The following is a 52,614-nucleotide window of genomic DNA, read 5'->3' as shown; positions in this document are numbered from 1 at the left end:
GCGTTCACCCCGATCGTCAATGCACCGGAAGTGGCCATCCTGGGCGTGTCCAAGTCCTCGATCCAGCCGGTCTGGAACGGCAAGGAATTCGCTCCGAAGCTGATGCTGCCGTTGTCGCTGAGCTACGACCACCGCGTCATTGACGGTGCGCTGGCCGCGCGCTTCACCACGTACCTGTCGCAGGTGCTGGCCGACATGCGGCGCGTGCTGCTGTGAGGCAGCGCCTGGCGGGCGTTGCGGTGATATTGGCCGCCCTGGTCGTTGCGCCCGGCGCATCCGCCGCGTGCACGACCGATCTCGGCCGCGGCTGGCCGCCGGCGGTGGGCAACTACGGCCAGGCCGTGGAAACCCTGTTCGACGGCAAGGCACAGCCCGCGCTGGCGCTGACCATCCTGCCCAAGGGCGGGGTGGAAACCGGCGTGGCGCTGCTGCCCGGCAGCCAGGACCAGGCGTGGACCCTGCGCTACAGCCAGGCCGACAAGCGCGTGTACAACTGGAACAACAGTGCGCGCGGGGGTGGCCTGGAGCTGCGCGTGGACCAGGAACCGGACCAGTATCAGGTCGCCATCCCCGCCGCGCTGGCCCAGCGCCTGGTGCGCAGCTGGCAGGCCGCCCTTGAATCGGGCGTGCCGGCCGGGCGCAAGGCGCCGGTGACCGATGGCGAGGTGCTGTCCTTCCAGGTGGCGGGTGAGCGCTACAGCGGGCCCCGCTGGGAGTGCGGCGCCGGCAGGTTGATGATGAAACAGGTGGCGCTGCTGATCGAAGCCAGCGACACCAAGGAAAAGAAGCTCGACCGTCGCTGGCAGGATCTGGACGAGTCGCTCGACGAACTGCAGCAACTGCTCGCCGGCAACGCCGGCTGAGACCCAGGAGAACAACAATGGCCGCTATTGAAATCAAGGTTCCCGACATCGGCGATTACAGCGCGGTGCCGGTGATCGAACTGCTGGTCGCCGTGGGCGATACGGTGAAGAAGGACCAGGGCCTGGTCACGCTGGAATCGGACAAGGCCACCCTGGAAGTGCCGTCTTCGGCGGCCGGCGTGGTCAAGGAAATCAAGGTCAAGCTCGGCGACACGCTGTCCGAGGGCGACGTCGTGGTGGTGCTGGACGCCGAAGGCGCCGCTGCCGCACCGGCCGCACCTGCGGCCGAAGCGCCGAAGGCCGCCGCGCCGGCCAGCAAGCCGCCGGTGACCCCGTCGCACCGCGCCCCGGCCGAACCGGCCGCGCCGCAGCCGGCGCTGTCGTCGGGCAAGCCGGCCGACATCGAATGCCAGATGGTGGTGCTGGGGGCAGGCCCGGGCGGTTACACCGCCGCGTTCCGCTCCGCCGACCTGGGGGTGGATACGGTGCTGATCGAACGCTACGCCAGCCTGGGCGGCGTGTGCCTCAACGTGGGCTGCATTCCGTCCAAGGCGCTGCTGCATGCCGCCGCGGTGATTGATGAAGTGGCCCACGCCGGCGATTTCGGCGTGGAATTCAGCGCCCCGAAGATCACCCTGGACAAGCTGCGCGGCTACAAGGAAAAAGTGGTCACCCAGCTGACCAAGGGCCTGGCTGGCATGGCCAAGCAGCGCAAGGTACGCACGGTGCAGGGCGTGGCCACCTTCGTCTCGGCCAATGAGCTGGAGATCGTCGGCGACGACGGCAAGACCCAGCTGCTGCGCTTCCAGCAGTGCATCATCGCCGCTGGCTCGCAGGCGGTGAAGCTGCCGAACTTCCCGTGGGACGACCCGCGCGTGATGGATTCCACCGACGCGCTGGAGCTGGCCGACATTCCCGGCTCGCTGCTGGTGGTCGGTGGCGGCATCATCGGCCTGGAAATGGCCACCGTGTACGCCGCACTGGGCAGCAGGGTGACCGTGGTGGAGTTCATGGACCAGCTGATGCCCGGAGCCGACAAGGATCTGGTCAAGCCGTTGGCCGACCGCCTGAAGAAGCAGGGCGTCGAGGTCCACCTCAAGACCAAGGCGTCCGGCGTGAACGCGGACAAGAAGGGCATCACCGTGACCTTCGAAGCCGCTGCCGAAGGCGAGAAGCCGGGCCTGGAGCAGGGCAGCTTCGACCGCGTGCTGGTGGCCGTGGGCCGTTCGCCGAACGGTAAGAAGATCGGTGCCGAGAAGGCGGGCGTGGGTGTTACCGAGCGTGGCTTCATTCCGGTGGACCGCCAGATGCGCACCAATGTGCCGCACATCTTTGCCATCGGCGATATCGTCGGCAACCCGATGCTGGCCCACAAGGCCACGCACGAGGGCAAACTGGCGGCCGAAGTGGCTTCGGGCGAGAAGAAGGAATGGGTTGCGCGGGTGATTCCGTCTGTGGCCTACACCAACCCGGAAATCGCCTGGGTCGGCGTGACCGAGACCGAAGCCAAGGCGCAGGGCCTGAAGGTCGGCGTGGCCAAGTTCCCGTGGGCCGCCAGCGGCCGCGCGATCGGCATCGGTCGCACCGAAGGCTTCACCAAGCTGATCTTCGACGAGGACACCCACCGCATCATCGGCGGCGCGATCGTCGGCGTGCATGCGGGCGACCTGCTGGCCGAGATCGGCTTGGCGATCGAGATGGGCGCCGAAGCCGAAGACATCGGCCACACCATCCACGCCCACCCGACGCTGAGCGAATCGGTGGCGATGGCCGCGGAAATCTACGACAGCACGATCACCGATCTGTATATCCCGAAAAAGAAATAAAAGAAGCCCGGCGAAAGCCGGGCTTTTTTTATTCCGGTAGCTCACGACCGTTGGTCGTGAGACCGATTCCAACAAAAAACCCGGCGAAAGCCGGGTTTTCTGTGCGGTAACACACCAACCAACGGTTGGATCAGAACGAAACGCTGATGCCGGCCACGGGGCCCTTGAACTCCTGCTTCAGGCCGATGGTGCCATCGCTGCCACTCTGGTCGACGTCCAGGCGGAACCAGTCGTAGCCGGCAAACATGCCGAAATTGTCGGTGAACTTGTAATCGACGATCACGTTGGCACGGGTCAGGTCGCCGTCGTAGTCATCGAAGTTGCCCCAGTCGGTGTTCAGGTACTGGCCCTGCGCGGTGATCATCCACTTCTCGGACGGAGTGATGGTGAAGCGCGCACCCACCACCGGCGCCACACCGTCGGCCTTCTCATCCAGGAACTGGCCCTGGTACACGGTGCCCAGGTCGGCATAGGCCTTGGTGCTCACCTTGGCGTATTCCGCACCCAGCTGCAGGCCGAGGTCGAACTTTTCGGTATCCACCACCGAGTAGTCGTACACCAGGCTGGCCACCTGGTACTTGAGCTCGCCCTTGACGAAGCTGCCGGCCGGCACGGTTTCACCACCGAAGCTGATCCCGTCATTGAGGGTCTCGCGGCGATCCTTGTCGTACTTGAAGTAGTTGAAGATCAGACGCTGGCGGTCGCTGATGCGGAACAGGCCGTCAATGCGCGGTTCCCATTCCTTGCCACCCAGGCCGAAGTCCTCGGAGAAGCCCACATCCTGGCCCAGCACCGTGGTGTTGCCACGGATGGTGTTGTCCGAATCAATATTCATGGCGCCCAGGCGGAGCGCGAAGCGGTCGTCGCCCTCCGCGGCGCTGGCGGACGTGGCGTGGGTGAGGGCGGCCATGGCCAGCGGCAGGGCGAGCAGGGGAAGCAGACGCATCGTGGGTGTCCTTGCAGTGATTCGATGGAATGGAATCACTCTGCCCGAGCGTCGCGTCCACCATTCGTGAACGTATGGTGGACGGCATGTGTACCGTTCATGCGGAGGCTGGCCGGACAGTGCGCTTGATCACGTTACGGCGCCAACAATGGCGTGGCCGGAAAGAGGGCGGCCCCGGAGAGAGCTCGGGGCCGCCCGGTACCGGCCTGCATCAGGGGCGTCGACGAGGATCGAATGGCAGGCCCAACCCTATGACCGGCCCTCACGACCAAAGTTCAATATGGTGCGACGCGACATGAATTGGGGCCCCCATTGGCGGGATCGGCCCCGGCTGCGGGCCAAAATCTGTGGCGATGCAGCAACTTGCGGCGTCTGGGATGAACAGGCGCAGGTTGTCTCGCAAATTGTCCCGTTGCTATAATTTGGCGGCTCGACGGGGCATAGGCAGTTGCAGCCCCGGTCACTCCTCCCACAACCATGCAGGACATACGTGTGCTGAACTCCGTTGACGCGGGTCGGCGACTGATGCTGCGCGCAGCGGTGTACCCGCTGGCCGCAGTGGCTGTCCTGGCCCTGGCCTTTCTGCTGCTGGCAGGTCCCAAGTACGCGCTCGGCGCGCTGGCCTCGGGCGTGGCGGTATCGGCAGGCGGCTGGGTGGCGGCGCGGATGGCGCTGGGGGGCGGAGTGCAGGCGGCAGGTTCAGCGATGTCGCGGCTGATCCTGGCGGTGGTGGCAAAGTGGGCACTCGTATTCGGTGTCCTGGCGGTGGGTTTCGTGGTCTTCAAGCTGCCTGCACTGGCGCTGCTGGCCGGAATCGCCGTCGGACTGATGTTCCAGGTCCTGGCTCTGGCCAGGCGCTGATCCAATTTATTTAACTCAAGGTTCCGGACACATGGCAGGCGAGGCGCTTACACCCACCTCCTACATCCAACATCACCTGCACAACCTGACGTTCCACATGCAGGAAGGTGGTTTCTGGGCAATTCACGTCGACACCATTGTGACCTCGGTCCTGATGGGGTTGTTGATGGTGTTTGGCTTCTGGATGGCCACCCGCAAGGCCACGGCCGGAGTGCCGGGCAAGTGGCAGGCGTTCGTGGAGATCTGCCTGGAATTCGTTGACCGCCAGGCCAAGGACACCTACCACGGCACCAGCAAGCTGGTGACCCCGATCGCGATCACGATCTTCTTCTGGATCCTCCTGATGAATCTCATCAAGATGATCCCGGCCGACTTCATCGCGCTGCCGCTGGAAGCGCTGGGTATCCCTTACTGGAAGCCGGTTCCGACCGCCGACGTCAATGCCACCCTGGGCATGTCGATCAGCGTGTTCTTCCTGATGCTGTTCTTCGCGCTGCGTGCCAAGGGCCTGGGTGGTTTCACCAAGGAATTCCTGACCGCGCCGTTCGGCAAGTGGATGATGCCGTTCAACCTGATCCTCAACATCGTCGAGTGGCTGAGCAAGCCGATCTCGCTGGCGATGCGACTGTTCGGCAACATGTTCGGCGGCGAAATCGTGTTCCTGCTGATCTGGGTGCTGGGCAGTGCCGGCATCATGGGCGCCATCGCAGGCGGTGCCTTCGGCCTTGGCTGGATGCTGTTCCACCTGCTGGTGATTCCGCTGCAGGCATTCATTTTCATGATGCTGTCGATCGTGTACCTGAGCCTGTCGGAAGACGCTCACTGAGTTTCCGCTTCACCCTTCATCCGTTTCATTACCCTTAGCTACTTAAGTTTCCGGAGATAACCCATGTACTTTGCCGTCCTGACCAACCTCGCCCAAGTCCAGAGCTCCACCGTCCTCGCCGTCGGCATCATGATCGGCCTGGCCGCGCTGGGTGCCGGTCTCGGTCTGGCCATCATGGCCGGTAAGTTCCTGGAATCGGCTGCCCGCCAGCCGGAACTGATCCCGGTGCTGCAGGTCCGCATGTTCATCACCGCCGGCCTGATCGACGCCGCGTTCATCATCTCGGTCGCCGTCGGCCTGCTGCTGGCCTTCGCCAACCCGACCATCGCTGAGTTCGTTGCGCGTCTGCCGGCTGCTGGCTGATCCAGCGAAAGCGAAACGATCAGGCGCCTTGAGCGCCTGATCGCGGATGAAGGAACGGATGCGCCGCTCCTGCGGCGCATCCACCCCATCACCCCAGATTGAGCGAACCCCATGGAAATCGGTTTTACCCTCGTTGCCCAGGCACTGGCGTTCGCCGGTCTGATCTGGATCATCGCGACCAAGATCTGGCCGCCGCTGATGAACGCCATCGAAGAGCGCCAGCAGAAGATCGCTGAAGGGCTCGCTGCTGCCGATCGCAGCCAGAAGGATCTGGCGCAGGCACAGGAAAAGGTCAACGAAGCATTGAAGGATGCGCGCACCAAGGCCAACGAGATCATCGACCAGGCCCATGCCCGCGCCAACCAGATCGTTGATGCTGCCAAGAATGAAGCCATCGTCGAAGCGAACCGCCAGAAAGAACTGGCCCACGCCGAGATCGAACTGGCCGCCAACCGTGCCCGCGAAGATCTGCGCAAGCAGGTGTCCGTGCTGGCCGTGACCGGTGCCGAAAAGCTGCTCAAGCGCGAAATCGACGCCAACGCCCACAAGGCGCTGCTCGACGAGCTGGCCTCGGAGATCTGATCGATGAGCCAGGCCCTCACGCTTGCACGCCCGTATGCCCGCGCCGCGTTCGCGACCGCGCGCGACGAAGGCACGTTCGCGCCGTGGTCGGACGCGCTTGCGTTTTCCGCCCACGTAGCCGCCGATCCGCGCGTGTCGGCCCTGCTGTCGAACCCGGAGCTGGGCCGTGACGATGCCGTCGCGTTGCTGGCGCCGGAAAAGGCAGGCGAGTCGTTCGGTCGCTTCCTGGCCATCCTGGCCGAAGCGCACCGGCTTCCCTTGCTGCCGGAAATCGCAGGTATGTACGACCAGCTCCGTGCTGAAGCCGAACACGTGGTGAAAGCCACGGTGACCTCGGCCGCCGAGCTGTCCACCGCTGAGCTGGACGCCATCAAGGCCGCGCTGCGCAAGCGCTTCGGCCAAGAGGTCGACGTCACCACCGCCATCGATGCGTCGCTGATCGGCGGCGCGGTGATCGACGCTGGCGACGTGGTGATCGATGGCTCGCTCAAAGGCAAGCTGTCGCGCCTGCAGACCGCGCTCGCTAACTGAATTCATTTAACGTCCGGCGTGATCGCCGGCACTAGGACTTGACGATGGCAACCACGCTCAACCCCTCCGAAATCAGCGAACTGATCAAGAACCGCATCGAGAAGGTCAAGCTGGCCGCGGAATCGCGCAACGAAGGCACCGTGACCAGCGTGTCCGACGGCATCGTGCGCATCTTCGGCCTGGCCGACGTGATGCAGGGCGAAATGATCGAACTGCCGAACAACACCTTCGCCCTGGCCCTGAACCTGGAGCGCGACTCGGTCGGCGCCGTGGTCCTGGGTGGCTATGAGCACCTGCGCGAAGGCGACGTGGCCAAGACCACCGGCCGCATCCTGGAAGTGCCGGTCGGTCCGGAACTGCTGGGTCGCGTGGTCAACGCCCTCGGCGAGCCGATCGACGGCAAGGGCCCGATCGCTGCACAGGCCACCGCGCCGGTGGAGCGCGTTGCCCCGGGCGTGATCTGGCGCAAGTCCGTCGACCAGCCGGTGCAGACCGGCTACAAGTCCGTCGACTCCATGATCCCGATCGGCCGCGGCCAGCGCGAGCTGGTCATCGGTGACCGCCAGACCGGCAAGACCGCCCTGGCCATCGATGCGGTGATCAACCAGAAGGACACCGGCATCAAGTGCGTGTACGTCGCGATCGGCCAGAAGGCGTCGACCGTGGCCAACATCGTGCGCAAGCTGGAAGAAAACGGCGCCCTGGCCCACACCGTGGTCGTGGCCGCCACCGCCTCCGAATCGGCTGCCATGCAGTACATCAGCGCCTATTCGGGCTGCACCATGGGTGAGTACTTCATGGACCGCGGCCAGGACGCCCTGATCGTGTACGACGACCTGTCCAAGCAGGCCGTGGCCTACCGCCAGATCTCGCTGCTGCTGAAGCGCCCGCCGGGCCGTGAAGCCTACCCCGGTGACGTGTTCTACCTGCACTCGCGTCTGCTCGAGCGCGCAGCCCGCGTTTCGGAAGAGTACGTGGAGAAGTTCACCAACGGTGCCGTCAAGGGCCAGACCGGTTCGCTCACCGCGCTGCCGATCATCGAAACCCAGGCCGGCGACGTGTCCGCGTTCGTGCCGACCAACGTGATCTCGATCACCGACGGCCAGATCTTCCTGGAAACCGACCTGTTCAACTCGGGCATCCGCCCGGCCGTGAACGCCGGTATTTCGGTGTCGCGCGTCGGTGGTGCGGCCCAGACCAAGATCATCAAGAAGCTGTCGGGCGGCATCCGCATCTCGCTGGCCCAGTACCGCGAGCTGGCTGCGTTCGCGCAGTTCGCCTCGGACCTTGACGAAGCCACCCGCAAGCAGCTTGAGCGCGGCCAGCGCGTCACCGAGCTGATGAAGCAGAAGCAGTACGCCCCGATGTCGATCGCCAACCAGGCGCTGTCGATCTACGCCGTCAACGAGGGTTACCTCGACGACGTGCCGGTCAACAAGCTGCTGGCCTTCGAAGAAGGCCTGCATGCCCACTTCGCCAACACCCAGGGCGAACTGGTCGGCAAGGTCAACGCCACCGGCGGTTGGGACAACGACATCGAAGCGGCCTTCAAGAAGGGCATCTCCGAGTTCAAGACCACCGGCAGCTGGTAAGCCGCTTCGTGGGGTGGGGAGTGTTTCCCCGCTGCGCAAACGACAAAGCGGGGCATGGCCCCGCTCTACGGGAATAAGAGATGGCAAGCGGACGCGAAATCAAAACCAAGATCAAAAGCGTGCAGAACACCCGCAAGGTGACCCGCGCGCTTGAAATGGTCTCGGCCTCCAAAATCCGCAAGGCGCAGGAGCGGATGAAGACGTCGCGTCCGTATGCGCAGGCGATGAAGCAGGTGATCGGCCACCTGGCCCAGGCCAGCACCGATTACCAGCATCCGTTCCTGGTCCAGCGCGAGCAGGTGAAGCGCGTGGGCTACATCGTGGTCTCTTCCGACCGCGGCCTGGCCGGTGGCCTGAACAACAACCTGTTCCGCAAGATGCTCGGCGACGTGCGCGAGTGGCAGGACAAGGGCGCCGAGATCGATCTGGTGACCATCGGCCAGAAGGCCTCCACCTTCTTCCGCCGCGTCAAGGTCAACATGGTCGGCAGTGTCACCCACATGGGCGACGTGCCGCACCTGGAACAGCTGATCGGTGTCATCAAGGTCATGCTCGATGCCTTCTCCGAAGGCAAGGTCGACCGTGTGTACCTGGTCTACAACCGCTTCATCAACACGATGACGCAGAAGGCCAGCTTCGACCAGTTGCTGCCGTTGCCGGCGGCCGAGAAGCAGGTTGCACACCACGACTGGGATTACCTGTACGAACCCGACGCCGCGACCGTGCTCGAGCACGTGATGACGCGTTACGTCGAATCGCTGGTGTACCAGGCAGTGCTGGAAAACGTCGCGTCCGAGCATGCAGCCCGCATGGTCGCGATGAAGTCGGCCAGTGACAACGCCAACAAGCTGATCGGAACCCTGCAGCTGGTCTACAACAAGGCCCGCCAGGCAGCGATCACCCAGGAAATTTCGGAAATCGTCGGCGGCGCGGCAGCAGTCTGACGCGCGCAGTCAAAGCATTTAAATTAGAGGATGCAGCAATGAGTCAGGGCAAGATCGTTCAGATCATCGGCGCCGTCGTCGACGTGGAATTCCCCCGCGAGTCGGTGCCGAAGGTGTACCACGCGCTGAAGGTGGACAACACCGACATCACGCTGGAAGTGCAGCAGCAGCTCGGTGACGGCGTGGTCCGTTGCATCGCGCTGGGCTCCACCGACGGCCTGAAGCGCAACCTGGTGGCCACCAACACCGAACGCGCCATCTCGGTGCCGGTCGGTGCAGGCACCCTGGGCCGCATCATGGACGTGCTGGGCCGTCCGATCGACGAGGCCGGTCCGGTGACCGCCAGCGACAGCTGGGAAATCCACCGTGAAGCGCCGTCGTACGAAGACCAGTCCCCGGCCACCGAGCTGCTGGAAACCGGCATCAAGGTCATCGACCTGATGTGCCCGTTCGCCAAGGGCGGCAAGGTCGGCCTGTTCGGCGGCGCCGGCGTCGGCAAGACCGTCAACATGATGGAGCTGATCAACAACATCGCCAAGGCGCACAGCGGCCTGTCCGTGTTCGCCGGCGTGGGCGAGCGTACCCGTGAGGGCAACGACTTCTACCACGAGATGAAGGACTCCAACGTCCTGGACAAGGTCGCGATGGTGTACGGCCAGATGAACGAGCCGCCGGGCAACCGCCTGCGCGTCGCGCTGACCGGCCTGACCATGGCCGAGTACTTCCGCGACGAGAAGGACGAAAACGGCAAGGGCAAGGACGTGCTGCTGTTCGTCGACAACATCTACCGCTACACCCTGGCCGGTACCGAAGTGTCGGCACTGCTGGGCCGCATGCCGTCGGCCGTGGGTTACCAGCCGACCCTGGCAGAGGAAATGGGCGTCCTGCAGGAGCGCATCACCTCGACCAAGAACGGCTCGATCACCTCGATCCAGGCCGTCTACGTGCCGGCCGATGACTTGACCGACCCGTCCCCGGCGACCACCTTCGCCCACCTGGATTCGACCGTGACCCTGTCGCGTTCGATCGCCTCGCTGGGTATCTACCCGGCGGTGGATCCGCTGGATTCGACCAGCCGCCAGATGGACCCGCTGGTCATCGGCCACGAACACTACGACACCGCCCAGCGCGTCCAGCAGACCCTGCAGAAGTACAAGGAACTGAAGGACATCATCGCCATCTTGGGCATGGACGAGCTGTCCGAAGAAGACAAGCAGGCCGTGTCGCGCGCCCGTAAGATCGAGCGCTTCTTCAGCCAGCCGTTCCACGTGGCCGAAGTGTTCACCGGCTCGCCGGGCAAGTACGTCTCGCTGAAGGACACCATCCGTGGCTTCAAGGCCATCGTCGATGGCGAGTACGACCACCTGCCGGAACAGGCGTTCTACATGGTCGGCAGCATTGAAGAAGCGGTCGAGAAGGCCAAGAAGATGGCTGAGAAGGCCTGATCATGAGCACCATCCGTTGCGACATCGTCAGCGCCGAGCAGGAAATCTTCCGTGGTGAAGCGACTCTGGTCGTGGCTACGGGTGAGCTTGGCGAACTGGGCATCGCGCCCAAGCACGCCCCGCTGATCACCAAGCTCAAGCCGGGCAAGGTGGTGGTCACCCTGAGCACGGGTGAGCAGCTGGACTTCGCCATCTCCGGCGGCATCCTCGAGGTGCAGCCGCAGGTCGTGACCGTGCTGGCCGACACCGCGATCCGCGCACAGGACATCGACGAGTCCTCGGTCCGCAAGGCCAAGGAAGAAGCCGAGCGCATCCTGGCCAACCGCGGCGAAGCGATGGAAGTGGCCGAAGCCCAGCAGAAGCTGGCCGAAGCCGTGGTCCAGCTGCAGGCGCTGGAGCGCCTGCGCAAGACCCTCAAGCACTGAGTTCCAGCGCTTACCGCTGCATCGACAACGCCGGCTTCCGCCGGCGTTGTTGTTTCCGGCGCCCCGGAAAGCGGCACGTTGACGGCCGGCGTTCTAGAATCGCAGCCGTCACCTTTGATCAGCTTCCCTCACATGACCCAAGCCCTGCACGTCATCATCCTCGCCGCCGGCGCTGGCAAGCGCATGAAGTCCGACCTGCCGAAGGTCCTGCAGCCGATTGCCGGCCGCCCGATGCTGGCGCACGTGATCGATACCGCCCGCCAGCTGCGCCCCGACGCCATCCATGTGGTGTACGGCCACGGTGGTGAAGCGGTGCGCGCGGCGTTCGCCGACCAGCCTGACCTGCAGTGGGCCGAGCAGAGCCAGCAGCTGGGCACCGGCCACGCCGTGCAGCAGGCCATGCCGCAGGTGCCCGATGCTGCCACGGTGCTGGTGCTGTACGGCGACGTGCCGTTGATCCGGGTTGATACCCTGCAGCACCTGCTGTCGCAGCCGGGTCGGCTGGCGGTGCTGGTGGCCGACATGGTCAACCCGACCGGCTACGGACGGATCGTGCGCAATGCTGAAGGCAAGGTCGGCGCCATCGTAGAGCAGAAGGATGCCAGCGAAGAACAGCTGGCCATCCGCACCATCAACACCGGCATCATCACCGCCGAATCCACGGCGTTGCGTACCTGGCTGTCGCAGCTGTCCAACAGCAACGCGCAGGGCGAGTACTACCTGACCGACGTGTTCGCTTCCGCAGCGCGCGACTACACCCCGGCCGACATGGCCTTCGTCGTCGATGCCCAGGAGGCGGAAGGTGCCAACGATCCCTGGCAGCTGTCGCAGCTGGAGCGTGCCTGGCAGCTGCGCGAAGTGCGTGCGCTGTGCGGCCAGGGGGCGCGCGTGATCGATCCGGCGCGCGTGGATATCCGTGGCACGGTCACGGTGGGGCGCGACGTGCAGATCGACGTCAACGTGATCCTGGAAGGCACCGTGGTGCTGGGCGACGGGGTGAGCATCGGCCCGTTCACCCGGCTCAAGGATGTCACGCTGGCCGCCGGTACCGTGGTCAAGCCGCATTGCGACCTGGACGGTGTGGTCAGCGAGGGCGCGGCCGAGATCGGCCCGTTCGCGCGGCTGCGTCCGGGCACCGTGCTGGCCGAGGGGGCGCATGTAGGCAACTTCGTGGAGACCAAGAAAGTGCACCTCGGTGCCGGCAGCAAGGCCAACCACCTCACCTACCTGGGTGATGCGGTGATCGGCAGCAAGGTCAACATCGGCGCCGGCACCATCACCTGCAACTACGACGGCGTGAACAAGTCGCAGACCACCATCGGTGACAACGCCTTCATCGGCTCCAACAGCTCGCTGGTGGCCCCGGTGACGATCGGACAGGGCGCGACGATCGCGGCGGGTTCGGTGATCACCCGCAATGCGCCGGAAGGTGAGTTGACCGTCGCGCGCGCGCGCCAGCAGACGATTGAAGGCTGGCATCGCCCTACCAAACGTTGACGCGTGACGACCAACGGTCGTCACCTACCGCTGGCAGCTACGCCGCAACCGGCAGGTACCCACCGTTGGTGGGTAGACCGCACCGGGTAGGTGCCCACCGTTGGTGGGTACGCTTTACCCAGGCAGGAAAATCGCCACGCACAACCCGCCCTCGCGGCGGTTCTGCAGCGATATGCGGCCACCGTGGGCTTCGACGATTTCGCGGGTAAGCGCCAGGCCCAGCCCGGTGCCATTGCGCTTGGTGGAATAGAACGGCATCAGCGCGTTCTGCAGCACCGCTTCGTTCATGCCCTTGCCACGATCCAGCACTTCAAGCCGCAGCCACTGCGGCAGGCGAGTCAGGCGCAGCTCCACGTCATCGTTGGGTGGCTCGGCTTCGTTGCATGCCTCATGTGCGTTCTTGAGCAGGTTCAACAGCGCTTGGCCGAGCTGGGCGATGTCGACGCGGCCCTCCAGGTCATCAGGAATATCAGCCATGCGGAATGGAATCTGCAGCTGCAGGCCGGCCAGAAACTGTTTCCACTGCACGTTCTGCAGCTGCGGCTGCGGCAGCTTGGCAAAGCGCGCGTAGCCGCGGATGAAACCCTCCAGGTGCCGCGAACGGTCCTCGATGGTGGCGAACACCTCTTCCAGGCGGTCGATCTTGCCGCGCCGGACCAGCTCGCCGCCCGAATGCGCCAGAGACGCAATGGGGGCCAGCGAGTTGTTGAGTTCGTGGCTGATCACCCGGATCACCTTCTTCCAGGTCTGCACTTCCTGTCGCCGCAGCTCGGCGGTGAGCAGGCGGATCAGCAGCAGGTCGTGCGGGCGCCCGTTGAGATGGAAGCTGCGCCGCGACAGGTGGTAGACCTGCTCGTCATCGTCGTCGGCCTCATCATCCACGTCGCCGGCGCCGCTTACCGCGAACAGGCTGTCGCCGCCGCGCTCGATGGCGTCGCGCAGTTCCACCGGCATGGTTTCGAGCACGTTCTGCATGGCCTGGCCTTCCAGTTTCCAGCCGTTGTGCAGCAGCTTGCGTGCGGCCAGGTTGGAGAACACCACACGCTGCACGCCGTCACCACCGTTGGCCAGCAGCAGCATCGAGACCGGCGTGTTCTGCACCATGGTGTCCAGCAGCAGCTCGCGCTGCACCAGCCCCTGGCGTTGTTCGCGCAGCACATCGCCCAGCTCGCGGTGTGCCTGGACCAGGTCGCCCAGCTCATCATTGCCCGGCCAGTACACGCTGAAGTTGTATTCGCCATCGCGGTAGCTGCTGGTGGTGCCCGACAGCGCCCGCAGCAGCGAGCGTACCGGCGCGGTCGCGCGACGCAGTGTCCACCACATGAGTACCAGCAGCGCCACGCTCGACACCAGCGCGACCAGCCAGCCCCGGTCCATCCAGTAGGCCAGCAGCCACGGCCCGGCCGCAGCCAGCGCCAGCACCGGCAGCAGGCGCAGGAACAGGCGGAAGGTGAACGAGGTGCGCTTCATTCGCGCGGAATGCCGTAGCGATCCATGCGGCGGTACAGGGCCTGCCGACTCAGGCCGAGTTCGGCTGCGGCCTGGGCAATGATGCCGTGGCTGTGCGACAGCGCCGATTCAATCCGGCTGCGGTCCGGATCGGCGGTAGGGGCAGCCGCACGGGGCGCGGCAGCGCGTGGCAGGTTCAGGTCTGCCACTTCAATGCGCGGCCCCTGCGCTAGCAGGCCGGCGCGCTGGATCACGTTGCGCAGCTCGCGCACGTTGCCCGGCCACGCATGGCGCTGCAACGCGCTGGCGGCGGCATTGGACAGTGGCTTGCCATCGCCCAGGAAGCGTTCGGCCAGCGGCAGGATGTCGCCCGGGCGCTCGGCCAGCGGTGGCAATGCAAGTTCCACCGTGTTGAGGCGGTAGTACAGGTCTTCGCGGAACTGGCCGTCGCGGATCATCGCCGGCAGGTCGGCGTTGGTCGCGCTGATCACGCGTACCTTGACCTGACGCTCGCGGTTGGAGCCCAGCCGCTCGAATCGCCCGGTTTCCAGCACGCGCAGCAGTTTCATCTGGCCGCCCAGCGACAGGTTGCCGATCTCGTCGAGGAACAACGTGCCCCCATCAGCGGCCTCGAACTTGCCTTCGCGCGCTTTGTTGGCGCCGGTGTAGGCCCCGGCCTCGGTGCCAAACAGTTCGGCTTCAATCAGTTCGGAGGGAATGGCGCCGCAATTGAGCGCCACGAATGGACCCTTGGCGACCAGCGAATTGGCCTGGATGATCTCGGCGATCTTCTCCTTGCCTGCGCCGTTGGGCCCGGTGATCAGTACGGGCAGCTCCGAGCGCGCGACCTGGCAGGCCAGGCTCACCACGCGCTCGCTGGCCGGGTCGGCCACCACCGCGCCGCGCAGGTCGTAGCGCGCTTCCAATGCGCTGCGGTCACGCTGCTCGCGCGCACGGCGGCGGTCGAGTTCACGGCGGGTCTCAGACAGCTCCAGCAGGTTGTTGACCGTGGTCAGCAGCTTGCGGTCGTCCCACGGCTTGGCCAGGTAGTCGGCCGCGCCGGCCTTGACCAGGTCCACCGCACTGCTCAGGTGGGTCCAGGCGGTGAGCAGGATCACCGGCAGATCGGGGTGGCGTCCGCGGATCTGCTGGAACAGCGCCTCGCCTTCTTCACCGGAGGTGGTGTCCTCGGTGAAATTCATGTCCTGGATGACCAGGTCCACCGGTTGCTGCTCCAGCAGCGCCAGGCCTTCGTCCGGCGACAGCGCGTGCATGGCGTCGATGTCGTGGAGCGAGAACAGGACCTCCAGCGCGGTAGCCACGCTGGCGTTGTCGTCAATGATCAGGATCGAAGGCATGCGGCAACGAAAGACCGGAAAGTAGGCAGAGAGTACCCGAGCGCCGGGCCCCCCGGCAGGGTGGGGCCCGGAAACCGCTTACGGACGGTCCGGCGGCGAAGGCGGCGCCGGAGGCCGCGGTGGCGGTGGCGGCTGCACCGCGCGCCATGCCGCCGTCGGCACGCTGATCACCTGGTCGCGACCGGCGCGGCGCACCGTGACCGGCACGCTGGGTTTGTCACTGGCAGACAGCGCGTCGGTCAGCTCACCCACCTTGTGTACGGGAACCCCGTCCACGCGCAGCACCTGGTCGCCGGCCTGAACGCCGAAGCGGCCGGTCGGCGTGGCGGCGGTGATGCTGACCGTGCCCTGTGCGGAAGCGATGCCCAGCCGGGCACCATCCTGGCGCCAGTCCATGCGGGAGGATTCGGTGCGGGTGCCTTCGGCGCAGGCCGTGCTGCTGAGCAGCAGCAGGGCAGCAAGCGCGATGCGGATCGAGGAAGCTGTCATGTCATGCGCTCCGGGTGGCAACGGCTGGCGGCACGGCTGCAGCGCGGTGGGCGGGGCCGAACACCGCCACCTGGCCAAGCAGCCACAGCAATGCCGCGCCGATGGGCAGGTAGGTGATCGGCATGCGCGGCAGCTCGTAGGCGCCCATCAGCCACAGGTTGATCGAATACGCCAGCAGCATGCCCAGCACGATACCCACGGTGGCCAGCAGGAAGTTCTCGGTCTGGAAGTAGCGCAGGATCTGCCCACGGGTGGCGCCCAGCGCACGGCGGATGCCGATCTGCTTGGTCCGCTGCTGCACCCAGAAGCTGGCCAGGCCGACGATGCCCAGCGCGGTGACCACCAGCAGCGCAACGCACACGGTGATCAGCAGGCCGACCATGGCGCGGTCGTTCTGGAAGTATTTCTCGCGCTGTTCGGTGTAGGTGAGCTTGGCGCGCACCATGCGGCTGGTGTCCACCTTCTCCAGCGCGGCCACGGCGGCGGTGAGCACTTCCTGGCGGCGCGCCGCATCGGTCACCCGGATCAGGTACGTGCCCACATCGTAGTTGACCCGCACCGGCAGGATCATCGAATAGCCGGTGTCCGACTCCACCGTCACCGGGCGCGCCAGTTCCTTCACAACGCCTACGATGCGCAGCGGCATGCGCCCGCTGTAGATGGTCTTGCCGACCGCCTGCCCATCGGGGAACAGCTTGTTGGCGGCCTTGCTGCTCAGGATCACCGCAGAGCCGCGCTGCTCGATGGTGGTGTCCTTCTCGACGTCTTCCAGGTTGGCGAACTCGTCGCCTTCGAAGTCGCGGCCGGCTACCAGCTGCAGGCCCATCGTATCCAGCGTACCTTCCATCGAGAAGTACTGCGCGGCGTTGAAGTTGGGGCGTTCCTGATCGGGGATCAGCGACAGGCTGGTATTCCAGGAGTTGCGCCGGAACGGCAGCTGGTTGATCGCCACTGCGTTCTTGACCCCGGGAATGGAACGCAGCGCGGCCAGGTCCTCACGGGTACGCGCCGTGGCGTTGACCTGGGTGCCGATGCCGCCCAGGCGCACTTCAAGCAGTTCCTGCTCGGCAATGCCGCTGGGCTGGTTGATCTTCTCAAGGCGCTGGCCGATCAGGAACAGCGCGTTGCAGACGATCGCGCAGGTCAGCGCGATCTCCAGCACGATCAGTGCGGCGGCGGTCTTGTGCCGGCGCAACGTGCTCAGGATGGGTCGGATATCCATGGTGTGCTCCGGAACCTTACTGCGATTTGAGTTGGATGGCGGGCGCGACCTGCATGGCGCGCAGCGCCGGCAGGAAACCGGCCAGCAGGCTGGCGGCCAGGGTCAGGCCGAAGGTGAGCAGCAGCATCCTGCCGTCCAGCGTGGCCAGCTTGGCGTAGTCCACCGGCTGCTGGCGCACCGCGTACAGCCCCAGCAGGGCCAGGCCCAGACCCAGCACGCCACCGGCCAGGCCGACGGTGCCGGCTTCGACCAGCGACTGCAGGAAGATCTGGCCACGGCTGGCGCCCAGTGCGCGGCGCACGCCGATCTCGCCACTGCGGCGCAGGAACTTGGCCAGCAGCAGGCCTACCGTGTTGATCAGGCACACCGCCAGGAAGCCCAGGGCCAGCCACAGCTGCAGGCGAACGTCGCTGGGCACCACCTGCTTGAAGTCCAGCCACTCCATCACGTTGCGCAGGCGGACGTTGGACGGGCGCTGGAAGCGACCTGCGGCTTTCTGCTGCGCCGAGTAGTTCTCCAGATAGGCGCGGTAGTCGCCGGCATCGGCCGGCGAGGCCAGCTCCACCCAGTACTGCATCCACACGCACGGCGCGTTCAATGCGGTTTCTTCGCCGTTGGCGTTGTCCCAGCAGTTCATGTTGCCGTTGCGGCCAAAGTTCAGGTCCAGCGCGGTGAACACCGGCACGAAGATGTCTTCGCTGTCGCCGTAGCGGCCGGTTTCCAGGTCGTAGAAGTGCGGGTTGGGATTCCATTCGTCCAGCACGCCCACGATGTTGAAGGTGTGCCCATCCATGCGCAGTGGCTTGCCCACGCTGTTCTGGCCGTTGAACAGCTTCTCGTTCAGCGCCTTGGAGATCACCGCCACGCGGCCACGGCCTTCGTCCTGGTCGGCTTTCCAACCTTGGCCGTACTTGAACGGTGCATCGAACATGGTGAAGAAATCGGTGGAGGCATAGCGCGCATCGGTGGTGAACGGGCGCAGGGTGCTGCTGTCCGGTTCCACGGTGACGCCACCGCCGGTCATCAGCACCTGGTGCTTGGCCTTCTTTTCGCGCAGCAGGGTTTCGCCGTCGAAGCGGGTGACCTGTTCTTCGGGTTCCTCGCTGGGCTGGTAGCCGATCATCGGGCGCGGATCGACCTGCACGTTGAACAGGCGGTCGCTCTTCTGCGGAATCGGATCACCCGACAGCACATGGAACACGGTCAGGGTGGTCATGGAGGCGCCGATGCCCAGCGCGATGGCGATCACCATCAGCGCGGTCAGCACCTTGTTGCGCCGGAAGCTGCGCAGGGCCAGTCGGAAATAGTAGGCGAGCATGGTGGCGGGCCTCAGTCGTTGAGCGTGGCGACGGCAACGCGCGGGGTGGCCAGCACCGGTTCGCGCACCAGGTCGGTGGCCTGGCCATCGACGATGTGCACGTTGCGCTGGGCACGCGCGGCCAGTTCCGGGTCATGGGTGACCATGACGATGGTGGTGCCGGCGGCGTTGATCTCTTCCAGCAGTTCCATCACCCCACGGGCCATCTGGCTGTCCAGGTTGCCGGTCGGTTCGTCGGCCAGCAGCAGGCGAGGGCTGCCGGCCAAGGCGCGGGCGATGGCCGCGCGCTGCTGCTGGCCGCCCGACAGTTCCGAGGGGTAATGCTTCATGCGCGAGCCCAGGCCCACCTGGCCCAGCGCACGTTCGATGCGCTGCCTGCGCTCGCTGGCCGGCATGCCGCGGTAACGCAGCGGCACGTCGACGTTGTCGAACAGGTTGAGGTCGGAGATCAGGTTGAAGCCCTGGAAGATGAAACCGATCTTCTGGTTGCGCAGGCGGCTGCGGGCGTCGTCGCCCAGTTTGCTCACGTCCTGCCCATCGAGCATGTAGGTGCCGCTGGTGAAGGTTTCCAGCAGGCCGGCGATATTGAGGAAGGTGGTCTTGCCCGAACCGGACGGGCCGGTCACCGCGACGAACTCACCCTCGCGCACGTGCAGGTCCAGCGAACGCAGGGCATGGGTTTCCACCTGTTCGGTGCGGAATACTTTGGCGACCGAGCGCATCTCGAGCATGGCTGTTTCCTTGGTTGGAGAGGTGAGGGTGATCAGTTGATGGAGACGGATTCGGCATCGCCGAACAGTTCAGCGCCGGAGACAACCACGCGGTCGCCGGGTCGCAGGCCGGACAGGATTTCCACTTCGCCCAGGCTGCTGACACCCAGCTGCACCGGACGGCGGATCGCGGTATTGCCCTCCATGACGTAGGCCTGGCCGTTGCCCTGTTCCACGAACGGGCCACGTTCGACCTTGATGACGTTGCGGCGGGTATCGAGCACGATCCGCGACTGCATGCGCTGGCTCTGGCGCAGGCCCTGCGGCTGCTTGTCGGTGAAGCGGATGCGGGCGTTCACTTCGCCGGCCACCACTTCGGGCGACACCGCGCTGATCTCGCCCGGGAACGGCTGGCCGTTGCCGCTGGTGAGCTGGGCCGGAATGCCGATCGACAGGTCGCGGGCGAAGCTTTCCGGCACCTTGATCTCGATTTCGAAGCGCGACAGGTCGACCACGCCCAGGATCGGGGCGTTGGCCGCCACCTGGGTGTGCTGGGTGGCCTGCACCTGGCCTACCTGGCCATCGAACGGCGCGCGCAGGGTCAGCGCGTCCACCTGGCGCTGCACTTCCTCCACCACCGCGCGCTGGCGGTCGGCCAGCAGGCGCTTGTTGCGGGCATCCAGGTCCGCGCCCTGACCCTGCAGGCGCGCGTCGGTCCGGGCATTGGCCAGGGAAATGTCGGCCTTCTTCAGGCTGTCGTTGGCCTTGGCCAGGTCGATCTGCGGTACCGCGCCACCGTCGTAGCCGCGCTGGTAGCGCTGCAGGTCGCGTTCGGCGGCCTGGCGCTCGATGTTGGCCTGGTCGGTTTCCTTGCTGGCCTTGGCCCGCGCCAGGGTGGCATCGAGCACGGCGCGGCTGGCTTCGGCTTCCAGGCCGGCCAGGGTGGTGCGCTCCTGGGCCAGCTTGCTGCGCAGCTCGGGGCTGTCGATCACCGCCAGCTCCTGGCCTTTCTTGACCACGTCGCCGGCCACCACCTTCAGGTCCACCGTGCCGGCGGAGATCGCGTACAGGATCGGGCTGTTGGCGGCGATCACCCGGCCATCGGCGGCCAGGTCGCGGACCAGGTCGCCCTGCTTGACCTCGGCGATGCGCACCCGCGCGCTGTCGAACGAGCGGCTCGCGCCGAGCCAGGCGCGGGCGGCAAAGCCGATCGCCAGCACCACCACCAGCGCGGCGATGCCCGGCCACAGCCAGCGCTTCCACGGCGCGGCCGTGCCCGGGGTAGAGAGGGTCTGGTCCTGTGCGGAAGTGTCGCGGATCATCGGGCTCGTTCGCGGTTGGGGATGCGATATGCCAAGCACACCGCGTGCCAACATTCCGGCCTTTGAAAACAATGGGTTGCGAAGTCTGCGCGATTGTCCGGGTGTCCGCGGACAGCGCAGCGGACACTTTTGTTAAGCGGACAGCGTCCAAGCCGTACGGCCGCCCACGCTAGAATGCGTGTTCGACAGCAGGGATCTGAATCTATGTGCGGGATTGTGGGAGCGATCGCGGATCGCGATGTGGTGCCGGTACTGATCGAAGGACTGAAGCGGCTGGAATACCGGGGCTACGACTCGTCCGGCATCGCGGTGCTGGACCAGACCCGTGCCCAGGCCGACGTGCGCCGCGTGCGCCGCACCGGGCGCGTGGCCGAGATGGAAAAGGCCGCCGTTGCCGAAGGCTTCGACGCCACCCTCGGCATTGGCCATACCCGCTGGGCCACCCACGGCGGCGTGACCGAAGCCAATGCCCACCCGCACATCAGCCACGGCGTGGCGCTGGTGCACAACGGCATCATCGAGAACCACGAAGAGCAGCGTGAGCGCCTGCGTGGGCTGGGCTACGTGTTCGAGTCGCAGACCGACACCGAAGTCATTGCCCACCTGATGCACCACAACCTCAAGAACGGCGACAGCCTGCTGTCGGCGCTGCAGCGCACGGTCAAGGAACTGACCGGTGCCTACGCGCTGGCGGTGATGAGCCGTGCCGAGCCGGACCACTTCGTGTGCGCGCGCATGGGCTGCCCGCTGCTGGTCGGCCTGGGCAAAGGCGAGAACTTCGTCGCCTCCGACGTGTCGGCGGTGATCTCGGCCACCCGCAACGTGATCTTCCTGGAAGAGGGCGACACCGCCGACATCCGCCGCGATGGCGTGCAGGTGTATGACGAACACAACCAGCCGGTGGACCGGGGCGTGCACCAGTCGGACGTGTCGCTGGCCTCGCTGGAGCTGGGCCCGTACCGCCACTTCATGCAGAAGGAAATCCACGAACAGCCGCGCGCGCTGGGCGACACCATCGAAGCGGCGATCGACGCCGGTGGCTTCCCGGCCGAACTGTTCGGCAAGAATGCCGAAAGCGTGCTGGCCGGCATCGAAGGCGTGCAGATCCTCGCCTGCGGCACCAGCTACTACGCTGGCCTGACCGCACGCTACTGGATCGAATCCATCGCCGGCCTGCCGTGCAGCGTGGAGATCGCCAGCGAGTACCGCTACCGTGCCGCGTATGCCAACCCCAAGCACCTGATCGTCACCATCTCCCAGTCCGGTGAAACCCTGGACACGATGGAGGCGCTGAAGTACGCCAAATCGCTGGGCCACCTGCACACGCTGTCGATCTGCAACGTGCCGGAGAGCGCCATTCCGCGCGCCAGCGAACTGGTCTGCTACACCCGTGCGGGCGCCGAGATCGGCGTGGCCTCCACCAAGGCGTTCACCACCCAGCTGGCCGCGCTGTTCCAGCTGACCGTGGTGCTGGGCAAGCTGCACGGCCGCGTCGATGCGGCGCAGGAAGCGGAGTACCTGGAGCAGCTGCGCTTCCTGCCGGGCAGCGTGCAGCACGCGCTCAACATGGAACCGCAGATCGCCATCTGGGCCGAGCGTTTCGCGCGCAAGAGCAGCGCCCTGTTCCTCGGTCGTGGCCTGCATTACCCGATCGCGCTGGAAGGCGCGCTCAAGCTCAAGGAAATCACCTACATCCACGCCGAGGCCTACCCGGCCGGCGAGCTCAAGCACGGCCCGCTGGCGCTGGTGGATGAGGACATGCCGGTGGTGGTGATTGCGCCCAACGACAGCCTGCTGGAGAAGGTCAAATCCAACATGCAGGAAGTGCGCGCCCGCGGCGGCGAACTGTTCGTGTTCGCCGACCAGGACAGCAACTTCGTCGAATCCGAAGGCGTGCACGTCATCCGCACCCCGCGCCATGCCGGCGTGCTCAGCCCGGTGGTGCACACCATCCCGGTGCAGCTGCTGGCGTACCACACTGCATTGGCGCGCGGCACCGACGTGGACAAGCCGCGCAACCTGGCCAAGAGCGTGACGGTGGAATAGCCATCGACCAAGGTCGATGGCGGGTAGGTAACGACCGTTGGTCGTTACGCTTCTCCAAAAAGGGCGACCCTGAGGGGCCGCCCTTTTTGTTTTCCTCCGCCCGCCGGCCAGCCCGTTGTCAGCGTAAATGTAACGTTATAACATCGCGCCTCATTTGAAGGGGGATGTATGCGTCGCCACGTTCTAGCAGTTGCCGTTCTACTCACCATCCATAGCGCCTACGCAGCGGACGAGACCACGCTTCCAGAGGTCACCGTCGAAGCCGACCGCCCGTCGCGGATCGATACCGTGGTCGTCGTGGAAAACATCCAGGCCCAGAACCGCACGCTTGGCAACATGCTCGAGCATGTGTCGGGCGTGCAGAGCAGCGCCTTCGGGCCGAATGCCGGCGCGCCGGTGATCCGCAGCCTGGGCGGCAACCGCGTGCAGGTGCTGGAGGACGGTCAGTCCATCCTTGGCATGAATGCCTTGAGCGGCGACATCAACGTGCCCTTCGACCCGCTCTTCGTCAGGCGCGTGACCGTCAACAAGTCCTCCGACACGGTGCGCCATGGCGGCAACGCGCTCGGCGGCAGCGTCGACATCGATTCGGGCCTGGTTTCCCGTGAGATGGAAAGCAAAGACCAGGAAATGGAGCTGGTGCTGCGGCAGGGGTTCAACGATGTCGACGCCCAGGGCTTCCGCATGAACTTCAACAACCAGCGCAACGTGTCCACCAACGTGCAGATGTCCGTGCAGCGGATGTCGCATTACGACATCCCGGGCGACAGCAAGGCCGATGTATGCAACAGCCAGCTGTTTCCCGCCGCGGGCGGGGTCAATAGCGCGCTGGCCGATGCCTGCCAGAAGGAAGCGCGGATACAGCAGGTCTACAACAAGGCCTCGCAACCGTACATCGACCAGTTCATGACCGAAAACCCGGATTGGGCCGACGGCGAATTCTCGTACTACACCAACCGGCCCACCTCGGTGTGGATGGGCAGGACCTACGTCAATCCGGCAAACCCGCTGTACCAGGAAGGCACGCCGTCCTACGTGCAGAACCGGATCAACCGCGACGTCACCCCCAACTATCGCAGCACGCTGGGCAACAGCTATTCCCGCAACACGCACCTGGCCGTGGGCTCGACCTACTTCTTCGACCGTGGCTACCTGGCGGCCAGCATGGACTCGAAAGACAGCGAGTACGGCGTGCCCGGCTTCTCGATGGACAACCTCTCCTTCGGCACCGATCTCAGCCAGAGCCGACCGGTCGGCGTGAAACTCACGCAGGACCGCTACACGCTGGAAGGCACCCTGCGCGACCCGGTCCCTTTCCTCGAAACCGCCGAGCTCAAGCTGTCGCAGCTGAGCAACACATCGGGGGAGTACCTGGGCAGTTCGAAAGCCAATGCGTACGACTTCGAGACCTTCCAGGCAGAACTGCTGCTGGCCCACCAGCCGGTGGGCCCCCTGAGCGGTCTGTTCGGTGCCAGCCACCGCAACCGGACCATCCGCGGCAGTGGACCGCAGCGTTACCTTCCGGACGTGGACACCGAGGGCCTGGCTGCCTTCATCAAGGAAAGCCTGGACTTCAATTGGGCATCCTTTGACGCCGGCTTCCGCCACGAGCGCGTCGAGCACACGATCCAGCACAGTGCCTTCACCACCTCCAGGAACTCACCGAACGCCCCGCTGGAGGACCGCGCGTTCACGTTCAACAGCTACAACGCGGGTGGGTACGTGCAGCTGGGCCGCCTGTTTGGCGCCAAGGCCCGCTATTCCTCCTCGGCGCGCGCGCCTGACGTCAACGAGCTGTACGCCAGCAACCGGCACTATTCGGTGTTGACCCAGGAGGAGGGCGACCAGGACCTCAAGCCAGAGCGCGCCCGCAATGCCGAGTTCACCCTGTTGTTCAACAAGGGGGGCTTCGACATCACCGCCACCGCCTACCGCATGAAGATCGAGAACTTCCTGTACCAGGGCTACTCCGGCCTGCAGACTGCCAATCGCCTGCCCCTGAAGTACTGGAAGCAGACGGACACCACCGTCAAGGGCTTCGAAGTCGATGTTTCGCAGTCACTCGATCTGGGCAGCTACGGCAAGCTCGCGTTCTCGGCGTTTTCAGATCTGGTGAAGAACAAGGCCGACAACCCGGACTCCCTGCGCGCGCACAACGACGGCGAGTACCTGCCCAACATGCCGACCAACCGCTTCGGTGCCAATGTGGCCTGGGAGAGCGGTGGCTGGAAGGCGAAGGTGTCCAGTACGTACTACGACGAGCAGAAGTACCTGGGCAAGAACGTGAGCCAGGAGATACCGCTGGATGCGTTCAACCTGCTGGACGCCCAGCTCAGCTATGCCTTCGCCATGCGCAATGCAGTGGTGCAGGGCGTGGAGGTCTTCCTCAGTGGATCCAATCTGCTCGATGAGGACGCCCGGCCGCACAACTCGCCGCTGAAGTACATCGCACCGCTTCCCGGGCGTGGCTTCCAGGTGGGCGTGACCGTGAAGCTGTAACCGTCACGGTGATGGAGCTGCTCGTAATGGCCGCCACGTGTGGCGGTGTGGTGGCCTGCACGTGCCGGGGAACGGCAAGACATCAGGGAGTACGCGCCCCGGTAGCTGCCAGCCTCGGCGCGACCGCCAGATCGCCAGCCTCAAGCTGGCAGCAACGGGCACGTGCTCGACCAGGAAGTAAATGGGTAGGTACCGACCGTTGGTCGGTACACCCTCGAACAAAGGGCGGCCCACGGGGCCGCCCTTTGCCGTTTCTGGCGTCGGGAAAACTTTAGTCAAGTCCGCCCGCGACATTCAGCGTCGGTTCTAGTCGAAATGCGATTCTCGGGGTGTCAGCCGCTGGCTGCGTCAATCGGTCCCACCACGCAAGGCGTGTGGCTTCACCCAGTCTGCAACAGGAAAAAGAATGAACGTCCGCGAACTTCTGCAATCCAAGAAAGACTCCGTTGTCACCATCGACGTCGAAGACACGATCGGCGCCGCCGCCCACAAGATGAGCGCGCACAAGATCGCCGCGCTGGTGGTGATGAAGGACGATGTACCGGTCAGGATCATCTCCGAGAAAGACATCGTGCGCAGCTTGGCCGACGACGGCCCGCAGGCTGGGCGCCGGGTCATTTCCACGCTTCCCTCGGCGGGCCTGGAGGGCATCGCGCCCGAGGCGACCCTGAAGCAGGCCATGGCGCTGATGACCTATTCGCGCCATCGCCACCTGATGGTGACCGAGGGCAGCACGCTGGTGGGCATCCTGAGCCTGGGTGACATCGTCAAGAACCTGCTCAACGAGCTGGAGCTGGAGAAGGCGGTGCTGCAGGACATCTATATGGCCGCACACTGAAGAAGGCGGGGCAGTGGAGCGGACGTCCAGTCCGCTTCCACGCGGCGATGCGACGCTGGAGTGGCATCACGCACTGAGTGGTTCGCTCTACTCGGTGCGGCCGTTTCCAGCGTGGGTCGACAGCCTCTCCAGGTCACCCAGCAGCAGCTGATACGCTTCTTCCTGCGCTGCACCCACAGGCTGCCGCAACACCCAGGAAGGATGCACCGTCGCAAAGCCACGGGTGCCATCTTCCAACGCGTGCCAGCGGCCACGGTCGCGGCCCAGATTGAAGCCGGGGCCAAACACGGCGCGCGCTGCAGTGGCGCCCAGGCAGACGATCACCTTCGGGCTCACCTGTTCAATCTCCGCCAGCAGCCAGGGCCGGCACGCATTGATATGGGTGACCTGCGGCTTGGAATGGATGCGCTTCTTGCCGCGCCGCTCATAGCGGAAGTGCTTCACCGCGTTGGTCAGGTACAGCGCGCTGCGATCGATGCCCAGTGCCTGCAGCGCCCGGTTCAACAGCTGCCCGGCCGGGCCGACGAAGGGATGCCCGCTCAGGTCCTCGGAGTCCCCGGGTTGCTCGCCGACCAGCATCACCTGCGCATCGCGCGGGCCTTCGCCGAACACGGTCTGGGTGGCTGGCTCCCAGAGCGGGCAGCGCCGGCAACCGGCGGCCGCGGTGCGCAGCTCGTCGAGGGAATCGCCGTTCGCGGTTGCCGGGCCGCGCAGGGGAATGTGCTGCTCCGGTATCCGACGTTGTGGTGCCTGCGCTTCACGGTCATGCATTTCCTGCACGCGGTCACCGGCATCGCGCACCAGCGTGGGCAGCAGGCTCGCCTCCGGCAGGTGCTTCCAGTACCGGGTCGGCATTTCCTGCTGCATCATCCGGGTGTTCAGGCGGGCGGGATTGAAGATGTTGGCGTAGTAGGTGCGCCACAGTTCTTCGCGCGCATCCTCCACCGGCGCATCGGCCTGCTTGCTTCCGGGGCCGAAGGCCAGTTCCTGTCCGTCCCAGCGCACGCTGCGGGTGGGGGTGAGGATCGCCCAGCGCATGCCGGCGAAGCGGCGCGCGAAGAACGGCGCGACCCGGTCCACGATGTGGTGGTCGGGTTCGAACCACGCGATGAACGCGTTGTCCTCGCCGGGTACCTCGCGGAAGCGCACGAACGCTTTCATCTTGTGGCTGTCACGGCGTACCGCCTGGCCCAGTGCCATCGCACGCAGCACGTCCGGGTCGGCCGGGTTGGTCAGCAGGCCGCGCTCGCCGTGCACGATGCGCCAGAGCATCCGGTAGAGCAGGGCGTGCCGCTGTGGATCGCTGTGGCACAGGCAGGTGGACGCCAGTTCGACGAACGATTTCGGCACCGGGATGGTCGTGCCGTGGCTCTGCCGGGCGGGCAGACTGGCCAGCGGCGGCGCGTCCAGCAGCGACGCGTCGCCGCCCTGCAGCCAATCGAGCTGATCGGGTGCAACACCATGCTGCAGTCCCAATCGCGCCGCATCACGCCATGCCTGCACCGACCATGCCGGATCGACCCGCACACTCCAGCGGCTCATGCGGCGTCGGGAAACAGCGAGGCCTGACGCGGTGGCGGCGCCAGTCGTGCACGCAGGGCGGTGGGGTCATCCAAGGCGCGGCGCGGGTGATGGTCAGCCAGCTGCACGAACGGCAGCAGCTTGCTCATCGGCGCGCGCAGGCGGGCCACGTCGGCCACGCGCAGGCGCCCGTGCCGGCGTGCCATCAGCACGCGCTTGACGTTGCGCACGCCCAGCCCGGGCACGCGCAGCAGCATCTCCTTGGATGCCACGTTGAGGTCCACCGGGAAGCGCTCGGGGTGGCGGATTGCCCAGGCCAGCTTCGGGTCGATGTCCAGGTCGAGCATGCCGTTCTGCGTGGTGTCGGTGATTTCCTCCACGCCATAGCCGTAGAAGCGCAGCAGCCAGTCGGCCTGGTACAGCCGATGTTCGCGCGCCAGCGGCGGTGCCTGCACCGGCAGCAGCCGGCTGGCATCCGGAATCGGGCTGAACGCGGAGTAGTACACCCGGCGCATGCGGTAGTTGCCGTACAGGTTGTCGGCGGCGCCGAGGATCTGGTGGTCGCTGGCGCCGTCGGCGCCGACGATCATCTGCGTGCTCTGGCCGGCAGGGGCGAAGCGGGGTGCACGGGCGCGACCGGCGCGCTTGGTGGGGGAGGTTGGCGCCGGTGCCGCCACCGTAGTGGGCTTGGAGTCGCTGGCGGCCTTGGCCTCCTTGGCTTCTTCGATGCGCCAACGCAGTTCACCCATTGCGCCGCGAATGGAGGGCAGCGATTTTTCCGGCGCGAAGCTGCTCAGGCCTTCCTCGGTGGGCAGCTCGATGTTGATCGAGAGGCGGTCGGCATAGCGCCCCGCCGCCGCCAGCAGTTCCGGAGACGCTTCCGGAATTGTCTTGAGGTGGATGTAGCCGGAGAAACGATGCGCCTCGCGCAGCTGCCGCGCCACCTCCACCATCTGCTCCATGGTGTAGTCGGCATTGCGGATGATGCCGCTGGAGAGGAACAGACCTTCGATGTAGTTGCGCTTGTAGAAATCCATGGTCAACGCAACCACCTCGGCGACGTTGAAGCGCGCACGCGGCACATTGCTCGAAACCCGGTTCACGCAGTACGCGCAGTCGTAGATGCAGAAGTTGGTGAGCAGGATCTTCAGCAGCGATACGCAGCGCCCGTCGGGTGTGTAGCTGTGGCAGATGCCGGCGCCTTCGGTGCTGCCTATGCCGCCGGAGCTGCGCGAATCGCGGCGTCCCGCGCCACTGGAGGCGCAGGACGCGTCGTACTTGGCGGCATCGGCCAGGATCGCCAGTTTGCGTATCGTCTCCATGGGGAAACGGTAGGGGCGGCCAGTCTCATGTTGTGAGACTGGGGTCGGCGCCGGCTGAAGCGTTCAGGGGGCCGGCGTGGACGCAGCCACCCAGGGGGGGCTCTACGAAGGCGCGTCTGGGTTACGACGATACTCAGAACGTGACTTTCACCGAGTCGGCGCTGTAGCTCGCCGGGCCGTGGTACACGACCTCGATGTTGTTGCCGTCCGGATCGATCGCGAAGGCGGCGTAGTAGCCCGGGTGGTAGGGGCGTTCGCCGGGGGCGCCGTTGTCCTTGCCGCCTGCGGCCAATGCCGCCTTGTGGAAGGCATCGACGGTGGCGCGGTCGCGGGCCTGGAAGGCCAGGTGGTGGCGGCCGGTCAGTTCACCGGCGGCCGCTTCGCTGTCGGCGGTGGAAATGAACAGCTCATCGGCCCAGAAATACGTGTCGCCCTCGCCGGCGATGGGAATGCCGATGGTGTCGAACACGGCCTGGTAGAAGCGGCGGCTGGCCGGCAGGTCACGCACGATCAGTTGCAGGTGGTCGATCAGCCGGCCGCGGTGCAGTTCCATGGTTTCCATGCGGGTTCCTTCGGGTGGAAAGGAACGCAGGTATACCATCGGCGGTGCACGCCCGCCTTGGCAGGGCGTGCACATTGTTGAAGCCGGGGCAATCAGCCGATCGGGGTGTTGGAAATGATCTCCACCCAGTAGCCGTCCGGGTCCTTGATGAAGGCAAGGTGCTTCATGCGGCCGTCTTCCAGACGCTTCTGGTAAGGCACCTTGAGATCGTCAAAGCGCTTGCAGGCGGCCTGGATGTCGGGCACCGACACACAGATGTGGCCGAAGCCACGGGGGTCCTGGTTGCCGTCGTGGTAGACCGGGCCGTCCTGGGTTTCGGTGCCGTGGTTGTGGGTCAGCTCCAGCACGCCGGGAAGGCCGGCCATCCACAGCCGACGCGCATCGTCGCCTTCCGGGATCTGCGTACCCGCCGGCAGCAGGGCCAGGAAGTACAGGCTGAACTGGGCTTCGGGGAAGTCACGCTGGTCGAGCAGGCGGAAGCCGAGCACGCGGGTGTAGAAGTCCAGCGAGGCGGCGGCGTCCTTGACGCGCAGCATGGTGTGGTTGAACACGAAGCCGGTGGTTTCGGCCGGCGGCTGGGCGGCAACGCCCGGCTGGGACTGCAGGGAGGCAAGGCTCATGGGGGATCCTGTGGGAGGCCGCGCAACGCGGCTGGCCGTTCATTTTAGCGGGGCGCCGGCAAGGGGACGTAGAATGCTGCATCTTCCTGGCCCATCGTCGACATGTCGCAGCGTGAATGGGTGGCCGCCGCCATCCGCAAGATCGAAGCCGATTTCAACCGTTCGGCCGATACCCACCTCATTCCGATGGACCTGCCGGGCCACCCGGGCATCGAGCTGTACTTCAAGGATGAATCCAGCCATCCCACCGGCAGCCTGAAGCACCGCCTGGCGCGCTCGCTGTTCCTGTACGCGCTGGCCAACGGCTGGCTGCGCGAGGGACGCCCGGTGATCGAGGCGTCCAGCGGCTCCACGGCGGTGTCTGAAGCCTACTTCGCGCGCCTGCTGGGCCTGCCGTTCATTGCGGTGATGCCGGCGACCACCTCGCCGGAAAAGATTGCCGCCATCGAATTCCACGGCGGCCGCTGCCACCTGGTCGAACGCGCCTGCGACCTGAACTGTGATTCGGAAAAGCTGGCCCGCGAAACCGGCGGCCACTTCATGGACCAGTTCACCTACGCCGAACGCGCCACCGACTGGCGCGCCAACAACAACATCGCCGAATCCATCTTCAAGCAGATGGCCGAAGAGCCGCACCCCGTTCCGGAATGGATCGTGTGCAGCCCCGGCACCGGCGGCACCGCCGCTACGCTGGGCCGCTACGTGAGCTATCGCCGGCACGACACCCGCATCCTGTGTGCAGACCCGGAAGTGTCGGTGTTCTTCGACGGTTACCGCGCTGCCCTGGCCGGTGAACCGTGGCGCGAGCTCACCTGCAGCGGTGGTTCGCGGGTGGAAGGCATCGGTCGGCCCCGGGTGGAATCGAGCTTCATCCCGACCAGCGTGGATGCCATGGTCAAGGTGCCCGACGCGCTGAGCCTGGCCGCCATGCGCCATGTCAGCCGCCAGCTGGGGCGCCGCGTCGGCGGCTCCACCGGTACCAATTTCATCGGCGTGCTGCATGCCGCCGAGCGCATGCGTGCGGCCGGGCGCAGCGGCTCGATCGTGACGATCCTGTGCGACAGCGGCGAGCGCTATGCGCACAGCTACTACAACCCGGACTGGTACCCGCGTCAGGGCATCGACGTGGAGCAGGCCGATGCGGTGATCGCCGCGGCGGTGGCCGGGCAGGGCCTGCCGGAGCTGCCCAACGCCGCGCTGGAAGCGCTGTACTGAGCAACACCGACCGGTGAACGGCCACGAACCCGTGGCCGCCGGGGCTTGTGCAGCACCGGGTCCGGTGCCATATGGTGGGAAACGCCGGCGTGCCGGCCCCGCTGTCTGGAGACCCCGCTGTGACCCCTGCCAATCCCCTGCTTGATTTTTCCGGCCTGCCCCGTTTCGATGCGATCCAGCCCGAGCACATCGGCCCGGCCATCGATACCCTGTTGGCCCAGGCCGAGGCGGCGGTGAAAGCGGCCGAAACCGTGCAGCCGGTCAGCTGGGCCCGTTTCGTCGAGCCGCTGGACGATGCCACCGAACGCCTGTGGCGCGCCTGGGGCCAGGTCAGCCACCTGCAGGCAGTGGTGAACACGCCTGCGCTGCGCGAGGCCTACAACAGCAATCTGCCCAAGGTGACCCGCTTCGGCAGCGCCCTCGGCCAGAACCTGGCGCTGTTCCAGCAGTACCGCGCATTGGCGGCCACGCCGGAAGCGGCGCAGTATGACCCGGCCCGGCGCAAGGTGCTGGACAACGCACTGCGCGATTTCCGCCTGGGCGGCGCCGAACTGGACGAGGCCGGCAAGGCCCGGTACAGCGCGATCCGCGAGGAGCTCTCGGCGCTGTCGGCGACGTTCTCGCAGAACGTGCTTGATGCCACCGATGCCTGGTCGCTGCACGTGGAAGACCGCAGCGAACTGGCCGGCCTGCCCGAGGATGTGGTGGCCGCTGCCCGTGCCGCGGCGGAGAAGGATGGCCTCCCGGGCTGGAAGCTGACCCTGCAGATGCCGTGCTATCTGCCGGTGCAGACCTATGCCGAACACCGCCCGCTGCGCGAAGCGCTGTACCGCGCCAACGCGCTGCGTGCCTCCGAGTTCGGTGATGCCAAGCTGGACAACAGCGTGCACATCGACCGCATCCTGGCGCTGCGCGCCGAGCTGGCCTCGCTGCTGGGGTTTGCCAGCTACGCCGAATACTCCATCGAAACCAAGATGGCCGAAGACGCGCCGCAGGTGCTGGGCTTCCTGCGCGATCTGGCAGCACGCGCCAAGCCCTACGCGCAGCGCGACCGCGCCGAGCTGGACGCGTTCGCCCGCGACGAACTGGGCCTGCCTGCGTTGGAAGCGTGGGACCTCGCCTTTGCATCCGAGAAGCTGAAACAGGCGCGCTACAGCTATTCCGAGCAGGAAGTGAAGCAGTACTTCACCGAGCCGAAGGTGCTGGAGGGCCTGTTCAGCGTCATCCACGGCCTGTACGGCCTGCAGGTGCAGCCCGACCAGGCGCCGGTGTGGCATCCGGACGTGCGCTTCTTCCGCCTGGTCGATGCGCAGGGCGCACTGGTCGGGCAGTTCTACCTGGACCTGTACGCGCGCGAGGGCAAGCGTGGCGGCGCGTGGATGGACGACTGCCGCAACCGCCGCGACACCGCCCATGGCGTGCAGACGCCGGTGGTGTACCTGGTGTGCAACTTCGGCAAGGGCGCCGAAGGCAAGGTGTCGACCTTCAGCCACGACGAGGTGACTACGCTGTTCCATGAAATGGGCCATGGCCTGCATCAGTTGCTGACCCGCATCGGCGAGCTGGGCGTGGCCGGCATCAACGGCGTGGAGTGGGATGCGGTGGAACTGCCGAGCCAGTTCATGGAGAACTTCTGCTGGGAGTGGGACCGCGTGCAGGCGATGACCGCGCATGTGGAGACGGGCGAGCCGCTGCCGCGCGCGCTGTTCGAGCGCATGCTCGCCGCGCGCAACTTCCAGAGCGGCATGTTCACCGTGCGCCAGCTGGAGTTCGCGCTGTTCGACATGCAGCTGCACAGCAGCTTCGACCCCGTGCAGGACAGCGTGCTGCAGCTGCTTGAACGCGTGCGCGACGAAGTGGCGGTCAACCGCCCGCCGGAATGGAACCGCTTCCCGCACCAGTTCAGCCACATCTTCGCCGGGGGCTATGCGGCGGGGTACTACAGCTACAAATGGGCCGAGGTGCTCAGTGCCGATGCGTATGCGGCGTTCGAGGAAGCGCCGGATCAAGTGGCTGAAACCGGAAGGCGCTTCCGCGATGAAGTCTTGTCGCGCGGCGGCAGCCGCAGTGCGGCGGAGAACTTCGCCGCGTTCCGCGGGCGCGCACCGAACGTGGATGCGCTGTTGCGCCACAACGGCATGGCCGGTTGATCCCGTGTACCGACCAACGGTCGGTACCTACCTCAGCTGGTAGGTGCCGACCGTTGGTCGGCACGGCGCTGAATCATTCGGCGTAAATCATCGTGCGGCTCATGCCGCCATCGACCACGTGGTCCTGTCCGGTGATGAACCCGGACAGGTCCGAGAGCAGGAACACCGCCAGCGCACCGATATCCTCGGGCTGGCCGACCCGGCCGACTGCATGCTGGGCATGGTCGCGGCGCGACAGCTTCGGCGTGCGCCGCCGCGCCGGGGCCTGCCACGCATCGGTGGTGATCCAGCCGGGGCTGATGCTGTTGACCCGCACCTGTGGCCCGCTGCTGATCGCCAGCGCGTGGGTAAACGCCACCAGCCCGCCCTTTGCCGCAGCATAGGCTTCGCTGTCCGGCTCGGACTGCCACGCGCGGGTGGAGGCGATGTTGATGATTGACCCGCCGGCCTTGTCCGCCGCCTGCGTGCGCAGCGCCGGCAGTGCGTGTTTGCTGCACAGGAACGCCCCATGCAGGCTGGACAGGCGGCGCTGCCATTCGGCCAGCGTCATCTCCGCCAGTGGGGTGCCATGCGCGCTGGCGATGCCGGCGTTGTTGACCAGCCCGTCAATGCGCCCGAAGCGCTTCAGCGTGGCCTTGACCAGCGCCTGTACGCTGCGTTCGCGGGCCACATCCGCACGCTGGAAGGCGGCGCGCTCGGGCAGTGCCCATTCCTTCAGGCAGGCGCGGCCGGCGTCGGCGTCCAGGTCGGCGATCATCACGCTGCCTCCCGCCCCCAGCACCGCCTGCGCGATGCCACGGCCCACCCCCTGCGCACCACCGGTGACGATCACCACGCGGTCGCGCAAGGGCTGCGCGGGCCAGTCAGTGATGGCCGGGGTCAGTGGCATCGCGGGGTGTCCTTGCGGCCGAGCAGGCGGGTCCAGCCTTCAATGCCCAGCTTGTCGAGGGTTTCAATGTTGCGTTCGACGATCACGTCCGGATCCGGGAACGCGGCCACCGCGCGTTCCACGCTGTCTTCGCGCAGCAGGTGCAGGGTCGGGTAAGGCGAGCGGTTGGTGTAGTTGCTCACATCATCCGGCGCGACCCCGGCGAACTGGTACTGCGGGTGGAAGCTGGCCACCTGCAGGATGCCCTGCAGGTCCAGCGCCTCGATCGCGGCATCGGCGTTGTCGAGGAAGTCGTTGTAGTCCAGGAAATCGGTCAGCACGTCCGGGTGCACGATCAGCGTGGTGTCGATCTGCTCGGCCGGGGTGTCGCGCAGCAGCACCAGTTCTTCGGCGAGTTCTTCCACCAGTGCTTCGATGGTGGTCGCGTCGCTGAGCACGAAGCGCACCTGGTCCTTCACGTACACCGCCTTGGCGAACGGGCACAGGTTCAGGCCAATGACGATCTGCTCCAGCCAGCGCCGGGTTTCCGCGATGGGATCGCTGCCGTCAGGCGCGGTGTCGGCGGGCAGGGGCAGGTCATTCATGGCGGGCGATTTCGCGGGCTGGGCAGCGCATTGTACGGGGGCTGGCCAGGGCGGGCGTGATCGGGCCAGGGCCGGGCAGGGCCCGGCACCCGGCGCGCTGGATCAGTCGCGGAAATTGTCGAATTGCAGCGGGACCTCGAACTTTTCCTTTCTCAGCAGGGCCATCACGTCCTGCAGGTCGTCGCGCTTCTTGCCGGTCACGCGCAGCTTGTCGCCGTTGATCTGGCTATCGACCTTGAGCTTGGCTTCCTTGATCGCTGCGGCGATCTTCTTGGCAACCTTCTGTTCGATGCCCTGTTTAACCGTGATCTTCTGGCGGGCGCCGGCGAGATTGGTTTCGATATCGCCGAATTCCAGGCAGGCGGCGTCGATCTTCCGCGCGGTCAGGCGCTGGCGCAGGATGTCGGTCATCTGCTGCAGCTGGAAGTCGCTGGGAGCGGACTGGCTGATCACGCTGTCTTCCAGCACGAACCTGGCATCCACGCCCTTGAAGTCGAAACGGGTGGACAGCTCGCGGTTGGCCTGGTCGACCGCGTTGGTCAGTTCGTGGATGTCGACTTCGGAAACGACGTCAAATGAGGGCATGGGGATTCTCCTGCAGGTGAAGCCCCCATTCTAACCAACCGTGCATGGACGTCCCGGCAGGGGCGGCGATAATGGGCCATGAACACCCAACGCTCCCCCTCCCGTGCCGTCGCCTGGATGCTGATGGCGGTGGCCTGCTTCTCGCTGATGGATGCGGGCATGAAGCAGCTCGCCTCCAGCTACCCCACCCTTCAGGTCACCTTCCTGCGCGGCGCGGCTTCGTTGCCGTTCGTGCTGGTCTGGGTGCTGGCCACGGCCGGCCCGCGCTCGCTGATCCCCGTGCGCTGGGGCCTGCACCTGCTGCGCGGCCTGCTCGGCATGGCGATGATCGGCTGCTTCGTCTTCGCGCTGCGCAGCCTGCCGCTGTCCACCGCCTACACCATCTATTTCGTCGCACCGCTGCTGATCGCAGCGCTGTCGGTGCCGCTGCTGGGTGAGCATGTCGGGCCGCGCCGCTGGATCGCCATCGGCATCGGCCTGGTCGGAGTGGTGGTGGTGCTGCGCCCCGGGGTGGACGGCTTCATTTCGGTGCCGGGGCTGATGGTGCTGCTGGCGGCCACGGCCTACGCGGTGGCCGCCATCACTGTCAGCATGCTGACCCGCACCGATACCCCCCAGTCCATGGTGGTGTGGTTCCTGGTGATCCTGGCGCTCGGCGCGGGCCTGCTGGCCCTTCCGGACTGGCAGCCGCTGCAGCTGGGACACGCCGCGCTGATCGCTGGAATGGGCCTGGCCGGAGCCGGGGGCCAGGTAGCCCTGACCCGCGCCTTCCAGCTCGGCGAGGCCTCGTTGATCGCCCCGCTCGAATACACCGGGCTGGTCTGGGTGATTGGCTGGGACCTGGCGTTCTGGGGCGTGCTGCCGGACCGGTTCACCTGGCTGGGCGCAGCGATCATCGTGGCCTCCGGCCTGTACCTGCTGCACCGCGAGCGGGTCCGCCAGGTCCGTGCGCCGCAGCCGCTGGACCACCCCTGAGCCCCGCCAGGCGGGCGACGACGTTTCCTTATAAGCAAAGGGAATATCATTCGAATCTGCCGCGCGGGCCAGGGCCGTCCCGCGCTGGTAGGCTGCACGCCCCCTCCCGTCGATGCCCCGGTTGACCGCGAAGTGATCGAGTTCCAGCGCCTGCACAAATCCTACGTCGTCGGTGGCCGCGCGATCGCCGCGCTGCAGCCGCTGGACCTGACCATCGAGGCCGGCGAAGTGTTCGGCATCATCGGCCATTCCGGCGCGGGCAAATCGACCCTGATCCGGCTGATCAACCGCCTGGAAGAGCCGACCGGTGGCCGCCTGCTGATCAACGGCGAGGATGTCACCGCGCTGGACCGCGATGGCCTGCGCGCGCTGCGCCGCAGGATCGGCATGATCTTCCAGCACTTCAACCTGCTGTCGTCGCGCACGGTCGCGGCCAATGTGGCCTTCCCGCTGGAGCTGGCCGGCACTCCACGGGCGGACATCGACGCACGGGTAAGCGAACTGCTGCATACCGTGGGCCTGGAAGCGCACGCCAACAAGTATCCGGCACAGCTGTCCGGCGGTCAGAAGCAGCGCGTCGGCATCGCCCGCGCCCTGGCCACCCGCCCGCAGATCCTGCTGTGCGATGAAGCGACCAGCGCGCTCGACCCGCAGACCACCGCCTCGGTGCTCAAACTGCTGGGCCGGATCAATCGCGAGCTGGGCCTGACCATCGTGCTGATCACCCACGAGATGGATGTGATCCGCCGCGTCTGCGATCGCGTGGCCGTGCTCGATGCCGGCCACCTGGTGGAAACCGGGCCGGTCACCGAGGTGTTCCTGCATCCGCAGCACCCGACCACGCGCCGCTTCGTCAACGAATCCGAACAGGTCGACGAAGGCGAGCTGCACAAGGATTTCGACGCCGTGGCCGGGCGCATCGTGCGCCTGACCTTCCTCGGTACCGATACCTATGAGCCGGTGCTGGGCCGCATCGCGCGCGAGACGGGGGTGGACTACAACATCCTGTCCGGTCGCATCGACCGCATCAAAGACACCCCGTATGGCCAGCTGACGGTATCGCTGGTGGGCGGCGACGTGCAGGCCGCGCAGGCCGGCTTCGTGGCCGCCGGCGTTCACCTGGAGGAGCTGCGCCGATGATCATCGCTACTGCGGGCGGGTTCTTCCGCCATCTCGACGCGGCCAAATGGGCGGACATCGGCCAAGCGACCGTCGATACCCTGCTGATGCTGGCCGGCTCGCTGCCGCTCACCCTGGCCATCGGCCTGCCGCTGGGCGTGCTGCTGTTCCTGACCGGTTCGCCGCAGCTGCACCGCAAGCCGGTGCTGTACGGCGGGCTGGCACTGCTGGTCAACCTGCTGCGTTCGGTGCCTTTCATCATCCTGATGATCGTGCTGATCCCGATCACGCTGTGGATGATGGGCACCTCGCTCGGCGTGCGCGGTGCGATCGTGCCACTGGTGATCGGCGCAGCGCCGTTCTACGCGCGCCTGGTGGAAACCGCGCTGCGCGAAGTGGACCGCGGCGTGATCGAAGCCAGCCAGGCGATGGGCGCCACCACCTGGCAGCTGGTCAGCCGGGTACTGCTGCCCGAAGCACGGCCGGGCCTGATTGCCGGGGCCACCGTCACCGTGATCGCGCTGATCGGCTTCACCGCCATGGGGGGCGCGATCGGCTCAGGTGGCTTGGGCGACCTGGCCTTCCGCGACGGCTACCAGCGTTCGCACACCGATGTGGCCCTGGTCACCGTGGTGCTGCTGCTGGTACTGGTCCAGCTGCTGCAGATGCTGGGCGATTGGCTGGTAGGGCGGTATTCGCGCAAGTAAATTGATCTGACGTTCGGCCTGATCACCTTACGTTCGGAACCTCGTACCCCAGGCGGTCCACCTGCTCGGGGTGCTGCGGCACGCGCTTGAGCTTGTCGGTGTTGACCCCGTACTGATCGCGCAGGCGGGTGGCCAGCTCCTTGTACAGCTCCTTGTCCATGTCCGGCTTGCGCGCGAAGATCCAGGCCATCTCGCGGCCCGGGTAGCCCAGCATCGCCCAGGAATAGTCCGGCGCCACTTCCAGCACGCGGGTGTGGGTCGGTACCACCTTGTAGAACCAGGTGCGCCAGTTGTGGTTGCCACTCTCCTCATCCACCGAGGCGCGCACGGTCAGTTCCTGCTGCGGCTCGGAGAAGCCGTCGCGGAAACGATAGGTGATGGACACCTTCTGGTCGCCGCGCAGCGTGTACTGGTTGACGCTGGCCACGTGGCCGCGCTCGACCGGGTTCGGCACGCGGCCGATCACGTACCAGGTGCCCATGAACTTCTGCAGGTCGATCGGAGCGCTCGTCGCGGTACTGGCCACCGACGGCGGGGTCGGCTTGCTGTCGCCAAAGGAGCAGGCGGCCAACAGCGACAGCGACGACAGCAGCAGGGCAACGCAAAGCGGACGGTTCGATGACATGCGGCGGAAGGCTCCAGGGGCGTGCAGGGGCATGGTGGGTGGGACGACGAAGAACGTCAATGGTCGAAGCGTGGAAGGTCGCAGCCTGTGAGATGGATGCACGGCAAGGTAGCGCATCACTTTCGCACGGAGCCGTGTCATGCCCTTGTCGTCTTCGCGTCATTCCGCTTCTTCACGGTCCACCACGCGGTCGTTCGAAGCGCCGCACCCGCAGGTGCTGCGCGGGGTCCGGCAGGTCGCCCTGGCCGGCTTCGCCCTCGTCCTGGTGTGGCCGGCCGCGCGCGGCGACAGCCAGTGGCTGGGCTGGTTGCCGCTGTGGCTGGTGGGCATGCCGTGTCTGGCCTGGTGGAGCCTGTACCGGTTCCGGCTGCCGCTGGGCCTGTTGCGCCGCCAGGCCCAGCGCCGGCGCGGGCCGCAGGCCAGACGCCGCATCCGGCTGCAGCCGCGCCGGACGGCGCGCCCTGACCTTCGACAGGGGGGAGCGGGGCAGGCCGTGTGATAGCGTCCGGGGGATATGACCGTCTGGAGCCGCAATGTCACGACTCGCCTCTGCCTGCCTGATGGCAGGCCTGTTCTCCGCTGGTGCCGCTGGAAACGCTATGGCAACTGAGACCCCTGCCGATCCCTACGCCTGGTTGGAAGATGTCACCGGCGACAAGTCGCTGGACTGGGTCAAGCAGCAGAACGCCAAGTCCGAAGGCCGTCTGGCCCAGACCCCGGCCTTCAGGCAGATGGAAGCCAGCATCCGCGAGGTGCTCGATTCGGATGCCAAGATTCCCGGCGTGCAGAAGATCGGCGAGTACTACTACAACTTCTGGAAGGACAAGCAGCACGAGCGCGGCCTGTGGCGGCGCACCACGCTGGATGAGTACCGCAAGCCGGCGCCGAAGTGGGAGACCGTCCTCGACCTCGACGCGCTGAACAAGGCCGAAGGCGAGAACTGGGTGTGGCACGGCGCCGAATGCCTGCGCCCGGAGTACACCCGCTGCCTGATCGCGCTGTCGCGCGGTGGCGCCGACGCCGATGTGACCCGCGAATTCGACCTGGCCGACAAGCGCTGGATCAAGGACGGTTTCTTCCGTCCCGAATCCAAGGGCGGGTTGGGCTGGATCGACCGCGATACCGTGTTTGTCTACACCGATTTCGGCAAGGACAGCATGACCACCTCCGGCTACCCGCGGGTGGCCAAGCTGTGGAAGCGCGGCACGCCGCTGTCGGCAGCCAGCGTGGTCTACGAAGGCAAGCCCGATGACATGTACATCGCGGCGATGCATGACGATACGCCGGGGTATGAGCGCAATCTGGTCAGCCGCACGCTGGCCTTCTACAACAACGAGATCTACCTGCGTGCTGACGATGGCACACTGACCAGGATCGATGCGCCGAACTCGGCCGAGAAGGGCCTGCGGAAGCAGTGGCTGACCCTGGAGCTGCGCGATCCGTGGACGGTGGGGGGCAAGACCTATGCCGCCGGTTCGCTGCTGATTACCAGGCTGGACGACTTCATCGCCGGCAAGCGCGACTTCGAGGTACTGTTCGCCCCCACCGAAACCACCTCGCTGGCGGGCTCAAGCTGGACGAAAAACCATCTGGTGCTCAACGTGCTTGACGACGTCAAGAGCCGCCTGCAGGTACTGACCCCGTCGGCCGAGGGCTGGAAGAAGAGCGACTTCACCGGCGCGCCCTCGTTCGGTACCGTGGCGGTAGGCGCGGTGGATGCCGACGAAAGCGATGCGGTGTGGATGACCGTCACCGACTACCTGACCCCGACCACCCTGGCGCTGGCTGAAATCGGCAAGCAGCCGGAAGTGCTCAAGACCATGCCGGCGTTCTTCGATGCCGAAGGCAAGGTGATCGAGCAGCACTTCGCTACCAGCAAGGACGGCACCCGCGTGCCGTACTTCGTGGTGCATGCCAAGGACATGAAGCTGGACGGGTCCAACCCGACCCTGCTGTACGGTTACGGCGGCTTCGAGATCTCGCTGACCCCGTCGTACTCCGGCGGCATGGGCCGCGCCTGGCTGGAAAAGGGCGGCGTGTACGTGGTGGCCAACATCCGTGGCGGCGGCGAGTACGGCCCGCGCTGGCACCAGGCAGCGCTGAAGCAGAACCGCCACAAGGCTTATGAGGACATGGCCGCGGTCGCCCGTGACCTGGTGAGCCGCAAGATCACCTCGCCGAAGCACCTCGGCGTGCAGGGCGGCAGCAATGGTGGCCTGCTCACCGGCAACATGCTCACCCAGTACCCGGAGCTGTTCGGGGCCGTGGTGGTGCAGGTGCCGCTGCTGGACATGAAGCGCTACAGCCACCTGCTGGCCGGCGCCTCGTGGATGGCCGAATACGGCAACCCCGACACTGCCGACTGGGCGTACATTCAGACCTTCTCGCCGTACCACCTGTTCGACCCGAAGAAGACATATCCTCCGGTGCTGTTCACCACCTCGACCCGCGATGACCGCGTCCACCCGGGCCATGCCCGCAAGATGGCGGCGAAGATGATCGACGCGGGCAAGGATGTGACCTACTACGAGAACATCGAAGGCGGCCACGGTGGCGCAGCAAACAATGCGCAGGCGGCGCACATGTCGGCGCTGGCTTACAGCTTCCTGTGGGAACGGTTGAAATAAGAGGGTGTGCCGACCAGCGCTAGCCACCGATCGTTGGTCGGTGGGCATCTCCGGGTGGTGGGGCGTCTGGTTGGCTCCACCCCTTTTGAACGCCGCGCGTGATGCGCGGCGTTTTTTTACCGGGCGGCAGGCGCCGACTGTTGGGCGGTGCGCTTCCACGTGTCCAATCCGCGCGTGATCCTCGCCACGGCTTCCTGCAACCGCGGGACTTCCTGCGTATACGCCAATCGCACGTGCTGGTTGGCGCGGTAGTGGCCAAAATCCAGACCCGGGGTGAATGCCACATGCTCCGTTTCCAGGAAATGCGCGCAGAACGCCTGCGCGTCATCGGTGAACGCGCTTACATCGCAGTAGAGGTAGAACGCGCCCTTGGGTTCGACCTCGATGCGGAATCCGAGCGCACGCAGGGCCGGCAGCAGGTAATCGCGCCGCGCCTGGAAGGCGCGGCGGCGCCGTTCGAACATGGCGATGGTCTCCGGCTCGAAGCAGGCCAATGCGGCGTGCTGGGCAATGCTCGACGCGCTGATGTACAGGTTCTGCGCCAGCTTCTCCAGCTCGGGCACGGCCTGGGGCGGTGCCACCAGCCAGCCCAGCCGCCAGCCGGTCATGCCGAAGTACTTGGAGAAACTGTTGAGAACGAACGCCTCGTCGTCCACCTGCAGCACGCTGGACGCGTCCATGCCGTAGGTGAGGCCGTGGTAGATCTCATCCACCACCAGGTGGCCGCCGCGTGCCTTCAGTGAATCCGACAGTGCAGCCAGCTGCGCGGCCGACAGCACCGTGCCGGTCGGATTGGCCGGCGAGGCCACCAGGGCGCCGACGCTGGCGGCATTCCAATGGGTGTCCACCAATGAGGGGGTGAGCTGATAAGCGGTCTGCGGTCCTACCGGCACCAGTTGCGCTGCGCCTTCCACCAGCCGCAGGAAATGCCGGTTGCATGGGTAACCCGGGTCGGCCAGCAGCCAATGGCGGGCCGGATCGACCAGCAGGCTGCTGGCCAGCAGCAGCGCGCCGGAGCCGCCCGGGGTGACCAGGATGCGTTCCGGGTCCAGGTCCAGGTTGTAGCGGGTGCCGTAGAAGCCGGCGATGGCCGCGCGCAGGGCTGGCAATCCACGCGCGGCGGTGTAGCGGGTATGCCCGGCGGCCAGCGCGGCCTGGCCGGCCTGCACGATGGGCGCGGCCGTGGTGAAGTCCGGCTCGCCGATTTCCAGGTGGATAACATCATGACCGGCCTGTTCCAGCGCCTGCGCACGGGCCAGCAGGGACATCACGTGGAAGGGTTCGATTTCCTGGCTGCGGCGGCTGTAGCCGGCCGTGGGGATGCGAGTGCTCATACGCCCCATGATAGGCGAGGGCCTGCGCGCTTGCCGCGGGTACCGCTGCGCCGCCAGACTGGCCGCCATTGCATTCACTGGCAAGGAGCCCTATTTCGTGAAATCCCCTGTCCTCTTTCTGGTTGCCACCCTGATGACTGCTTCCGTGCATGCCGCCCCCGCGCTGACCCCACCCGACGCCGAGAAGCATCCGCACCCGGTCACCACCCCGTTCGGCGCAACCCGCAACGACGATTACTACTGGCTGCGGGACGACAAGCGCGAAGCACCCGCCATGCTGGCCTACCTGAATGCGGAAAATGCCTACACCGACCAGGTGATGGCCCCGCTCAAGCCGCTGCAGGAGACCCTGTACAAGGAAATCGTTGGCCGGATCAAGCAGGATGACGCCAGCGTGCCGGCGCGCGAGCGCGGTTACTGGTATTACAGCCGCTACGAAACCGGCAAGGACTACCCGATCCAGGCGCGCCGCAAGGGCAGCATGAAAGCGCCGGAAGAAATCCTGCTCGACCTCAACAGGATGGCCGAAGGCAAGGGCTATTTCGACGTGGGCGATGCCGACGTCAGCCAGGACAACCACCTGCTGGCCTGGGCCGAAGATGACGTGGGCCGCCGCCAGTATGTGATCCGCTTCAAGGACCTGCGCACGGGTGAGGTGCTGCCGGACCGCATCGAGAATGTCTCCGCCAACGTGGTCTGGGCCGACGACAATCGCACGCTGTTCTACGTGGAAAACGACCCGGAAACCCTGCTCACCGTGCGGGTGAAGAAGCACGTGCTGGGTACCCCGACCCACAGCGACGTGCTGGTGTACGAGGAAGCGGACGACAGCTTCTACATGGGCGTGGGCCGCACCCGTGACGACCGCTTCATCACCATCGACCTGCACAGCACGGTCAGTTCGGAAACCCGCTACGCGCCGGCCGCCAATCCGCAGCAGTTCAGCGTGCTGGCCCCACGTGCGCGCGACGTTGAATACGACGCCGACCATTTCGGCGGGCGCTGGGTGATCCGTACCAACGATGCCGGCGCGAAGAACTTCAAGATCGTCACCGCGCCTACCGATGCCACTGCACGCAGCCAGTGGACCGACTGGGTCGCGCACGATGACAACGTACTGGTGGAGGGCTTCGAACTGTTCGACGGCTTCACCGCGATCGCCGAGCGCTCCAACGCGCTGGAGCGGGTGCGCCTGCTGTTCGCCGATGGGCGCCAGGACTACGTCAAGGCCGACGAGCCGGTGTACTCCATGGGCCTGGCCGCCAATCCCGAAGCGGATACGCCGTGGCTGCGCTACGCCTACACCTCGCTCACCACGCCGACCACCACCTACGAACTCAACACCGTCACCGGCGAACGCCGCCAACTCAAGCAGCAGCCGGTGATCGGCTACGACCCGGCGCAATACACCACCGAGCGGGTCTGGGTCACCGCGCGTGACGGTGCGAAGGTGCCGGTGTCGCTGGTCTACCGCAACGGCTTCAAGAAAGACGGTACCGGCGCGTTGTACCAGTACGCCTATGGCAGCTACGGCATGTCGATGGACCCGGGCTTCAACCAGACCGTGGTCAGCCTGTTGGATCGCGGCGTGGTCTATGCGATCGCGCATATCCGCGGCGGCGAGGAAATGGGGCGTACCTGGTATGAGGACGGCAAGCTGCTGAAAAAGCAGAACACCTTCAACGACTTCGTCGATGTCACCCGCGAACTGGTCCGCCAGGGCTATGCCGCCAGGGACCGGGTGGCCGCATCCGGTGGCAGTGCCGGCGGCCTGCTGATGGGCGCGGTAGCCAACCAGGCCCCGCAGGATTACCGGGTAATGGTGGCGCAGGTGCCGTTCGTGGACGTGGTGACCACCATGCTGGATGCCAGCATCCCGCTGACCACCAACGAGTACGACGAATGGGGCAACCCGGAGAACCGCGAGTACTACGATTACATGCTGGGTTATTCCCCCTATGACAACGTGCAGCGCCAAGCCTACCCGGCGCTGTTCGTCGGCACCGGGCTGTGGGACTCGCAGGTGCAGTACTGGGAGCCGGCCAAGTGGGTGGCGCGGCTGCGCGACGACAACACCGGGACCGCGCCGATCGTGTTCCGCACCAACATGGAAGCCGGTCATGGCGGCAAGTCCGGCCGCTTCCAGCGTTACCGGGAGCTGGCCGAGTCGTATGCGTTCGTGCTCGACCAGCTGGGCGTCACTACGGCGCGGTGACGCTGCGTGCCCGCGCCGACCATCGCGGTCGGCGCGCAGCCTCGCTATCCTGACGGCATGACCCCGCCCGAACGCCCCGAGCCTCCCGATGCCCCGCCTGCGCGGCCACCGGTGCGCTTCCGCTGGGCATGGTGGTTGCTGGCGTATGTCAGCCTGGGCACCGGCATCGTCGGCATCTTCGTGCCTGGCCTGCCCACCACGGTGTTCATCCTGATTTCGGCCTGGGCCGCCTCGCGCGGCTCCGAGCGCCTGCACACCTGGCTGCTGCAGCACCCCCGGTTCGGCCCGGCCATCGGCAACTGGCAGGCGCATGGCGCGGTCAGCCGCAAGGGCAAGTGGATGGCCACCGTGACCATGGCGGTGTGCGCCGGCATCATGCTGTGGTGCGTGCCTGTCGCCTGGGTGAAGTGGCTGTCGATCGGCTGCATGACGCTGGTCGCGGCGTGGCTGTGGCGCCGGCCGCTGCCGCCCTAGCATCGCCTGGGCCGGCCAACGGCTGGCGCTGCCCGCGCCGGCCCCCACCTGGACATTCATTGAATCGGCACACCTGTCCTTTCGCTCACCGCTATACTCGGGCCATGAGCATCCCCCATCGCAATCGCATCCTGATTCCGTTGGCAGCGCTGGCGCTGCTGTTCCTTTCGGCCTGTGGCAACAAGGGCCCGCTGGTCATGCCGCAGAAGCCGGTGCCGGTGGAAGAGCAGGTGGTCGAGCCCGCCGCCGATGCCGATGCCGTCCCCGAAGACACCGATTCCACCGACGATCCGCCGGTCGTGCCTGATCCGGTCGACCCGCAGCTCGACTCCGACGACGGGAATGAGTAAGGCCGCCTCCACCGCGCTGCGCTTCAGCAAGATGCACGGCGCGGGTAACGACTTTGTCGTGCTCGATCTGCGCGACGGTACTCCCGCGCCCACTCCAGCGCTGGCGGCCCAGCTGGCCAACCGCCATACCGGCGTAGGCTGCGACCAGATCCTGACCATCGAGCCGCCGCGCGCGGAAGGCTCGGTTGCGGCCTACCGCATCTGGAATTCGGACGGTTCGCAGTCCGAGCAGTGTGGTAACGGCGCACGCTGCGTCGCCGCCTGGCTGGTGCGTGATGGGGCGGCGCAGGGCGAACGTTTCAACATCGACAGCCCGCTGGCCACCCATGGCATTGAACGTATCGGCGCCGACCAGTACGCGGTGGCCATGGGCGTGCCGCGCTTCGAACCGGACCAGGTGCCGCTGCTGGGCTTTGCGCGCGCGCGCGAGGAATACCTGCTGCCGCTGCAGGGCGATACCGTGCGCTTTGGCGCGGTCTCCATGGGCAACCCGCATGCCGTGATCGAAGTGGGCCTGGTCGATGCCGCGCCGGTCGAACGACTGGGCCCCTTGCTGCAGCAGCACGCGACCTTCCCGCAGTCGGTCAATGTCGGCTTCGTGCAGGTGATCGATCCGCAGCATGCGCGCCTGCGCGTGTTCGAACGCGGCGTCGGCGAAACGCTGGCCTGCGGCAGTGGCGCCTGCGCCGCCGCCGTGGTGATGATGCAGCGCGGCCGCCTGCAGCGCGACGCCACGGTGTCGCTGCCCGGTGGCGACCTGCGCCTGCGCTGGCCGGCCGACGACGCCCAGGTGGTGATGTCCGGCCCGGCTGCATTCGTCTTCGAAGGGGAGTGGAACGCATGAGCGACAGCATCGAGAAGATCGGCGCCCATGAAGTCGCCGCGTGGCTGCGCCGGCACCCGGCGTTCCTGAAGCAGTTCCCGGACCTGGCCTTGACCCTGGTGGTGCCGCGCGACGATGGCCCCACCGCGTCGCTGGCGAGCTACCAGCTGGAAGTGCTGCGCGACAAGAACCGCGAGCTGTCGCGCCGGCTGGCCGACCTGGCCGCCAACGCGCAGGTCAACGAACGCCTGGCCGTGCGCACCCACCAGCTCACGCTGGCGCTGATGAAGCAGGACAGCGCCGCCGATACCCTGCGCGCCATGGCCGCCTCGCTGGAGGAAGACTTCGCCGGTGACCTGGTGCGGCTGGTGGTGTTGCACCCGGTGCAGGGCCTGGAGCACGCGCCGTGGCTGCAGGTGATCGAAGAAGGCAGCCCGCTGCTGGCATCGTTCCGCGATTGCCTGAAGGATGGCGAGCCGATCTGCGGCCGTTTGCAGCCGGAGAAGAACACCGTGCTGTACGGCGGGCGCGTGGATGAAGTGCAGTCCAGCGCATTGCTGCCGCTGCCGGGCGTGGGCCTGATCGCGGTGGGCAGCCATGACGGCAACCGCTTCTACCCGGGCATGGGCACGCTGTTCCTGCGCATGATGGGCGAAGCGCTGGTCGTGGCACTCAAGCGCTTCGACCCGGCCTGAGACCGCACCGGCGCCATCCCGCATGAACGCCGTCCAGGATTTCCTCGGGTACCTGCAGGTGGAGCGCCGCGCGTCGGCGCACACGCTGGATGCCTACCGGCGTGACTTGGCCGCCCTGGATGCCTGGGCGACCCAGCAGGAGGGAAACGCCCAAGGGCTGGATGGTGCGCAGCTGCGCCAGTTCATCGCGGCCGAACACCGCCGCGGGCTGGCACCAAAATCGCTGCAGCGCCGGCTGTCGGCCTGCCGCAGTTTCTACGCGTGGCTGCTCAAGCACCATCGCATCGCGGTCAGTCCCGCCGCCGGCCTGAAGGCACCAAAGGCGCCGCGCAAACTGCCGCAGGTCCTCGATGCCGACGAAGCGGTGCGCCTGGTGGAACTGCCCACCGACGCGCCGCTCGGCCTGCGCGATCGCGCGCTGCTTGAGCTGTTCTATTCCTCCGGCCTGCGCCTGAGCGAACTGTGCGCGCTGATCTGGCGTGACCTGGATTTTGCCACCGGCCTGGTCAACGTGCTCGGCAAGGGCAATCGCCAGCGCCGCGTGCCATTTGGCTCGCATGCGCGCGAGGCGTTGCTGGGCTGGCGTGCGGAAAGTGGCGGCGGCGATGCGCAGCCGGTGTTCCCCGGGCGCAAGGGCGGGCCGATCACCCAGCGCGCGGTACAGATCCGCATCCGCCAGCTGGCCCAGCGCCAGGGTTTGTTCAAGCACGTGCACCCGCACATGCTGCGGCATAGTTTCGCCAGCCATATCCTCGAATCCTCCGGCGATCTGCGCGGCGTGCAGGAGCTGCTGGGCCATGCCGATATCGCCACCACCCAGATCTACACCCACCTGGATTTCCAGCATCTGGCCAAGGTGTACGACGCGGCGCACCCACGGGCAAAGCGGCGCACGGGCGACAACGAAAGCTGAACCGGGCCAGTGCGTCACCCGGGCGCAGGGCAGGGTGGCTTGAAGGATCAGCACGTGGCCCCACCTCTGTTCTTGTCACCCCGGAGGCTCCATGGACCCCAGTCAGAATCCCAACGTGTTTCACGCCACCACCATCATTTCGGTGCGCCGCAACGGTCATGTCGCCGTAGCCGGCGACGGCCAGGTCACCCTCGGCCACACGGTCATGAAGGGCAATGCGCGCAAGGTGCGCCGCTTGGGCCGCGAGGGCCAGGTGCTGGCCGGGTTCGCCGGTGCCGCCGCCGACGCGTTCACCCTGTTCGAGCTGTTCGAAGCCAAGCTCGAGAAGCATGGCCAGCTGCAGCGCGCCGCCGTGGAGCTGGCCAAGGATTGGCGTACCGAACGCCGCCTGGGCAAGCTCGAAGCGCTGCTCGCCGTGGCCGACAAGGACACCTCGCTGATCATCAGCGGCACCGGTGACGTGATCGAACCGGAAGACGGCATCATCGCGATCGGCTCCGGCGGTTCCTACGCCTTGTCCGCCGCGCGCGCACTGCTGGCCCACACCGAACTGGATGCGCGCACCATCGCCACCGAATCGATCAACATCGCCGGCGACATCTGCATCTACACCAACCGCAACGTGGTGGTCGAGGAGCTTTGACCCTGCGGGTCAAAGCTCGTAGAGCCACGCCCTGCGTGGCTGCGTTACCCGTCCAGCCACGCAGGGCGTGGCTCTACGCCCACCGTTACGCGTCTTACCGCATCCGGTCAGCCCCACCATTCCTCCAGAATTTTTTGTGAGCGCACCCATGCCGCACAACAACGAATCGTCTTCCGCCACCATGACCCCGCGCGAAATCGTGCAGGAGCTGGACCGCCACATCGTCGGCCAGCACGACGCCAAGCGCGCGGTCGCCATCGCCCTGCGCAACCGCTGGCGGCGCATGCAGCTGCCTGCCGAGCTGCGCGATGAAGTGATGCCCAAGAACATCCTGATGATCGGTCCGACCGGTGTTGGCAAGACCGAAATCGCACGCCGCCTGGCCACCCTGGCCAAGGCCCCGTTCGTCAAGGTTGAAGCCACCCGCTTCACCGAAGTGGGCTACGTCGGCAAGGACGTCGAACAGATCATCCGCGACCTGGCCGATACCGCGGTCAAGCTGTACCGCGAAATGGCCAAGGTGCGCGTGCGCAACCAGGCCGAAGAGCGTGCCGAAGACCGCATCCTTGACGCATTGCTGCCGCGTCGGGCCGGCGGCATCGGCTTCGACCCGGACGCTGCCCGCAACGAACCGTCCGCGCAGGACAACGAAACCCGCATCAAGTTCCGCCGCATGCTGCGCAACGGCGAGCTGGACGATCGCGAGATCGAACTGGAAGTGGCCGCCAATGTCGGCGTGGACATCATGACCCCGCCGGGCATGGAGGAAATGGGCCAGCAGCTGCGCCAGATGTTCTCCAGCCTGGGCGGCGGCAAGGCGCAGAAGCGCACCGTGACGATCAAGGCCGCGCGCCCGCTGCTGGTGGAAGAAGAAGCCGGCAAGCTGGTCAACGAAGACGACATCCGCAGCGCCGCGATCGAAGCCTGCGAACAGCACGGCATCGTGTTCATCGACGAGATCGACAAGGTCGCCAAGCGCGGCGACAACGTCGGCGGCGGCGATGTCTCCCGCGAAGGCGTGCAGCGCGATCTGTTGCCGCTGGTGGAAGGCTCCAACGTCTCCACCAAGTACGGTACGGTCAAGACCGACCACATCCTGTTCATCGCCTCCGGTGCGTTCCACCTGGCCAAGCCGAGCGACCTGATTCCCGAACTGCAGGGCCGCTTCCCGATCCGCGTGGAACTGGGCGCCCTGAGCAAGCAGGACTTCGTGCGCATCCTGACCGAGCCCAAGGCTGCGCTGACCAAGCAGTACGAAGCGCTGCTGGCCACGGAAGGCGTGACCGTGAACTTCACTGATGAAGCCGTGGATCGCCTGGCCGAAATCGCGTTCCAGGTGAACGAGCGCCAGGAGAACATCGGTGCGCGCCGCCTGCACACCGTGCTGGAGCGGCTGCTGGATTCGCTGAGCTACGAAGCACCGGACCGCGATGGCGAAACCCTGGCCATCGATGCCGCCTACGTCGACAAGCACCTGGGCGAACTGGTCAAGGATCCGGACCTGAGCCGGTACATCCTGTAACGAATGGAATGTTGGATCAAAAGCGGCGGCACCTCGGTGCCGCCGTTTCTGTTTACGTCGATCGGGGGGCAACGGCCCTCTGCGAGCGAGGTCATGCGTAACCGAACGTTGCAGCGTTCACGGCAGTCGTTTGGGAACCGACCCTACCCGCCCCGTGTCGCTCGCGTAGAGCCCCGCCCTGCGTGGCTGCTCTTCCCAGCCGCCCGCGCAATGCATGGAGGGGAGGCCGGCGGGCAGCCCCCGTAGGGACTGTCAAAAACATGGATGTTTTTGCCAAGCCTCCAGGGATGGATTCACGGCGTGTCCCGTAGGGGGCTGCCCGTCGGCCTCCCCAGCACGGATCAACTGAGACGCTGCTTTCAAGCTTTCAAGCCGCGCCGCCGAATCAAACCTCGTCGTCAGTCGGCAACGCAGTAGGCGGCGCACCCGGGGTGAACACACCCGGCATCACGAAGGCACCGAAGATCGCGTCCAGCGTCTGCTGGCCATCGCGTTCAAGCTCGAACAACTGCGGTTCCAGCATCGCGCTGTACAGCACGCCGGTCAGGCTGGTGCTGACGATGCGTGCCACCGTGTCCACGTCCACCCCCGGCCGCAGTTGGCCCAGCGAGGCCGCACGCTGGAAGGCGGCCGCGAAAATCGCCAACTCCTCACGTGATGCCTCCAGCTGCAGCTGCTGCATGGCCTGGCTTTCCACCGAGAGATCGTTGCGCAGCATGATCTCCATCATGTTGCGCAGCCGTTCGTCGGTGGCCAGTTCGTGGAACGAGACCAGCAGCGCCGAGCGCAGGTCCAGCACGGGCGTGTTGCGCCGTGACGAGGTCGTGCGCCGCAGCCGCTCGATGAACGGCACCCGCTCGCGGTCGATCATGGCCGTGAGCACTTCGGTCTTGTTCTTGAAATGCCAGTACACCGCGCCCCGGGTGTAACCGGCGCGCTCGCCGATCATCGCCAGGCTGGTGTTGGCGACCCCGAATTCGTGGAAGCAGCTCTGGGCCGCATCGAGGATGCCTTCCCGGGTGGCTTGGGCTGCCTCTTTGGTTTTTCTGGCCATGGCGCGGTGTGCATGTGCTGGATGAAACCGGCCTGAATTGTACCCGTTTACAAACAAACATACATGTATGTATATTTGCGCCCCACTGCTCCCCGGTGAGGCACGGCCGTACCTGCGTGCCGTCCCCCCGGTGGATCCGCCTGTGTGTGTGGTTCGACCTGTCGTCGTCCGGCCCTCCGGTTCGTCGAAGCCGGGTTGGCCTCTTCTTTCCGTCCTTTGCGAGCCCCCCCATGACCCGTTCTCCCTACCGCCTTCTCGCGCTGTCCCTCGTGGTCGCCCTGACCGTGTCTGCCTGCGGCGGGGGCGGTGAGGGGGCTCCGCAGGGCGGCCCAGGGCAGGTCACCGTGGCCACCCTGAAGGCCGAACAGGTCGGCCTCACCCGCGAGCTGCCGGGCCGCACCAATGCTTTCCTGGTGGCCGAAGTGCGCCCGCAGGTCAGCGGTATCGTCGCCCGGCGGCTGTTCACCGAGGGGGGGCTGGTCACTGCCGGCCAGCCGCTGTATCAGGTGGATGACGCCAGCTACCGCGCAGAAGCCAACAGCGCCCGCGCCCAGTTGGCCCGCGCCGAAGCCACCGCCAATGCCGCCCGTCTGAGCGCCAAGCGCATCACCGAGCTTGCCAAGGTCGATGCGGTCAGCCAGCAGGACCTGGAAAACGCCGTGGCCGCCCAGAAACAGGCCGAAGCCGATGTCGGCGCCGCCAAGGCCGCGCTGGACGCGGCCAACGTCACCCTGGGCTTTGCCCGGATCACCGCGCCGATCAGCGGGCGCATCGGCAAGTCCAGCGTCACCCAGGGCGCGCTGGTCAGCGCCGGCCAGGCCGACGCGCTGGCCACGGTGCAGCAGCTCGACCCGATCTACGTCGACCTGACCCAGTCGGCCAGCGAACTGCTGCAGCTGCGCCGCGAGCTGGCCAGTGGCCGCCTGCAGGACAACCAGAGCCTGCCGGTGACGGTGCTGCTCGATGACGGCACCGAGTTCGACCACAAGGGCACCCTGGAATTCTCTGAAGTCAGCGTCGACCCCACCACCGGCAGCTACGCGCTGCGGGTCAAGGTCGCCAACCCCGACCAGGTGCTCATGCCCGGCATGTACGTGCGTGCCGTTGTAGGCAGCGGCGTACGCGACAACGCGCTGCT

General features: G+C 66.2%; 50 protein-coding genes (1 of these 50 only partly in view). 32 read left to right on the top strand and 18 right to left on the bottom strand.

The features are described 5' to 3' along the window. The 3 genes from ACGFZ3_RS07370 to lpdA form a co-directional block, all read left to right on the top strand. On the top strand, positions 1-216 hold a 216-nt coding region (locus ACGFZ3_RS07370), incomplete at its 5' end, for a 2-oxo acid dehydrogenase subunit E2 (protein WP_392918524.1). A gap of 23 nt (positions 217-239) precedes the next feature. Beyond that, positions 240-863: a hypothetical protein gene (locus ACGFZ3_RS07365; RefSeq protein WP_392918521.1), complete on the top strand. Its 624-nt coding sequence runs from the start codon at positions 240-242 to the stop codon at positions 861-863. Positions 864-880: 17 nt separating this feature from the next. Beyond that, the gene (gene lpdA / locus ACGFZ3_RS07360) at positions 881-2,689 is read left to right on the top strand and encodes a dihydrolipoyl dehydrogenase (protein WP_392918519.1); all 1,809 of its coding nucleotides are present in this window, start codon (positions 881-883) and stop codon (positions 2,687-2,689) included. A gap of 130 nt (positions 2,690-2,819) precedes the next feature. On the opposite strand, the gene ACGFZ3_RS07355 is transcribed toward lpdA, so the two are convergent. Continuing rightward, positions 2,820-3,635, bottom strand: a complete 816-nt coding sequence (locus tag ACGFZ3_RS07355) for a hypothetical protein (protein ID WP_392918516.1) — start codon at positions 3,633-3,635, stop codon at positions 2,820-2,822. 492 nt (positions 3,636-4,127) lie between these two features. Here ACGFZ3_RS07355 and ACGFZ3_RS07350 point away from each other — a divergent pair, with 492 nt between their 5' ends. The 10 genes from ACGFZ3_RS07350 (at position 4,128) to glmU (ending at position 12,701) form a co-directional block, all read left to right on the top strand. Then, positions 4,128-4,496: a hypothetical protein gene (locus ACGFZ3_RS07350; RefSeq protein ID WP_171966783.1), complete on the top strand. Its 369-nt coding sequence runs from the start codon at positions 4,128-4,130 to the stop codon at positions 4,494-4,496. A 31-nt stretch (positions 4,497-4,527) separates the two neighbouring features. After that, positions 4,528-5,322, top strand: a complete 795-nt coding sequence (atpB, locus tag ACGFZ3_RS07345) for a F0F1 ATP synthase subunit A (protein ID WP_068854103.1) — start codon at positions 4,528-4,530, stop codon at positions 5,320-5,322. Positions 5,323-5,385: 63 nt separating this feature from the next. Beyond that, entirely contained in the window at positions 5,386-5,685 is a 300-nt protein-coding gene (gene atpE / locus ACGFZ3_RS07340) for a F0F1 ATP synthase subunit C (protein WP_145479115.1), read from the top strand. Positions 5,686-5,796: 111 nt separating this feature from the next. Continuing rightward, positions 5,797-6,267, top strand: a complete 471-nt coding sequence (locus ACGFZ3_RS07335; RefSeq protein WP_068854101.1) for a F0F1 ATP synthase subunit B — start codon at positions 5,797-5,799, stop codon at positions 6,265-6,267. Positions 6,268-6,270: 3 nt separating this feature from the next. Beyond that, positions 6,271-6,798 carry a F0F1 ATP synthase subunit delta gene (locus tag ACGFZ3_RS07330; RefSeq protein ID WP_392918510.1) on the top strand — a complete coding sequence of 176 codons (528 nt, stop codon included), beginning with the start codon at positions 6,271-6,273 and terminating at the stop codon, positions 6,796-6,798. A 44-nt stretch (positions 6,799-6,842) separates the two neighbouring features. Next, the gene (atpA, locus tag ACGFZ3_RS07325) at positions 6,843-8,390 is read left to right on the top strand and encodes a F0F1 ATP synthase subunit alpha (RefSeq protein WP_068854099.1); all 1,548 of its coding nucleotides are present in this window, start codon (positions 6,843-6,845) and stop codon (positions 8,388-8,390) included. An 80-nt stretch (positions 8,391-8,470) separates the two neighbouring features. Next, positions 8,471-9,334 carry a F0F1 ATP synthase subunit gamma gene (gene atpG, locus ACGFZ3_RS07320; RefSeq protein ID WP_392918507.1) on the top strand — a complete coding sequence of 288 codons (864 nt, stop codon included), beginning with the start codon at positions 8,471-8,473 and terminating at the stop codon, positions 9,332-9,334. A gap of 38 nt (positions 9,335-9,372) precedes the next feature. Beyond that, positions 9,373-10,779, top strand: a complete 1,407-nt coding sequence (gene atpD, locus ACGFZ3_RS07315; protein WP_392918504.1) for a F0F1 ATP synthase subunit beta — start codon at positions 9,373-9,375, stop codon at positions 10,777-10,779. 2 nt (positions 10,780-10,781) lie between these two features. Continuing rightward, positions 10,782-11,204 carry a F0F1 ATP synthase subunit epsilon gene (locus ACGFZ3_RS07310; protein WP_392918501.1) on the top strand — a complete coding sequence of 141 codons (423 nt, stop codon included), beginning with the start codon at positions 10,782-10,784 and terminating at the stop codon, positions 11,202-11,204. A 132-nt stretch (positions 11,205-11,336) separates the two neighbouring features. Beyond that, complete coding sequence (glmU, locus tag ACGFZ3_RS07305; RefSeq protein WP_392918499.1) at positions 11,337-12,701, top strand: bifunctional UDP-N-acetylglucosamine diphosphorylase/glucosamine-1-phosphate N-acetyltransferase GlmU; 1,365 nt, start codon at positions 11,337-11,339, stop codon at positions 12,699-12,701. A 114-nt stretch (positions 12,702-12,815) separates the two neighbouring features. Here glmU and ACGFZ3_RS07300 read toward each other — a convergent pair whose 3' ends face one another. From ACGFZ3_RS07300 to ACGFZ3_RS07270, 7 genes are all read right to left on the bottom strand, one after another. Continuing rightward, positions 12,816-14,171: a sensor histidine kinase gene (locus ACGFZ3_RS07300; RefSeq protein WP_392918496.1), complete on the bottom strand. Its 1,356-nt coding sequence runs from the start codon at positions 14,169-14,171 to the stop codon at positions 12,816-12,818. Continuing rightward, positions 14,168-15,508, bottom strand: a complete 1,341-nt coding sequence (locus ACGFZ3_RS07295) for a sigma-54-dependent transcriptional regulator (protein ID WP_392918493.1) — start codon at positions 15,506-15,508, stop codon at positions 14,168-14,170. Before ACGFZ3_RS07295 ends, ACGFZ3_RS07300 begins: the two co-directional genes overlap by 4 nt. 78 nt (positions 15,509-15,586) lie before the next feature. Beyond that, the gene (locus tag ACGFZ3_RS07290) at positions 15,587-15,997 is read right to left on the bottom strand and encodes a PDZ domain-containing protein (RefSeq protein WP_392918490.1); all 411 of its coding nucleotides are present in this window, start codon (positions 15,995-15,997) and stop codon (positions 15,587-15,589) included. A gap of 1 nt (position 15,998) precedes the next feature. Further along, entirely contained in the window at positions 15,999-17,219 is a 1,221-nt protein-coding gene (locus tag ACGFZ3_RS07285; RefSeq protein WP_392918488.1) for an ABC transporter permease, read from the bottom strand. A 16-nt stretch (positions 17,220-17,235) separates the two neighbouring features. Next, the gene (locus tag ACGFZ3_RS07280) at positions 17,236-18,537 is read right to left on the bottom strand and encodes an ABC transporter permease (protein WP_392918485.1); all 1,302 of its coding nucleotides are present in this window, start codon (positions 18,535-18,537) and stop codon (positions 17,236-17,238) included. Between the two features lie 11 nt (positions 18,538-18,548). Further along, the gene (locus ACGFZ3_RS07275; protein ID WP_392918482.1) at positions 18,549-19,268 is read right to left on the bottom strand and encodes an ABC transporter ATP-binding protein; all 720 of its coding nucleotides are present in this window, start codon (positions 19,266-19,268) and stop codon (positions 18,549-18,551) included. 32 nt (positions 19,269-19,300) lie between these two features. After that, positions 19,301-20,569 carry an efflux RND transporter periplasmic adaptor subunit gene (locus tag ACGFZ3_RS07270; RefSeq protein WP_392918479.1) on the bottom strand — a complete coding sequence of 423 codons (1,269 nt, stop codon included), beginning with the start codon at positions 20,567-20,569 and terminating at the stop codon, positions 19,301-19,303. Positions 20,570-20,773: 204 nt separating this feature from the next. On the opposite strand from ACGFZ3_RS07270, the gene glmS reads away from it, so the two are divergent. From glmS to ACGFZ3_RS07255, 3 genes are all read left to right on the top strand, one after another. Continuing rightward, positions 20,774-22,615, top strand: a complete 1,842-nt coding sequence (glmS, locus tag ACGFZ3_RS07265; protein ID WP_392918476.1) for a glutamine--fructose-6-phosphate transaminase (isomerizing) — start codon at positions 20,774-20,776, stop codon at positions 22,613-22,615. Between the two features lie 168 nt (positions 22,616-22,783). Further along, the gene (locus ACGFZ3_RS07260; protein WP_392918473.1) at positions 22,784-25,114 is read left to right on the top strand and encodes a TonB-dependent receptor; all 2,331 of its coding nucleotides are present in this window, start codon (positions 22,784-22,786) and stop codon (positions 25,112-25,114) included. Between the two features lie 406 nt (positions 25,115-25,520). Beyond that, positions 25,521-25,952: a CBS domain-containing protein gene (locus ACGFZ3_RS07255; protein WP_392918470.1), complete on the top strand. Its 432-nt coding sequence runs from the start codon at positions 25,521-25,523 to the stop codon at positions 25,950-25,952. 87 nt (positions 25,953-26,039) lie between these two features. Here the strand turns inward: ACGFZ3_RS07255 and ACGFZ3_RS07250 are convergent, their stop codons facing one another. From ACGFZ3_RS07250 to gloA, 4 genes are all read right to left on the bottom strand, one after another. Beyond that, positions 26,040-27,494 (bottom strand): UdgX family uracil-DNA binding protein, encoded by a 1,455-nt coding sequence (locus ACGFZ3_RS07250; RefSeq protein ID WP_392918467.1) that lies wholly within the window; start codon positions 27,492-27,494, stop codon positions 26,040-26,042. Beyond that, positions 27,491-28,795 carry a putative DNA modification/repair radical SAM protein gene (locus ACGFZ3_RS07245; protein ID WP_392918464.1) on the bottom strand — a complete coding sequence of 435 codons (1,305 nt, stop codon included), beginning with the start codon at positions 28,793-28,795 and terminating at the stop codon, positions 27,491-27,493. The genes ACGFZ3_RS07250 and ACGFZ3_RS07245 overlap by 4 nt, the downstream gene beginning before the upstream one ends. 133 nt (positions 28,796-28,928) lie before the next feature. Further along, a complete protein-coding gene (locus ACGFZ3_RS07240) occupies positions 28,929-29,357 on the bottom strand; it encodes a VOC family protein (RefSeq protein ID WP_193069514.1) in 429 nt (142 codons plus the stop codon). 92 nt (positions 29,358-29,449) lie between these two features. Continuing rightward, a complete protein-coding gene (gene gloA, locus ACGFZ3_RS07235; RefSeq protein WP_392918462.1) occupies positions 29,450-29,977 on the bottom strand; it encodes a lactoylglutathione lyase in 528 nt (175 codons plus the stop codon). Positions 29,978-30,079: 102 nt separating this feature from the next. Here gloA and ACGFZ3_RS07230 point away from each other — a divergent pair, with 102 nt between their 5' ends. Beyond that, positions 30,080-31,192 (top strand): PLP-dependent cysteine synthase family protein, encoded by a 1,113-nt coding sequence (locus ACGFZ3_RS07230; RefSeq protein WP_093534005.1) that lies wholly within the window; start codon positions 30,080-30,082, stop codon positions 31,190-31,192. Between the two features lie 119 nt (positions 31,193-31,311). After that, complete coding sequence (locus ACGFZ3_RS07225) at positions 31,312-33,342, top strand: M3 family metallopeptidase (protein ID WP_392918458.1); 2,031 nt, start codon at positions 31,312-31,314, stop codon at positions 33,340-33,342. Between the two features lie 73 nt (positions 33,343-33,415). On the opposite strand, the gene ACGFZ3_RS07220 is transcribed toward ACGFZ3_RS07225, so the two are convergent. The 3 genes from ACGFZ3_RS07220 to ACGFZ3_RS07210 all read right to left on the bottom strand — a co-directional run bounded on the left by ACGFZ3_RS07220 (position 33,416) and on the right by ACGFZ3_RS07210 (position 35,400). Then, the gene (locus tag ACGFZ3_RS07220; protein WP_392918455.1) at positions 33,416-34,231 is read right to left on the bottom strand and encodes an SDR family oxidoreductase; all 816 of its coding nucleotides are present in this window, start codon (positions 34,229-34,231) and stop codon (positions 33,416-33,418) included. Continuing rightward, the gene (locus tag ACGFZ3_RS07215) at positions 34,222-34,815 is read right to left on the bottom strand and encodes a DUF1415 domain-containing protein (RefSeq protein WP_392918452.1); all 594 of its coding nucleotides are present in this window, start codon (positions 34,813-34,815) and stop codon (positions 34,222-34,224) included. Before ACGFZ3_RS07215 ends, ACGFZ3_RS07220 begins: the two co-directional genes overlap by 10 nt. A gap of 102 nt (positions 34,816-34,917) precedes the next feature. Then, entirely contained in the window at positions 34,918-35,400 is a 483-nt protein-coding gene (locus ACGFZ3_RS07210) for a YajQ family cyclic di-GMP-binding protein (protein WP_392918450.1), read from the bottom strand. A 78-nt stretch (positions 35,401-35,478) separates the two neighbouring features. Here ACGFZ3_RS07210 and ACGFZ3_RS07205 point away from each other — a divergent pair, with 78 nt between their 5' ends. The 3 genes from ACGFZ3_RS07205 to ACGFZ3_RS07195 all read left to right on the top strand — a co-directional run bounded on the left by ACGFZ3_RS07205 (position 35,479) and on the right by ACGFZ3_RS07195 (position 38,201). Continuing rightward, positions 35,479-36,375 (top strand): DMT family transporter, encoded by an 897-nt coding sequence (locus ACGFZ3_RS07205; protein ID WP_392918447.1) that lies wholly within the window; start codon positions 35,479-35,481, stop codon positions 36,373-36,375. 132 nt (positions 36,376-36,507) lie between these two features. Further along, entirely contained in the window at positions 36,508-37,515 is a 1,008-nt protein-coding gene (locus tag ACGFZ3_RS07200) for a methionine ABC transporter ATP-binding protein (protein WP_392918445.1), read from the top strand. After that, positions 37,512-38,201 carry a methionine ABC transporter permease gene (locus ACGFZ3_RS07195; protein ID WP_217535714.1) on the top strand — a complete coding sequence of 230 codons (690 nt, stop codon included), beginning with the start codon at positions 37,512-37,514 and terminating at the stop codon, positions 38,199-38,201. Before ACGFZ3_RS07200 ends, ACGFZ3_RS07195 begins: the two co-directional genes overlap by 4 nt. Positions 38,202-38,223: 22 nt before the next feature. Here ACGFZ3_RS07195 and ACGFZ3_RS07190 read toward each other — a convergent pair whose 3' ends face one another. Continuing rightward, the gene (locus ACGFZ3_RS07190; RefSeq protein WP_392918442.1) at positions 38,224-38,826 is read right to left on the bottom strand and encodes a lipocalin family protein; all 603 of its coding nucleotides are present in this window, start codon (positions 38,824-38,826) and stop codon (positions 38,224-38,226) included. 139 nt (positions 38,827-38,965) lie between these two features. On the opposite strand from ACGFZ3_RS07190, the gene ACGFZ3_RS07185 reads away from it, so the two are divergent. Further along, positions 38,966-39,325, top strand: coding sequence for a hypothetical protein (locus ACGFZ3_RS07185; RefSeq protein WP_392918439.1), 360 nt, complete (start codon positions 38,966-38,968; stop codon positions 39,323-39,325). A 34-nt stretch (positions 39,326-39,359) separates the two neighbouring features. Then, the gene (locus ACGFZ3_RS07180; protein WP_392918436.1) at positions 39,360-41,453 is read left to right on the top strand and encodes a prolyl oligopeptidase family protein; all 2,094 of its coding nucleotides are present in this window, start codon (positions 39,360-39,362) and stop codon (positions 41,451-41,453) included. A 116-nt stretch (positions 41,454-41,569) separates the two neighbouring features. On the opposite strand, the gene ACGFZ3_RS07175 is transcribed toward ACGFZ3_RS07180, so the two are convergent. Then, positions 41,570-42,787, bottom strand: a complete 1,218-nt coding sequence (locus ACGFZ3_RS07175; RefSeq protein ID WP_392918434.1) for a pyridoxal phosphate-dependent aminotransferase — start codon at positions 42,785-42,787, stop codon at positions 41,570-41,572. A gap of 133 nt (positions 42,788-42,920) precedes the next feature. On the opposite strand from ACGFZ3_RS07175, the gene ACGFZ3_RS07170 reads away from it, so the two are divergent. The 8 genes from ACGFZ3_RS07170 (at position 42,921) to hslU (ending at position 50,422) form a co-directional block, all read left to right on the top strand. Then, entirely contained in the window at positions 42,921-45,002 is a 2,082-nt protein-coding gene (locus tag ACGFZ3_RS07170; protein ID WP_392918431.1) for a S9 family peptidase, read from the top strand. Between the two features lie 57 nt (positions 45,003-45,059). Then, on the top strand, positions 45,060-45,476 hold the full coding sequence (locus tag ACGFZ3_RS07165; protein ID WP_392918428.1) for a YbaN family protein: 417 nt from the start codon (positions 45,060-45,062) through the stop codon (positions 45,474-45,476). A 104-nt stretch (positions 45,477-45,580) separates the two neighbouring features. Next, positions 45,581-45,826, top strand: coding sequence for a lipoprotein (locus tag ACGFZ3_RS07160; RefSeq protein ID WP_392918425.1), 246 nt, complete (start codon positions 45,581-45,583; stop codon positions 45,824-45,826). Then, positions 45,819-46,670, top strand: coding sequence for a diaminopimelate epimerase (gene dapF / locus ACGFZ3_RS07155; protein ID WP_392918422.1), 852 nt, complete (start codon positions 45,819-45,821; stop codon positions 46,668-46,670). The genes ACGFZ3_RS07160 and dapF overlap by 8 nt, the downstream gene beginning before the upstream one ends. Continuing rightward, on the top strand, positions 46,667-47,344 hold the full coding sequence (locus ACGFZ3_RS07150) for a DUF484 family protein (protein WP_392918419.1): 678 nt from the start codon (positions 46,667-46,669) through the stop codon (positions 47,342-47,344). The genes dapF and ACGFZ3_RS07150 overlap by 4 nt, the downstream gene beginning before the upstream one ends. Positions 47,345-47,366: 22 nt before the next feature. Then, positions 47,367-48,257 carry a tyrosine recombinase XerC gene (gene xerC, locus ACGFZ3_RS07145; RefSeq protein ID WP_392918416.1) on the top strand — a complete coding sequence of 297 codons (891 nt, stop codon included), beginning with the start codon at positions 47,367-47,369 and terminating at the stop codon, positions 48,255-48,257. A 91-nt stretch (positions 48,258-48,348) separates the two neighbouring features. Then, the gene (gene hslV / locus ACGFZ3_RS07140; protein WP_017356659.1) at positions 48,349-48,900 is read left to right on the top strand and encodes an ATP-dependent protease subunit HslV; all 552 of its coding nucleotides are present in this window, start codon (positions 48,349-48,351) and stop codon (positions 48,898-48,900) included. A gap of 148 nt (positions 48,901-49,048) precedes the next feature. After that, a complete protein-coding gene (gene hslU, locus ACGFZ3_RS07135) occupies positions 49,049-50,422 on the top strand; it encodes an ATP-dependent protease ATPase subunit HslU (protein ID WP_392918892.1) in 1,374 nt (457 codons plus the stop codon). A gap of 385 nt (positions 50,423-50,807) precedes the next feature. On the opposite strand, the gene ACGFZ3_RS07130 is transcribed toward hslU, so the two are convergent. Further along, entirely contained in the window at positions 50,808-51,476 is a 669-nt protein-coding gene (locus ACGFZ3_RS07130; RefSeq protein ID WP_392918412.1) for a TetR family transcriptional regulator, read from the bottom strand. A 230-nt stretch (positions 51,477-51,706) separates the two neighbouring features. Here ACGFZ3_RS07130 and smeD point away from each other — a divergent pair, with 230 nt between their 5' ends. After that, positions 51,707-52,614, top strand: partial view of a multidrug efflux RND transporter periplasmic adaptor subunit SmeD gene (gene smeD, locus ACGFZ3_RS07125; RefSeq protein ID WP_392918409.1) — the 5' portion only. The gene runs 268 nt beyond the window's last position; 908 of the gene's 1,176 nt are visible here — the first part of the coding sequence; the start codon lies at positions 51,707-51,709; the stop codon falls past the right edge of the window.

Source organism: Stenotrophomonas sp. NPDC047960 (assembly GCF_043204395.1).
GTDB lineage: Bacteria > Pseudomonadota > Gammaproteobacteria > Xanthomonadales > Xanthomonadaceae > Stenotrophomonas.
This window is presented reverse-complemented; position numbering and strand designations above follow the sequence as displayed.

Coding starts and splice junctions, on each gene's coding strand:
- ACGFZ3_RS07215 (WP_392918452.1), bottom strand. CDS start 34,815: ATGAATGACCTGCCCCTGCCCGCCGACACCGCGCCTGACGGCAGCGAT.
- glmU (WP_392918499.1), top strand. CDS start 11,337: ATGACCCAAGCCCTGCACGTCATCATCCTCGCCGCCGGCGCTGGCAAG.
- ACGFZ3_RS07255 (WP_392918470.1), top strand. CDS start 25,521: ATGAACGTCCGCGAACTTCTGCAATCCAAGAAAGACTCCGTTGTCACC.
- ACGFZ3_RS07285 (WP_392918488.1), bottom strand. CDS start 17,219: ATGGATATCCGACCCATCCTGAGCACGTTGCGCCGGCACAAGACCGCC.
- lpdA (WP_392918519.1), top strand. CDS start 881: ATGGCCGCTATTGAAATCAAGGTTCCCGACATCGGCGATTACAGCGCG.
- ACGFZ3_RS07180 (WP_392918436.1), top strand. CDS start 39,360: ATGTCACGACTCGCCTCTGCCTGCCTGATGGCAGGCCTGTTCTCCGCT.
- ACGFZ3_RS07335 (WP_068854101.1), top strand. CDS start 5,797: ATGGAAATCGGTTTTACCCTCGTTGCCCAGGCACTGGCGTTCGCCGGT.
- ACGFZ3_RS07220 (WP_392918455.1), bottom strand. CDS start 34,231: ATGCCACTGACCCCGGCCATCACTGACTGGCCCGCGCAGCCCTTGCGC.
- ACGFZ3_RS07130 (WP_392918412.1), bottom strand. CDS start 51,476: ATGGCCAGAAAAACCAAAGAGGCAGCCCAAGCCACCCGGGAAGGCATC.
- ACGFZ3_RS07190 (WP_392918442.1), bottom strand. CDS start 38,826: ATGTCATCGAACCGTCCGCTTTGCGTTGCCCTGCTGCTGTCGTCGCTG.
- ACGFZ3_RS07195 (WP_217535714.1), top strand. CDS start 37,512: ATGATCATCGCTACTGCGGGCGGGTTCTTCCGCCATCTCGACGCGGCC.
- ACGFZ3_RS07295 (WP_392918493.1), bottom strand. CDS start 15,508: ATGCCTTCGATCCTGATCATTGACGACAACGCCAGCGTGGCTACCGCG.
- dapF (WP_392918422.1), top strand. CDS start 45,819: ATGAGTAAGGCCGCCTCCACCGCGCTGCGCTTCAGCAAGATGCACGGC.
- ACGFZ3_RS07205 (WP_392918447.1), top strand. CDS start 35,479: ATGAACACCCAACGCTCCCCCTCCCGTGCCGTCGCCTGGATGCTGATG.
- ACGFZ3_RS07210 (WP_392918450.1), bottom strand. CDS start 35,400: ATGCCCTCATTTGACGTCGTTTCCGAAGTCGACATCCACGAACTGACC.
- ACGFZ3_RS07310 (WP_392918501.1), top strand. CDS start 10,782: ATGAGCACCATCCGTTGCGACATCGTCAGCGCCGAGCAGGAAATCTTC.
- ACGFZ3_RS07245 (WP_392918464.1), bottom strand. CDS start 28,795: ATGGAGACGATACGCAAACTGGCGATCCTGGCCGATGCCGCCAAGTAC.
- ACGFZ3_RS07150 (WP_392918419.1), top strand. CDS start 46,667: ATGAGCGACAGCATCGAGAAGATCGGCGCCCATGAAGTCGCCGCGTGG.
- gloA (WP_392918462.1), bottom strand. CDS start 29,977: ATGAGCCTTGCCTCCCTGCAGTCCCAGCCGGGCGTTGCCGCCCAGCCG.
- ACGFZ3_RS07270 (WP_392918479.1), bottom strand. CDS start 20,569: ATGATCCGCGACACTTCCGCACAGGACCAGACCCTCTCTACCCCGGGC.
- ACGFZ3_RS07230 (WP_093534005.1), top strand. CDS start 30,080: ATGTCGCAGCGTGAATGGGTGGCCGCCGCCATCCGCAAGATCGAAGCC.
- xerC (WP_392918416.1), top strand. CDS start 47,367: ATGAACGCCGTCCAGGATTTCCTCGGGTACCTGCAGGTGGAGCGCCGC.
- ACGFZ3_RS07240 (WP_193069514.1), bottom strand. CDS start 29,357: ATGGAAACCATGGAACTGCACCGCGGCCGGCTGATCGACCACCTGCAA.
- ACGFZ3_RS07275 (WP_392918482.1), bottom strand. CDS start 19,268: ATGCTCGAGATGCGCTCGGTCGCCAAAGTATTCCGCACCGAACAGGTG.
- ACGFZ3_RS07175 (WP_392918434.1), bottom strand. CDS start 42,787: ATGAGCACTCGCATCCCCACGGCCGGCTACAGCCGCCGCAGCCAGGAA.
- ACGFZ3_RS07300 (WP_392918496.1), bottom strand. CDS start 14,171: ATGAAGCGCACCTCGTTCACCTTCCGCCTGTTCCTGCGCCTGCTGCCG.
- atpA (WP_068854099.1), top strand. CDS start 6,843: ATGGCAACCACGCTCAACCCCTCCGAAATCAGCGAACTGATCAAGAAC.
- hslU (WP_392918892.1), top strand. CDS start 49,049: ATGCCGCACAACAACGAATCGTCTTCCGCCACCATGACCCCGCGCGAA.
- hslV (WP_017356659.1), top strand. CDS start 48,349: ATGGACCCCAGTCAGAATCCCAACGTGTTTCACGCCACCACCATCATT.
- atpE (WP_145479115.1), top strand. CDS start 5,386: ATGTACTTTGCCGTCCTGACCAACCTCGCCCAAGTCCAGAGCTCCACC.
- ACGFZ3_RS07165 (WP_392918428.1), top strand. CDS start 45,060: ATGACCCCGCCCGAACGCCCCGAGCCTCCCGATGCCCCGCCTGCGCGG.
- atpB (WP_068854103.1), top strand. CDS start 4,528: ATGGCAGGCGAGGCGCTTACACCCACCTCCTACATCCAACATCACCTG.
- ACGFZ3_RS07170 (WP_392918431.1), top strand. CDS start 42,921: ATGACTGCTTCCGTGCATGCCGCCCCCGCGCTGACCCCACCCGACGCC.
- ACGFZ3_RS07290 (WP_392918490.1), bottom strand. CDS start 15,997: ATGACAGCTTCCTCGATCCGCATCGCGCTTGCTGCCCTGCTGCTGCTC.
- ACGFZ3_RS07260 (WP_392918473.1), top strand. CDS start 22,784: ATGCGTCGCCACGTTCTAGCAGTTGCCGTTCTACTCACCATCCATAGC.
- atpD (WP_392918504.1), top strand. CDS start 9,373: ATGAGTCAGGGCAAGATCGTTCAGATCATCGGCGCCGTCGTCGACGTG.
- atpG (WP_392918507.1), top strand. CDS start 8,471: ATGGCAAGCGGACGCGAAATCAAAACCAAGATCAAAAGCGTGCAGAAC.
- ACGFZ3_RS07355 (WP_392918516.1), bottom strand. CDS start 3,635: ATGCGTCTGCTTCCCCTGCTCGCCCTGCCGCTGGCCATGGCCGCCCTC.
- glmS (WP_392918476.1), top strand. CDS start 20,774: ATGTGCGGGATTGTGGGAGCGATCGCGGATCGCGATGTGGTGCCGGTA.
- ACGFZ3_RS07330 (WP_392918510.1), top strand. CDS start 6,271: ATGAGCCAGGCCCTCACGCTTGCACGCCCGTATGCCCGCGCCGCGTTC.
- ACGFZ3_RS07250 (WP_392918467.1), bottom strand. CDS start 27,494: ATGAGCCGCTGGAGTGTGCGGGTCGATCCGGCATGGTCGGTGCAGGCA.
- ACGFZ3_RS07185 (WP_392918439.1), top strand. CDS start 38,966: ATGCCCTTGTCGTCTTCGCGTCATTCCGCTTCTTCACGGTCCACCACG.
- ACGFZ3_RS07280 (WP_392918485.1), bottom strand. CDS start 18,537: ATGCTCGCCTACTATTTCCGACTGGCCCTGCGCAGCTTCCGGCGCAAC.
- ACGFZ3_RS07160 (WP_392918425.1), top strand. CDS start 45,581: ATGAGCATCCCCCATCGCAATCGCATCCTGATTCCGTTGGCAGCGCTG.